This window comes from Vibrio sp. Of14-4 (assembly GCF_022347625.1).
GTDB classification, from domain to species: domain Bacteria; phylum Pseudomonadota; class Gammaproteobacteria; order Enterobacterales; family Vibrionaceae; genus Vibrio; species Vibrio pristinus.
Genome location: NZ_JAKRGI010000012.1, coordinates 1 through 57671 on the forward strand (window position 1 = coordinate 1; position 57671 = coordinate 57671).

58 protein-coding genes and 1 pseudogene (1 of these 59 running past the window's edge) are annotated in these 57671 nt (G+C 42.0%); 39 read left to right on the forward strand and 20 right to left on the reverse strand.

Going from position 1 to position 57671, the window contains the following annotated elements; all coding sequences use genetic code 11:
- Positions 1-289: 289 nt before the first annotated feature.
- The 11 genes from MHN79_RS12790 (at position 290) to MHN79_RS12860 (ending at position 8623) form a co-directional block, all read left to right on the forward strand.
- The gene (locus MHN79_RS12790) at positions 290-1279 is read left to right on the forward strand and encodes a hypothetical protein (protein ID WP_239173205.1); all 990 of its coding nucleotides are present in this window, start codon (positions 290-292) and stop codon (positions 1277-1279) included.
- 373 nt (positions 1280-1652) lie between these two features.
- Entirely contained in the window at positions 1653-2885 is a 1233-nt protein-coding gene (locus MHN79_RS12800; protein WP_239173207.1) for a hypothetical protein, read from the forward strand.
- Positions 2886-3345: 460 nt separating this feature from the next.
- Positions 3346-3726 (forward strand): hypothetical protein, encoded by a 381-nt coding sequence (locus MHN79_RS12810; protein WP_239173209.1) that lies wholly within the window; start codon positions 3346-3348, stop codon positions 3724-3726.
- Between the two features lie 159 nt (positions 3727-3885).
- Positions 3886-4143: a barstar family protein gene (locus MHN79_RS12815; protein WP_239173210.1), complete on the forward strand. Its 258-nt coding sequence runs from the start codon at positions 3886-3888 to the stop codon at positions 4141-4143.
- 132 nt (positions 4144-4275) lie between these two features.
- Entirely contained in the window at positions 4276-4701 is a 426-nt protein-coding gene (locus tag MHN79_RS12820) for a hypothetical protein (RefSeq protein WP_239173211.1), read from the forward strand.
- A gap of 118 nt (positions 4702-4819) precedes the next feature.
- Entirely contained in the window at positions 4820-5311 is a 492-nt protein-coding gene (locus MHN79_RS12825) for a hypothetical protein (protein WP_239173212.1), read from the forward strand.
- A gap of 152 nt (positions 5312-5463) precedes the next feature.
- Positions 5464-6468 carry a hypothetical protein gene (locus MHN79_RS12830; protein WP_239173213.1) on the forward strand — a complete coding sequence of 335 codons (1005 nt, stop codon included), beginning with the start codon at positions 5464-5466 and terminating at the stop codon, positions 6466-6468.
- 102 nt (positions 6469-6570) lie between these two features.
- Positions 6571-6954: a DUF6678 family protein gene (locus MHN79_RS12835; protein WP_239173214.1), complete on the forward strand. Its 384-nt coding sequence runs from the start codon at positions 6571-6573 to the stop codon at positions 6952-6954.
- A gap of 142 nt (positions 6955-7096) precedes the next feature.
- Positions 7097-7663: a hypothetical protein gene (locus MHN79_RS12845; RefSeq protein ID WP_239173216.1), complete on the forward strand. Its 567-nt coding sequence runs from the start codon at positions 7097-7099 to the stop codon at positions 7661-7663.
- A 49-nt stretch (positions 7664-7712) separates the two neighbouring features.
- Positions 7713-8189, forward strand: coding sequence for a hypothetical protein (locus MHN79_RS12850; RefSeq protein WP_239173217.1), 477 nt, complete (start codon positions 7713-7715; stop codon positions 8187-8189).
- Positions 8190-8296: 107 nt separating this feature from the next.
- Complete coding sequence (locus MHN79_RS12860; RefSeq protein ID WP_239173218.1) at positions 8297-8623, forward strand: GNAT family N-acetyltransferase; 327 nt, start codon at positions 8297-8299, stop codon at positions 8621-8623.
- 214 nt (positions 8624-8837) lie between these two features.
- On the opposite strand, the gene MHN79_RS12865 is transcribed toward MHN79_RS12860, so the two are convergent.
- Both MHN79_RS12865 and MHN79_RS12870 read right to left on the reverse strand, forming a co-directional pair.
- Entirely contained in the window at positions 8838-9116 is a 279-nt protein-coding gene (locus tag MHN79_RS12865; protein WP_239173219.1) for a type II toxin-antitoxin system RelE/ParE family toxin, read from the reverse strand.
- Positions 9116-9397 (reverse strand): type II toxin-antitoxin system RelB/DinJ family antitoxin, encoded by a 282-nt coding sequence (locus tag MHN79_RS12870; RefSeq protein WP_239173220.1) that lies wholly within the window; start codon positions 9395-9397, stop codon positions 9116-9118. The genes MHN79_RS12865 and MHN79_RS12870 overlap by 1 nt, the downstream gene beginning before the upstream one ends.
- Before the next feature lie 217 nt (positions 9398-9614).
- On the opposite strand from MHN79_RS12870, the gene MHN79_RS12875 reads away from it, so the two are divergent.
- The 6 genes and pseudogenes from MHN79_RS12875 (at position 9615) to MHN79_RS12895 (ending at position 14248) form a co-directional block, all read left to right on the forward strand.
- Positions 9615-10058: a hypothetical protein gene (locus MHN79_RS12875; RefSeq protein ID WP_239173221.1), complete on the forward strand. Its 444-nt coding sequence runs from the start codon at positions 9615-9617 to the stop codon at positions 10056-10058.
- 39 nt (positions 10059-10097) lie between these two features.
- The gene (locus MHN79_RS12880) at positions 10098-10736 is read left to right on the forward strand and encodes an HAD family hydrolase (protein WP_160928140.1); all 639 of its coding nucleotides are present in this window, start codon (positions 10098-10100) and stop codon (positions 10734-10736) included.
- A 147-nt stretch (positions 10737-10883) separates the two neighbouring features.
- On the forward strand, positions 10884-11708 hold the full coding sequence (locus MHN79_RS12885) for an alpha/beta hydrolase (protein ID WP_239173222.1): 825 nt from the start codon (positions 10884-10886) through the stop codon (positions 11706-11708).
- 520 nt (positions 11709-12228) lie between these two features.
- Positions 12229-12708, forward strand: a complete 480-nt coding sequence (locus MHN79_RS12890; RefSeq protein ID WP_239173223.1) for a hypothetical protein — start codon at positions 12229-12231, stop codon at positions 12706-12708.
- Positions 12709-12808: 100 nt separating this feature from the next.
- A pseudogene (locus tag MHN79_RS20995) lies at positions 12809-12958 on the forward strand (alpha/beta hydrolase); the annotation flags it as partial.
- Positions 12959-13501: 543 nt separating this feature from the next.
- On the forward strand, positions 13502-14248 hold the full coding sequence (locus MHN79_RS12895) for a hypothetical protein (protein ID WP_239173224.1): 747 nt from the start codon (positions 13502-13504) through the stop codon (positions 14246-14248).
- A gap of 426 nt (positions 14249-14674) precedes the next feature.
- Here MHN79_RS12895 and MHN79_RS12900 read toward each other — a convergent pair whose 3' ends face one another.
- A complete protein-coding gene (locus MHN79_RS12900; RefSeq protein WP_239173225.1) occupies positions 14675-15130 on the reverse strand; it encodes a cycle-inhibiting factor in 456 nt (151 codons plus the stop codon).
- Between the two features lie 165 nt (positions 15131-15295).
- Between MHN79_RS12900 and MHN79_RS12905 the strand changes: the two genes are divergently transcribed.
- From MHN79_RS12905 to MHN79_RS12925, 5 genes are all read left to right on the forward strand, one after another.
- Positions 15296-15661: a hypothetical protein gene (locus MHN79_RS12905; protein WP_152431770.1), complete on the forward strand. Its 366-nt coding sequence runs from the start codon at positions 15296-15298 to the stop codon at positions 15659-15661.
- 188 nt (positions 15662-15849) lie between these two features.
- The gene (locus MHN79_RS12910) at positions 15850-16368 is read left to right on the forward strand and encodes a glycoside hydrolase family protein (RefSeq protein WP_239173226.1); all 519 of its coding nucleotides are present in this window, start codon (positions 15850-15852) and stop codon (positions 16366-16368) included.
- A gap of 337 nt (positions 16369-16705) precedes the next feature.
- A complete protein-coding gene (locus tag MHN79_RS12915; RefSeq protein ID WP_239173227.1) occupies positions 16706-17092 on the forward strand; it encodes a VOC family protein in 387 nt (128 codons plus the stop codon).
- 4 nt (positions 17093-17096) lie between these two features.
- On the forward strand, positions 17097-17450 hold the full coding sequence (locus MHN79_RS12920; RefSeq protein ID WP_239173228.1) for a tRNA-binding protein: 354 nt from the start codon (positions 17097-17099) through the stop codon (positions 17448-17450).
- A 44-nt stretch (positions 17451-17494) separates the two neighbouring features.
- Positions 17495-17770 carry an antibiotic biosynthesis monooxygenase gene (locus MHN79_RS12925; RefSeq protein ID WP_239173229.1) on the forward strand — a complete coding sequence of 92 codons (276 nt, stop codon included), beginning with the start codon at positions 17495-17497 and terminating at the stop codon, positions 17768-17770.
- A gap of 85 nt (positions 17771-17855) precedes the next feature.
- On the opposite strand, the gene MHN79_RS12930 is transcribed toward MHN79_RS12925, so the two are convergent.
- The 7 genes from MHN79_RS12930 to MHN79_RS12960 form a co-directional block, all read right to left on the reverse strand.
- Positions 17856-19103 carry an HAAAP family serine/threonine permease gene (locus tag MHN79_RS12930; RefSeq protein ID WP_239173230.1) on the reverse strand — a complete coding sequence of 416 codons (1248 nt, stop codon included), beginning with the start codon at positions 19101-19103 and terminating at the stop codon, positions 17856-17858.
- Between the two features lie 319 nt (positions 19104-19422).
- Positions 19423-19761: a hypothetical protein gene (locus tag MHN79_RS12935; protein WP_239173231.1), complete on the reverse strand. Its 339-nt coding sequence runs from the start codon at positions 19759-19761 to the stop codon at positions 19423-19425.
- Between the two features lie 57 nt (positions 19762-19818).
- Entirely contained in the window at positions 19819-20130 is a 312-nt protein-coding gene (locus MHN79_RS12940) for a hypothetical protein (protein ID WP_239173232.1), read from the reverse strand.
- Positions 20131-20402: 272 nt separating this feature from the next.
- Positions 20403-21851: a decarboxylating NADP(+)-dependent phosphogluconate dehydrogenase gene (gene gnd / locus MHN79_RS12945; RefSeq protein WP_239173233.1), complete on the reverse strand. Its 1449-nt coding sequence runs from the start codon at positions 21849-21851 to the stop codon at positions 20403-20405.
- Between the two features lie 32 nt (positions 21852-21883).
- Positions 21884-22600 (reverse strand): 6-phosphogluconolactonase, encoded by a 717-nt coding sequence (gene pgl, locus MHN79_RS12950; RefSeq protein ID WP_239173234.1) that lies wholly within the window; start codon positions 22598-22600, stop codon positions 21884-21886.
- On the reverse strand, positions 22597-24099 hold the full coding sequence (zwf, locus tag MHN79_RS12955; RefSeq protein ID WP_239173306.1) for a glucose-6-phosphate dehydrogenase: 1503 nt from the start codon (positions 24097-24099) through the stop codon (positions 22597-22599). Before zwf ends, pgl begins: the two co-directional genes overlap by 4 nt.
- A 324-nt stretch (positions 24100-24423) precedes the next feature.
- Entirely contained in the window at positions 24424-27300 is a 2877-nt protein-coding gene (locus MHN79_RS12960) for an HD domain-containing phosphohydrolase (protein WP_239173235.1), read from the reverse strand.
- Positions 27301-27468: 168 nt separating this feature from the next.
- On the opposite strand from MHN79_RS12960, the gene MHN79_RS12965 reads away from it, so the two are divergent.
- From MHN79_RS12965 to MHN79_RS12980, 4 genes are all read left to right on the forward strand, one after another.
- Positions 27469-27918 (forward strand): SRPBCC domain-containing protein, encoded by a 450-nt coding sequence (locus MHN79_RS12965; protein WP_239173236.1) that lies wholly within the window; start codon positions 27469-27471, stop codon positions 27916-27918.
- 50 nt (positions 27919-27968) lie between these two features.
- Positions 27969-28352: a cytochrome b562 gene (locus MHN79_RS12970; protein ID WP_239173237.1), complete on the forward strand. Its 384-nt coding sequence runs from the start codon at positions 27969-27971 to the stop codon at positions 28350-28352.
- Between the two features lie 96 nt (positions 28353-28448).
- On the forward strand, positions 28449-28802 hold the full coding sequence (locus tag MHN79_RS12975; RefSeq protein WP_239173307.1) for a hypothetical protein: 354 nt from the start codon (positions 28449-28451) through the stop codon (positions 28800-28802).
- Positions 28803-28981: 179 nt separating this feature from the next.
- Entirely contained in the window at positions 28982-30343 is a 1362-nt protein-coding gene (locus tag MHN79_RS12980; RefSeq protein WP_239173308.1) for a PepSY domain-containing protein, read from the forward strand.
- 50 nt (positions 30344-30393) lie between these two features.
- Here the strand turns inward: MHN79_RS12980 and pyrC are convergent, their stop codons facing one another.
- Entirely contained in the window at positions 30394-31422 is a 1029-nt protein-coding gene (gene pyrC / locus MHN79_RS12985; RefSeq protein WP_239173238.1) for a dihydroorotase, read from the reverse strand.
- A 257-nt stretch (positions 31423-31679) separates the two neighbouring features.
- Here pyrC and MHN79_RS12990 point away from each other — a divergent pair, with 257 nt between their 5' ends.
- Positions 31680-33497: a hybrid-cluster NAD(P)-dependent oxidoreductase gene (locus MHN79_RS12990; RefSeq protein WP_239173309.1), complete on the forward strand. Its 1818-nt coding sequence runs from the start codon at positions 31680-31682 to the stop codon at positions 33495-33497.
- 52 nt (positions 33498-33549) lie between these two features.
- Here MHN79_RS12990 and MHN79_RS12995 read toward each other — a convergent pair whose 3' ends face one another.
- Positions 33550-34314 (reverse strand): DeoR/GlpR family transcriptional regulator, encoded by a 765-nt coding sequence (locus MHN79_RS12995; RefSeq protein ID WP_239173239.1) that lies wholly within the window; start codon positions 34312-34314, stop codon positions 33550-33552.
- Between the two features lie 294 nt (positions 34315-34608).
- Here MHN79_RS12995 and MHN79_RS13000 point away from each other — a divergent pair, with 294 nt between their 5' ends.
- Complete coding sequence (locus MHN79_RS13000) at positions 34609-35844, forward strand: HDOD domain-containing protein (RefSeq protein WP_239173240.1); 1236 nt, start codon at positions 34609-34611, stop codon at positions 35842-35844.
- 78 nt (positions 35845-35922) lie between these two features.
- On the opposite strand, the gene MHN79_RS13005 is transcribed toward MHN79_RS13000, so the two are convergent.
- Positions 35923-38244 (reverse strand): methyl-accepting chemotaxis protein, encoded by a 2322-nt coding sequence (locus MHN79_RS13005; protein WP_239173241.1) that lies wholly within the window; start codon positions 38242-38244, stop codon positions 35923-35925.
- A gap of 270 nt (positions 38245-38514) precedes the next feature.
- On the opposite strand from MHN79_RS13005, the gene MHN79_RS13010 reads away from it, so the two are divergent.
- Both MHN79_RS13010 and MHN79_RS13015 read left to right on the forward strand, forming a co-directional pair.
- Positions 38515-39333: a PilZ domain-containing protein gene (locus tag MHN79_RS13010; RefSeq protein ID WP_239173242.1), complete on the forward strand. Its 819-nt coding sequence runs from the start codon at positions 38515-38517 to the stop codon at positions 39331-39333.
- A gap of 140 nt (positions 39334-39473) precedes the next feature.
- The gene (locus tag MHN79_RS13015; RefSeq protein ID WP_152431788.1) at positions 39474-40262 is read left to right on the forward strand and encodes a helix-turn-helix transcriptional regulator; all 789 of its coding nucleotides are present in this window, start codon (positions 39474-39476) and stop codon (positions 40260-40262) included.
- 25 nt (positions 40263-40287) lie between these two features.
- Here the strand turns inward: MHN79_RS13015 and MHN79_RS13020 are convergent, their stop codons facing one another.
- The gene (locus MHN79_RS13020; RefSeq protein WP_239173243.1) at positions 40288-41208 is read right to left on the reverse strand and encodes a M14 family metallocarboxypeptidase; all 921 of its coding nucleotides are present in this window, start codon (positions 41206-41208) and stop codon (positions 40288-40290) included.
- A 181-nt stretch (positions 41209-41389) separates the two neighbouring features.
- On the opposite strand from MHN79_RS13020, the gene MHN79_RS13025 reads away from it, so the two are divergent.
- Positions 41390-42286, forward strand: a complete 897-nt coding sequence (locus tag MHN79_RS13025) for a DUF808 domain-containing protein (protein ID WP_239173244.1) — start codon at positions 41390-41392, stop codon at positions 42284-42286.
- 11 nt (positions 42287-42297) lie between these two features.
- On the opposite strand, the gene MHN79_RS13030 is transcribed toward MHN79_RS13025, so the two are convergent.
- The 3 genes from MHN79_RS13030 to MHN79_RS13040 form a co-directional block, all read right to left on the reverse strand.
- Positions 42298-42942, reverse strand: a complete 645-nt coding sequence (locus MHN79_RS13030; protein ID WP_239173245.1) for a DsbA family oxidoreductase — start codon at positions 42940-42942, stop codon at positions 42298-42300.
- Positions 42943-43022: 80 nt separating this feature from the next.
- The gene (locus MHN79_RS13035) at positions 43023-44891 is read right to left on the reverse strand and encodes a methyl-accepting chemotaxis protein (protein ID WP_239173246.1); all 1869 of its coding nucleotides are present in this window, start codon (positions 44889-44891) and stop codon (positions 43023-43025) included.
- A gap of 212 nt (positions 44892-45103) precedes the next feature.
- Positions 45104-45718, reverse strand: coding sequence for an AraC family transcriptional regulator (locus tag MHN79_RS13040; protein WP_239173247.1), 615 nt, complete (start codon positions 45716-45718; stop codon positions 45104-45106).
- Positions 45719-45911: 193 nt separating this feature from the next.
- Here MHN79_RS13040 and MHN79_RS13045 point away from each other — a divergent pair, with 193 nt between their 5' ends.
- Entirely contained in the window at positions 45912-47018 is a 1107-nt protein-coding gene (locus MHN79_RS13045; RefSeq protein ID WP_239173248.1) for a 1-acyl-sn-glycerol-3-phosphate acyltransferase, read from the forward strand.
- A gap of 10 nt (positions 47019-47028) precedes the next feature.
- Here MHN79_RS13045 and MHN79_RS13050 read toward each other — a convergent pair whose 3' ends face one another.
- Together MHN79_RS13050 and MHN79_RS13055 are read right to left on the reverse strand one after the other, a co-directional pair.
- Complete coding sequence (locus tag MHN79_RS13050) at positions 47029-47628, reverse strand: hypothetical protein (RefSeq protein WP_239173249.1); 600 nt, start codon at positions 47626-47628, stop codon at positions 47029-47031.
- 110 nt (positions 47629-47738) lie between these two features.
- Complete coding sequence (locus MHN79_RS13055; RefSeq protein WP_239173250.1) at positions 47739-48038, reverse strand: DUF406 family protein; 300 nt, start codon at positions 48036-48038, stop codon at positions 47739-47741.
- A gap of 478 nt (positions 48039-48516) precedes the next feature.
- Here MHN79_RS13055 and MHN79_RS13060 point away from each other — a divergent pair, with 478 nt between their 5' ends.
- Positions 48517-48978, forward strand: a complete 462-nt coding sequence (locus MHN79_RS13060; protein WP_114783495.1) for a TetR family transcriptional regulator — start codon at positions 48517-48519, stop codon at positions 48976-48978.
- Between the two features lie 46 nt (positions 48979-49024).
- On the opposite strand, the gene MHN79_RS13065 is transcribed toward MHN79_RS13060, so the two are convergent.
- On the reverse strand, positions 49025-50581 hold the full coding sequence (locus tag MHN79_RS13065) for a PAS domain-containing methyl-accepting chemotaxis protein (RefSeq protein WP_239173251.1): 1557 nt from the start codon (positions 50579-50581) through the stop codon (positions 49025-49027).
- Between the two features lie 329 nt (positions 50582-50910).
- On the opposite strand from MHN79_RS13065, the gene MHN79_RS13070 reads away from it, so the two are divergent.
- From MHN79_RS13070 to MHN79_RS13095, 6 genes are all read left to right on the forward strand, one after another.
- Positions 50911-52038, forward strand: coding sequence for a two-component system response regulator (locus MHN79_RS13070; RefSeq protein ID WP_239173252.1), 1128 nt, complete (start codon positions 50911-50913; stop codon positions 52036-52038).
- A gap of 169 nt (positions 52039-52207) precedes the next feature.
- Positions 52208-53212, forward strand: coding sequence for a response regulator (locus MHN79_RS13075; protein ID WP_239173253.1), 1005 nt, complete (start codon positions 52208-52210; stop codon positions 53210-53212).
- Positions 53212-53655 (forward strand): PAS domain-containing protein, encoded by a 444-nt coding sequence (locus tag MHN79_RS13080; RefSeq protein WP_160928057.1) that lies wholly within the window; start codon positions 53212-53214, stop codon positions 53653-53655. Before MHN79_RS13075 ends, MHN79_RS13080 begins: the two co-directional genes overlap by 1 nt.
- A gap of 63 nt (positions 53656-53718) precedes the next feature.
- Entirely contained in the window at positions 53719-55197 is a 1479-nt protein-coding gene (locus tag MHN79_RS13085) for an NAD(P)H-hydrate dehydratase (protein ID WP_239173254.1), read from the forward strand.
- A gap of 252 nt (positions 55198-55449) precedes the next feature.
- A complete protein-coding gene (locus MHN79_RS13090; protein ID WP_160928053.1) occupies positions 55450-56493 on the forward strand; it encodes a GMP reductase in 1044 nt (347 codons plus the stop codon).
- Positions 56494-56894: 401 nt separating this feature from the next.
- Positions 56895-57671, forward strand: partial view of an HNH endonuclease gene (locus tag MHN79_RS13095; protein WP_239173255.1) — the 5' portion only. Its footprint extends 153 nt past the window's final position; the window shows 777 of its 930 coding nt (coding positions 1-777); it begins with the start codon at positions 56895-56897; the stop codon falls past the right edge of the window.

Consider the following 57671-nt stretch of genomic DNA (forward strand, 5'->3'; position numbering starts at 1 on the left):
GCCATGGTGATCCCAACCAATGAAGAATACGTGATCGCCAAGCAATCGGTTGAGCTGCTTTAAACGATAAAACAGACAGTCAAAAGCGAGCGTTAGGCTTGTTTTTCGGCAGAGCAATTAGTAGGTTATTGTTAATGGGTAAGTTGATGCCAAAGCTCCGCTGGATAACGTGCCGGCCTGTTGTTAAGAACGTTAGGGCTATGTGCATACAGTCTCGAATAGTACTTACATAAAATCATTGACTTAGCTACTATTACTATTCGGCTAGAATAGGTATTCAGGTATTGAAATGAACGAACAATTTAAGCTTGTTAAGCGAGCTTTTGACAAGTTTGAAAAAAAATTGAAGAAAACTAGTAAAAAAGACTCTCAGTGTATGGTTTCCAATTGTGACGAGAAGGCTATCTTGTCTCACTCACAACAACGAAATGGACAGCTAAAACATATATGCTGTGGAAGCAAAAAGGTCTATGCCTTACGAGATAGTATGGTAAAAAGCTTTGATATGCATAGTGGTGCGATGAACTTTAAATTTGTTGAAACTCCAATTTCAAAAGCGTCTACCTATCCTGGTCTATGTAACCATCACGATACGAAACTCTTTAAGCAGATCGAAAGACAAAAATTAGGTGAGATATCTAGTGAACAAGCGGCATCTTTTTATTACCGTTCAATGAGCTATGAATCATACAGAAAGAAAAGAGAGCTAGAGAGAACTAAGTTTGTATATAACGAAGTAAGAGATGCCTTAAATTATGAACAGGTGTTTGGTTTATATCAAATGTGCAACTGGCATGAAAAAAATTACAACAATTCAGTATTGGTCCAGCTTAGTGAAATTGATGAAGTAATAAAAAGTAAAAACTTTGAAGAAATCGAGTACTTTCAGATAGTTTTGGAAAAAAATGTCGGCGTATCATGTTGTTCTATGGTTAATATGCACCTTGATCTTTACCTTGATTTTCTGGGGCAGTATCCTGATTATATTCCTTCATTTTCTTTTAACTTAGTGCCATTTGAAAATGAAACACATGTAGTGCTCTGTTGGCTGAAGAAAAATAGCTTATTTATGGAAGAAATTATTAAGTACATTAAGTATGACTTAGAGCATTTTTTGAATAAGGTTGTATTTTGTGAATCCGAAGATATCTGTGTCAACCCAGAATTATGGGAAGGTATCGACCCCATAATCAAGAAAGCGATGTATCATAATATGAGTCATACAATGCAAAGAGGCAGCCTTGCTTGGGAAGATGTACCAATAATCATCAAGATATAGCCCTATCAAATGATTTAATAGTGATTCGCAACGCTTGGCATTTTTGCTATGCGTTGCGTTTCTTGTTTAAGGTGTTATGCGGGAGCTTCGGTATTGCGTTGCTCACATCTTAATAGGGGTTAACGTTCAATAATCCAACTAATTCGTTATATTCTAATTTAGTAATGTAGCTGGCAAGCTTTTGTCCAATTTTTATCTAAACCCCCCTCGCTTTATATTACGTTCGAATAGGGGAGCGAAAGCGTCACTTTGAGCGTTTTGCTAGTCAAAATAACTATTTGGTTGGTAAATGCCGCAAAACGCCTTGTTGGGAATGATAAATAACTGAAAATATTGATATGATTCGGCTTATTTTTTATCAAGGCTAACTACCATGCGGTATGAATCTTTCCCATATGCCCCAGAAGAAAGGCAAGAAACCACAAGAGAAAGAGCAGCGCGACAACGTCAAGAGCGCAGAGCGGAATTAACTTATACCGCTAAGGACGAGAAACGTTGGGCAGAAAATAGAGAGCGCGTTCTTGCAGAGCGTGAAAAAGCAGCACGTGTGTTTGAACTTGGCTGGATGCAATCACCCTGTACCCAGTCTCAAGAGGTATTGTGGGCAAGTCTATTTACTGCCGACACCAAAGAAGACCAGAAACAATACATCAAAAGTTGCAATGCTCACCTAAACGAGCCTGTAAGGCAGGGTGAGATTGTGCTGCTTCCTACAACAGAGCCAAAAACAGCAGAAGATAACAAGCTCCTCGATGAGTGGTTAGAGCAAGCCAAGATTGCGAGTAAGGAGTTAGGCAAACTGCTTGATGAAGAAGTCGATACGCTAAACCGCCATTTTGACTTGTTTTCCCATCAACTCGATGAGCGAATTAGGGCTGATGGTTTACCTTCCGACTACTATGCGCAAGTTGCCACAGGTGTGGGTGCGACATCGGCGCTAGTCGAGCAGAATCTGAAAAACATCCAAGGCGTGCTTTTAGAAATTAACGATTTGTATGCCGCTCAAGTAGCGATGGCAAGCAGAACAGGTGGGGTGAACTATGGAACTTTTGTCTCTGAACGTGCGGGCTTGTTTAAAAAGCTTGATGGCTCCTTTGCTATGTTGTCTAAGCGTAGTGTGCAACTTCCTATTTACACCCAAATTAAACGCAACCTGAAGTTGTCGACTAAGTCAGTAATCCACAATGCAGATGAAATTCTAAAGACAGGCTTTGTTAAAGATCTAGGTAAGCGTATCGGCAACATTTGTATAGGTATTTCCGCCGCGAGAGGTCTGGGATACATTGGCTTAATGATCGGTGCAGCCAGTGGCGTCGATAGCATCTATGAAGCTTGTAAGGTCGATGGTACAGGGGACTGTGGCAAGACAACAACTCGTGAAGTTGCTGGTTTTATTGGCGCTTGGGGTGGTGGCACTATTGGGGCCGAACTTGGAAGTGGTGCGGTTTTACTTATTTTAGGTGTTGTTGGGGTAACTTCAGCACCCGTACTCGCGGTTGCTGGAATAAGCTCGTTTGTTGTCGGTGGAGCCATTGGTGGTGTTGTTGGCTCTACTGGTGGTAAATGGTTCGTGGATGAAATGTATGCTTGGGATCCTAATTTATGATTCACACTGTAGCGTTTATTCTATTTTACTACGCAATAGCATGGTCTATTCCTGGTGTTATCATGAGTGCTATGGTTTCTTTGGGTGATCCTCAAAGGATAGTTTTTATAGATCATCAACTTTCTAAAGATGTGGAAAAGCTTCACTGTCACCCTAGGTGTATGATTTCATCAAATATTGCTTGTCGGTTGTTTTGGTTTTGGGTTAGTTATCCTTTTATAAGAAAGAGGGCAACTACAGAATCAATAAAATTTAAAATATTTATGTGGGTGAATGCTTTGGGGATGTGGAGTTATATCCTCTGCCTTGGATTGATTCTGATAAAAAAGATGTTTAGTTGAGCTTGATTGATTCAGTTTGCCTACTGAACATTTGGTGTGTGTTCTGAATCAGCTCCTAGAGCTGATAAGGCTATGTATGACAACGCAATTGATCCGTATGAACGGGGAGAAGAGCTATTGTGAACGAAGTTCTAAAAGATATTGAGACTATCGTTCTTGGGCTATCTTCGGTCTATGCTATTGTTTGGTCGATTCCTGCCGTAATTATGGTTTCTGTCATTTCCTTAGGGGGTTTTAAACATATTATTTATATGGATCAGCAACTTGCTAAAGATCTAAGCAAGTACTACGACGACAAAGGCTACATGCGCCCTAAATATCAATTGTCTTGGGAAATAGGTAGTCGCTGTTTTGACTACTGGGTTAAGTATCCTTTTATTCGCAAGCGTTCAACGACGGATTCAAAGAAATTCAAATTATTTATGTGGGTGAATGCCTTAGGCATATGGAGCTATATCCTCTGCTTTGGATTGATGCTGATAGGAAAGATGTTTAATTAAGCTAGATTGATTCAGTTTACCTACTGAAAATTTGCTGTGTGTCCTGAATTAGTATTGTATTTTTGTTGTTAATAGGTAAATTGATGCCAAAGCTCCCCAAGATAACGAGCCGGCCTGTTATTAAGAATGTTATAGCGCATGGGAATTATGCAGATAGATTTGAGTACAATTAAAACGGAAGAACAGCTGCATGTCCTTTTGTCTTCAGCATTATCTTTCTCTGATTTCTATGGTCACAATTGGGATGCATTTTGGGATTCAATTACAGGTTTAATTGAATTGCCAGCAAATATAGAATTTACGGGTTCTCAGAAGTTTCGCTTAGCCTTGCCAAGTTCGTATCAACAACTTCAAATGTGCTTTACCGACTTAAAAATTGAGTACCCAAATATAAATTGCAATGTGGTTTGGAGCTAATGCGCGATAACAAGTTGCTCAAGTTCACTCACTGCGTTCGTTTGGACAATAAATAGTTAGCTGGCGCTTCGCGCAAGTATAGCCAACCATTTATTACCCTTTAGCAAGGCGTTATGCTTCAGTAGAGTAGTTATGATAGATAATATAGGTTTTTCAGAATGGTTTAGTTTTCATAAGTTTGAGACTCATGAACAGATCGGGTGTCAAGGGACTTATATAATCGGTCAATTTGATGTTCCACCTACAGGTAAACCAAATGAGTTAGAAAAAAATATAGTTTATGTGGGTGAAACTACTCAGAAGCTAAAAGTTAGACTGAGAGCATTTGTTAAATCTGCGTTTGAAAGAAAAGCTGGTCACAGTGGAGGATGGACATTTTCGGATAAGTTTCTTCAAAATACACCTGTAAATGAAATTCCAAGAAATCTGTATATTTCAATTTATTGCCCATCTGGAAATGAGAGTCAAAAGAGAGCGTTAGCGAAGTTTGCAGAACGAAAAGTAATCCTAGATTACTGTTTAGAGTATGGCGAATACCCAGCTTGTAATAAAAATTAAAGTTATAAACATAGCAAGCATTTAAGAGTGATTCGCAACACATGGCAATTTCGTTTCGCTCAAGTATTGCCAAGCGCCGCTTACACCTTAATGTGGCGTTATGTCCTAGGAGTAAATAGTGAAATTTCAGAGAGATAAGGTATCGACTAAAACCTTTTTCAAATTGCTTTCACATATCTACAAAGCATTTTCTTTTAAAATCCTTGGGCAAAGAGAAAAACTAGAGTGGCAGCAGATACTAATCGCAGATTGTTTGAGGATTATTGGTATCAATAATCCAGCCTATTGGTTGGCTACAAAAGTACAGATGACGACTGTAAACGAAAAACATAAATTCTGGGCTTTACATGCTTCTGGTGTTGCACTTCATTACGCAGGTAACTTAGCTGAGGCAAAAAGGGCTTTTATATCAAGCCAAGCATATAGCTGTGATCTTACATTAAGTTTTAGTTTGCAGCATTTAGGTAAATTGAATGTTGAAATAGGCAACTACGATGAAGCTTTAAAACAGTTAAATGGAGCATTGCTTATCCGAAAAGAATTAAAGCAGGAGGACCTAGTTAAATCTACCGAAAGAGCAATTCAGGGACTACGCGAGATCCGAACTTAACAATAAATTTAAGCAGATTAGCAATGCTTGTAATTTTGGGCTTGAATCAGTTTTAGTGTTTACGGCACAATAGATTAGGTTTAGTGGTGGCGTTGCTCACTACTTAATACAGCGTTAAATAGCCCAGATAGTAAGTGTAAGAATTTTAGGTTATGGAAGATAAAATTATTTCAGCAGTTAAAGACTTTGCTAACTCGATAAATTCGGGAGGCAAAGTGGTGGCTGATATATCTCCTCTAATTGATGCGACTTTTCAACTACCTCTTAGTAGCTTTGACTATTGGGAGCGCCTAATTCGATCAGAATTTTCCTTGGCATTAAGAGAATCAACTCCTCCAAAATGGAAAGTCTGGTCCAAATCTAGTGGACTTCTGACTTGGTTAGACTTAATAAGCTGGGATGGTTACAAGCGAGAGAAAACTCTACGCACACTGTCAGGTGCGGCTCCAAATACTTTCTTCTTTTCACTTGCCATTCGTAGGCTTAATGATTGGGTGCCTCAAGTTCGTGAAGCTGCAAGGGATAAGCTTCCTGAAATAGCAAAATCTACCAACCCAGAATTTGTTGTTGAAGCGCTTTGTATCGCCCTATCTAATTGGAATTCATGGGGAAGAATTGAGGATGTTGATAAAGAAGTTCTCTTACAGATAATTTGTGCAGAAAAAGTAGCAGAATCACTAAGGTTAAAGTTAATTACATCGACTTCTGGTCCAATGCCTTCGCTATTTTCCCAACTTGGCCGCACATCTATTCTTGATGAAAGCATTGAAAATATAGCGAGTGAAGCAGCTCAACCAGCGGTTCGAGCTAAAGCTTTCCGTAGCTTATTTGAAGGCAAGGTTGCCTGGATTGAAGGAAGAAAATGGGAATGGACTGATATAAGATATTGCGAAGGTAAGCTAAAGCCGATCATTTCAGAAAGAGAGATAGGTGTTCAATCATCGTTGCTTACATTGCTAAAGCTTTCTTCTGAAGATAGGTCTTCAATTGTAAGGCGTATATCAGCAGAGATCCTGATTCGTAATTTATCAAATATTGGAGGCATTGCTAGGGTTTATGCTGAAAAGTTTGCATCAGATAAATCCCAAGCAGTATCTGAAAGAGGACGGTTTGCTTTAAAAAAACTAGATGAGATGGATCGTGCAAAGGCCACTTAGCAAATAGTTTAAAAGCGGACAAAATTCAGTTGGCTGGTTTCGCTCCGCTTCACATTATAGTCAACCAAATTTTGTCTTTTAACAGAGGCGTTAGGTATACACATGAGTCTTCTGCCAATGGCCAATACAGTGTCCGATGAAAAGTACGTGAAAGAAGCGAAAAGGACCATTGCCGAAAAGCAATTAGTTGGTGCTGCCAACAACACAAAATGGAATGAGCTAATATCAGAAATTCGTGAACTTTCTAACCCACCTTGCTACCGAACTAAGGTGGTTAATGGCTACATCTCGGGTTGGGATAGAGAATGGTATTATCACTTACCACTTCCATTGCTTTGCGTTGAGTGGATTGATATTGATTTGTCTGAAAAGGTTCTAAGTCTTATTAAACGGATCGGCTTTGAATTTGAAGTGACGGAATCATTTGTTAGAGTTTGGGGTTATTTTCCAAAGTGTTACAAAGAATTTGGTGCAAAGTATACCTAACAAGGCCAGTGATTCGCAACGCTTGGCATTTTTGCTCTGCGTTGCGTTTTGTGTTTAAGGTGGAATGCGGGAGCTTCGGTATTGCGTTGCTCACACCTTAACAGGGCGTTAGCACTTAGAGTAAAAGATCCGGAGTTCTATTTTGGAAGATCTGTTAAAAATTCATTACGAAAAACTGAAGAATAATGAGTCATCTCTATGTCCCGCGCTTTGGCTCCGGACTCATGAAGCAAAAAAGCAAATTGAGGATGTATTGCTTTGGGAGAAAGAGGTACCAGTAGTTCTGAGTGGAGAGGTTATTGACAAAGGCCACAAGTTTAGCCTGCTACAGAAATTAAAGCCTTACTGCGAAGAGTTGGGGCAAATAATGGCTCATAAGTCGATTGCAGATCTTTATAGGGTGTCGCCAATACCAAACGGAAAAATGGAAGAAGGTGTGAGAGCTAGAATACTGTTTAGTAACCCAGACATGAAGTGGGAGATTAAAACTCCAGTAGGGAGAATTGATTGTATGAGCTCTGAAGATATTATTGAAATTAAAGCTGCTAGGAGTTGGAAGGCAGGTGTAGGTCAATTAGTAAGCTACGGCTATTTTTATCCTAAGCATAACCTCATTCTGCATTTATATGGTTATTTACCTGATGACTTGTTAAGGGACATTGTAAAAGTGGCAGAAAGAATTGGAATTAGGGTGCAAACAAAGTGCTAACAAAGCGTTACTCACTACTTAACGAAGCGTTATGAGTTTAGGAATAAAAATGTATATCTGGAACATCAAGAGTTTAAAAGAACAGGTTAGATCTGGGCGACTGACTGAAAAAGATAGATTTATATATATGTTCTTAACTCTTATCTTTACTGTATTAGGTATTGAGATTGCGCTAAGAATCCCTATTGAGTCTGGAAACGTGTGGGACGCAATAAGTTCCGTATCTTCTGTCCTGATTCCTATACTGGGTACATTCTTGGCTTATAAAGCAAATGGGGCTGCCAATGGAACTGATTTCCTCGGACGATATTTTAGTATTAGCTTTGTCGTTGCAGTTAGGTTCTTCACTCTATTGATACCGATGTTTGCTTTGTTGTCCGCTTACTATATGTTGGTTATTCCTGAAAACCCTGAGCTGGTCAGTACAGCTTCGGACACTTTGCCTTTTATCGTTTGGCAAGGTTTACTTTATTATCAGGTAGTTAAGCATATAGGTGCCGTAAAACACTCCATACAAGCTGTTTAAGAGTGATTCGCAACGCGTGGCACTTTTACTATGCGTTGGGTTTAGTAATTTAAGGTGGTTTGCGGTAGCATCTGTGTTGTTCAGCACTAAGTGCTTTCAGGAAATTTATGGATATCAGCATAAAAGAAGTTACAAAGGATAACTGGCTAGAAGTCATTCATTTAGAAATCACCAAAGAGCAGGAAGATTATGTTGCCCTCAACTCTGAATCAATCGCCGAGTCTCATTTCTATCCCCATTATGTTAATCGAGCGATTTATCGAGGCGATGAAGTCGTGGGATTTTTACAATATTATCAAGAGCTAGAGGAGGGCTTGCCAGACGAGTTTTATATTGCGCAGTTTATGGTAGACGTAAAATATCAAGGTCAAGGCATTGGAACGATTGCAACCAAATTAGCAATTGAAGAAGTTGAGTGCTATCCCAGAATGTAAAGTCATCACTATCCTATATATGCCAGGCCATCACGTCATGAGAAGATTCTATTCTCGCTTTGGGTTTGTTGTCACCGAAGAAGATGAGCAAGATGGGGTAGTAATGGAACTTAAGGTGAAGTGATTTTGCATCTGCAAGGATACAAAATTAACGTAGCCGCGCTGTGCTATTATGCCGCTATGTCACCGTCCGTTAGTTTCCCAGAGGACGCGACTAATCTGTAGGAAATTTTTGTTTCTGATGGAGTACACGTATAACTCGGATAATGTCGCCTTCTATACAATAGGAAACGATCATCGAAATCTCAGGTATGATAAGTAATCGCCCACGAATACCGTCTCGCTGTACACCCATAAGAGGTTGCTTTAGCAAGTTTTCTACTTTTACTCCAATGAGGTTGTCAGTTTTTTCTGCCGCATCAGAGTTAAAGTCATAGAGAAATTCAAAGATTTTTTCACGATCATTAAGTGACTCTTCTTCCCATAAAATCATTACTTATCTCGATTACGGATTCTGGCTTTGCGTTCTTCCATTTGAGATTTAGCTGTTTGGTGCTCAACGAAAACAGATTCGCCTGCGTCGAACTTCTCAAATGCTAGGTTTACTTGTTCTGTTAGCCATGCATCATGAGATAGTGTTTTTCTTTGTTGTTCAGCGAGTTGTTCAGTAAGTTCACGACAAGCATCACTTAGTGTGCGGCCTTGGCTCTCAGCCATTTGTTGAGCTAGGCGTTTCGTTTCCTCATCAACACGAAATTGAATTCTAGCGTCCATGACGTATTCCTTTGTTGCTGTGTGTACAAATGTTAGCACTAGCCTTTGATATCGGCAACTAACAAGTAGCTTGAGCCTAGACGTATATATGTTTACGCCTCTTAGCTTGACGTAGCACCTTTGGTATTTATCCTGAATTATTGGCATACTTTGGTGATGATTATTTTGCCTTTTAGTTTTCGGTAAAGATATAAATAATATTGTGACTTAGGAAAATATGAGCAATCTAAATAGTAACGTGTTTGATTTTGTAGCCCACGAAATCAAAGTAGATAAACTAATCGCGCAATCGGTTGTTACACCGTATATGTCTAATGCCAAGTGGCGTAAATGTTTTCGTCTGCTCAATGAAGTAGCCCCTGACATACAAGTGATTTGGAAGTTTGTTGGTAGCCAAAATGATGGTGTTAGGGGTTCATTACCAACTAATGAAGCCATAGGAGAAACATATCTTTCCAATCGTTTTTGGTTTGGTCCTACTTATTACAAGGAAATCGAGTGGTTGGACTTTCCAGAACTTGGTAAACCTTACGGTAAAGAGAAGATACCCGTAGCTTGGTTCGAGCAAGATGTAAGCTCTGTCGTAGAGTCATTAAATAAGATTGGGCGTTGGCATATAGTGAAAACAGATTTAGGGTTCAGATTGTATGGATATCAATGAATACAAAGAATTCGTTATAAGTATAAAAAGGAAAATTTAATGAATCATCACGTAATGTTAGATATTGATGGAACGCTACTTCAGTCATATGAAATGGATGAGCAGTGTTTTTTTGATGCTGTGCTAGAGGCTACAGGGCTTGAAATATCAACTGACTGGGGATCTTATCCCTTTGTCACTGATAGAGGTATATTGAAAACATTTATCGAACAACAGAACCTCAAATACTCACTCGCTGAGTTAGAGAGTATTGTTAAGCCTATCTTTATCCATAATATCCGAAAAGCCATTGAAGCTTCACCTGCTAAGGAAGTTCCAGGAGCCAAAAATTTTGTGGCTCACCTATTAAATAGTGATAAGTATGTCGTTTCTATTGCTACAGGAGGCTGGGGAGAAACCGCAAGGATTAAATTGGAATCAGCAGGTTTTGAGGTAGAGAAGTTGTCAATTATGTCTTGTAATGATCACTACTCCCGTATAGAAATTATGGAGTTGGCAAAGTCCCAAATGAATAAAGTTATAGATTATCCAGTGACTTACTTTGGTGATGCCGAATGGGATCTAAAAGCCTGTGAGCAGTTAGCAGTCAACTTGGTCATCGTTGGAGACAGGGTAAAGCATCATCAGCGTATTCAAGACTTTAAATGTTTAGAAAGTGCTCTAAGTTTTGTGATATGAGCTAGCCTGAACGCCTGCCAGTAGGTGTGATAGTAATATGCGATTACCAAGCAGCTGGTTGAGCCTCCTTCATCAATTCCATCTTTCGTTTCGGGCTAAATTGGTTATGATAAACCCTTATTCAGTGGTTAGAAGTGCGAGGGTGATGTGTTAGTAGAAAAATGGCTAGATATCGAGGGCGACCAGCTTTATTGTTTGGCTACTGAGCGCAAAGAATCTCAAGAAACGTTAGTGTTGATTCATGGTTTGGGTGAATCGCATCTCTGTTTTGCGGATGCAGTCGACTGGCTGCCGAATTACAACCTAGTCATGTTTGATCTATGTGGTTACGGCTATTCTCCTGCTTCAGCCATTTCTCATTCAACGGAAACTCAAGCAAAGCGAATATTAAAAGCGCTTGAGCAATTAAAGATTGATGATTGCTTTCTCCTTGGTCACTCTTGGGGAGGCGATACGTCTACCTTGGTTTGCCAACACGATACAAAAGGTATTGTGCGTGGTTTTATTAATGCCGAAGGTGGCGTCCACGCAGAAAATATAATCTTGTCTAAGATAATTGCTGAACAATATTCTCAGTTAAGTCCTGATGAATTTTCTAAGTGGGTGAAAGGTGTCGGTTTTTCACAACGTTTTTCTCTGTCTTGGGGCCACGGGGCGGGTATTAAGTATTTATCGTCTGTTCGGCGCTGTGACCCCGTTGTTTTAGGTAATACCGCGAGTGAAATTTATGTTCAGCACGCCACTCAAGATGCGCGGGGTGTTGTTCGTTGGGGACAAATCTATGAAAGCTTGCCGATACCTAAAGTTTACTTTTGGGGTACACAAAGTTTAAGTGGTTGTGAACACGCTGAAAGATTCATTTCGACATTAAATAATGTTTCGTTCGAAGGAGCCAATCATTGGGTTCAAAATGAACCGTCTAAGTTTTACCAAGAGGTGGATAAATTCATCACTGAGGTTGCCAAAATATAATCTGCATTTAAGAAGCTTTTTCTAGTCAGGCAGAAGCATCACTTATTTTTTCAAAGTACAAAGCGAGCGAACTAGCTCGCTTTATTAGCAACTATCCCCATTTAAACGAATGCCTAAAGCTGCTGTTTCACAGCAGGGCTTTCACTCCCACTTTTCAAAACCTGCCCTTTACCGACTAATTGGTTATTTACGCCAAGTCAGTATGCAAAAACAGACCTAAAGTAAACTCATAGCAAGATAAAACAGGTACTCAAGGGAGGTAAAGTTGATTAAGACGCAGCATAACTAAACATGAGTCGATTTACCTAAATTTGTAATCTTGCGCCAAATTGAATCGGCAGTAAACACTGTAATTAGTACGGCTTTGTTAGGCGTTAATGAATATGCTAGCTAGTTAAACAGCCATCAATGTTAATGAGATAGTTGAGGCAAAACCCATGGGGGGCTTTTCTGGGATGTCATAGGTGATAAGAGGAAGCTTGTAACGAGCGATAGAATCCAGTTTAAAAAGGTTTGAGATATGTATGAACAAGTAAAGAAGATTAGAAGAAACAGTTATCAGTTAAATTCATCAGGTAATAATTTTGGAGTAAAAACAGTTGGTAACAAGATAAAAAAAATGGATAGTCAAACAATAGGACAAAGGAAAATAATAGATACTTTGGATATAGAAATGTATAGACAAGGTCACAATGGCCAGGCTCCAACTTACACTATCACCCAGAATGAGGTGCAAGGAGGAGATGACGTAGTCATTGTAGGAGGGGGGTATTATACACCCGATGAAATAATTCATATTGCTAATGTGAATCCTAATATGAAATTAAGAGGAGTATATCTAAATGGAAATGGAATTAGGGACATAATTAGAAATCAAATGAACCAAACACAGGTCCAAGAATTCAATAACGCTTTGCTAGGGCCGCATCCTGAGGATGACGTGGCTGCTTTTTTCGCCGCACTCGATGCTAGAGGGCCATTGATTATAGAAGATAATTAACAATAAAAATCGTTTTATACAGGTGTTATTCCTATGCTAGAAAATGAAATCTTATTTAGAAAATAATTAAAGTAATTAAAGGGACAGGCACCCTAAGGAACGGAGTTTAAGTGGTTGTGAACGCGCTGAAAAATTCATTTCGACATGGAATAATGTTTCGTTCGAAGGAGCCAATCATTGGGTTCAAAATGAACCGTCTAAGTTTTACCAAGAAGTGGATAAATTCATCACTGAGGTTGCCCAAAAATAACCCGTTTTCAAGGTACTTTTTCTAGTCAGGCAGAAGCATCAACTTATTCTTTCAAAGTGCAAAGCGAGCGAACTAGCTCGCTTTATTAGTAATTATCCCCATATAACCGAATGCCTAAAGCTGCTGATTTACAGCAGGGCTTTCACTCCCACTTTTCAAAACCTGCCCTTTACCGACTACTTGGTTATTTACGCCAAGTCAGTATGCAAAAACAGACCTAAAGTAAACTCATAGCAAGATAAAACAGGTACTCAACACGAGTCGATTTACCTAAGTTTGTAATCTAGCGTCAAATTGAATCGGCAGTAAACGCTGCAATTAGTACGGCTTTGCTATGCGTTAATAACTATTTCAGCCAGTCTACCGCAAGGTTTTAACAGTGCGCTTGGGCGTGAGGTTAGATGGCTGTTGGGGTGGTATGGAGGGGATGAGTTTACTGTTGGGTAAGGTGGGGTAGACACCCTAATAGGCCTTAAAAGCCAAATAGGCAGTTAAAGAGGTATCTATGTTAATGAAAAAATCTAATTTAAAGAGGTTTGAGATATGTATGCACATGTAGAGAAACCAAAAGAGAATAAAAGAAGATCGGTTGCTAATTCAGTTGCTCATAAAGGGTACAATATTGTAGGCGGTAATAACATCACGTGCGAATATCCTCAAAATTCAACACACGAGAGATTCGCACTGCCCGCTTATATTAAAACGCATCTAGAGAACAGACGGGAGATGAGGTGGGAAGCGGTAAACGGGGGCGGAGGGGTATCAGGGCTTGAGGGTAAAGGGGTATTAGAAACAAATACGGAAACACCGATACAGAGGGCCGTGATAGCATCGGTTGGGAAAACTACGTATGAAAGTGGGGGAGATAAACATGCCGAAGAGCGGTTATTCAAGGGGGGTAAATACGCGACCGGCGACCTTACGATATCAATGAATGCTTGGCCGTGCATCGGTGAGGGATTCCATAACTGCCACAAACTATTTAAAGAGAAATCTAAAGGACGGACAATAACGGTGAAAGTAACGGGTGACAAAGCGGGGTATGCCGCCTGCTATGGGCTCGTGCCCGGGAGCACTGGCACGATCGTATATGAAGACGGCGGCTGGACCATTCAGGGCAAAAACGCTATACCCATGGAAGCCGATGAACCAGAAGACGTACCCTACAGTGCGTACACGACTGGGGAGTTATCCAATGACTCAAAAGAAAAAGTAGAGAGGGGGCTAAAAGCAGGAAGGTATCCACCCGAAGACGACAAAAACGGACCTAAGAAACGGAATCAACGCTAGGTCAACCTACAAAAAGATTGGACAAATATACGAGGGGCATCAATGCAAAGAGGAATGCACATGCAGGAATAGAGAGACCTTTCGATAAGTAACAAACCAATCGATTACACCTAAAAAGTAGGGGACTCTTGAAACAGAAAAGTGGGCTTTTCTAGGCTAGTGGTGTGAACTAAAGTCAGCGTATGACAAGAAGGATCACGCATAACAACCGCACCTAGCCAACCAATTAGCCTAGAAGCCACTGCCTATTTGCGTATCGTTTATCCTGTTATCCTAATTGCATGAGGCGCTGATTTCTTTATGGCCATGATGCCATTACCCCAAAATGACTATCAACACTAAATAAGGGGTAGAAAAGATCTAGCCTAGGGTTAATCTGACAGGCATCGAGTTGAAAAAGTGGGTGCCTGTCAGATCAGGTCTGAATTAGTACAGATTACTCTCTATCATATCCATATTCAGCTTTACATTACTAGGATCATACGCATCCATGGAAAATTTTATTTCCTCTCCGAATTTTGTTTGTTTCTCTGAATGAATAGCATTTGGGTCGGAGTTTATATCAAAGACATCGGCGATGAGTTGTTGATTACATACCCCAGCTCTAAATTCATCAATAGCATCAATTAAACGGTCAAGGGCTATCGCTTGCTTGCCTTTCACGCTCATCCAGTCCGACAAACTTAACTCGCTTGTTACACCAAGACCTGCATCTGATTGATAAAGGTAAATCCTTGTATTCTCTTTTGATTGAGCGGGAATATCGACGGTATAAGCATGCCCCATATTAGGATCGTTTATCATTAAAATATAATTTTTTGAGGAGTCTCTATTTTCAACTTGCTTTAAAAGTTCCTCCTTTCCGGTAAAAGGAAGTTCCACTTTGGCTCTGCCTGTAGTCACTGTATCTAAAAAAAGTCTGATTATATTTTTGCCTTATAGACCTTACTGTAACGTTGTGAGTCATGTTCAAAATGGTAGCCATTGTAATAAAAGCCCGTTAAAGTCCCATCAGGTATTCCCCTGATTAGTAATGTGGTATTTAAAGTGTATATTCGTTTTGTCGTTGGCTCTGATGGGCAAAGCCCAAGGGAGATGCACGGGCCTTTTACCGAAGTTGAGTATCTTCGAGAGCAAGGGCTATTGGCACCTTATGAGGAAGATATCGTTTCAGACATATTCGCCAAATTCAATCAAGAGTTACCCTGCCCACCTTGGTCATCGAGTCATTGGCCAGACGATGCCATTTCTTGGTTCAAGGTGACTGCACAGTACTTTGTGTCTGAGATGTATAATTTAGTGGCGCTTTTAAACGAACATGGAATTCAAGTTCGAGTTTTAAAGTGTGACAAGTTATTCAAAATATTTTACGAAGATGAATTTCAAGTCGTTGCCTTGGACAAAAGGTTTTAGTGTGAATGGCACATCAAGATGTTTGAAGGACTTTTGCATCTCTATAAACCTATTTGATTAATCGACAAGAGAACTCCATAGAACCCACCAAGTATTCATCTGCTCGCGCTCTACACTGAGCAATTCAAGCATTCGATAATGTTTGTGGTTAGGAACTCAATTTAATCAATTCTCAGAGAGGTGGCTTTATGTCAACGACTAATCCTAATTTTGATGTTTTACGTGCATATATTGCGGGCAACGAAGGTTACAGAACCAATGTCTATACAGACACCCAAGGAAATAAAACCGTGGGTATAGGGTTTAACCTCCAGCAATCTGGAGCCCAGAAGCAAATTGAAAACCTAGGAGTGAACTATCAGCAATTATGTTCTGGGCAAGTCGTGTTAACGAATGGGCAAGTCGATAGCTTGTTCGAGGATAGTGTGAATAACGCTATTCAAGGAGCGCAAGCCACGGTCAGTAATTTCTCTAGGTTAGTCCCTGCACGGCAAATTGTAGTGGTGGATATGGTATTCAATTTGGGCGAATCGAAGTTTTCCGGTTTTCACCAGATGATAGCGGCGTTAGAGGCGAACAATTGGGATGAAGCGGCGACACAAATGTTAAACTCTTTATGGTATGACCAAGTAGGAGAGCGTGGGCAACGTGATGTTGGCAGCATGAAGCTCGGGGCATTATTACCTATGGCGAATAACTTATCGTAGGAGTAAGGCGGAGCACAACATGGGGAGTATCAGATCAAGAAAGCTTGGTCTGTTTTACTCATTGAGTGCTCTAATCTACCAAATTCAGCTCTCTTAATTGGCCAATAACGGAGTTTAATTGACCGTTTCAAGAGAGTTTTACATGACCAATGACAGTGCTGTTCTCTACAAGCAGACCTTCTCCCTGCCCCAATATTAACCATGTATGAATATAGATAGGCTGTATTAAGAGCAGTAGAAGGATAAAAACCTTGGCTTCTTATCACTTTTATCGCTAGACATTATGTACCTAATATTGCACAGTATTTTTAACTTCATAGCTAAAAAAGGAATAGCAATGTTCAGTCACGTTATGGTCGGCGCAAATGATATTAATCAATCCAAGACTTTTTATGATGCTGTGATGGCCGTTCTTGGATATTCAGAAGGTGTGATGGATGACAAAGGCCGCTGCCTTTATGTAACAAAAGATGGTGTGTTGGGTATTACTAACCCAATTGATGGTGAGCCAGCAACTCATGGCAATGGAATGACAATCGGGCTTAAAGTCAGCAGCCCTGACTTGGTGGAGGCATGGCATGCCGCTGGTCTAGAAAATGGCGGCACAGCGTGTGAAGCACCTCCTGGTATACGTGAAAGCCGAGGGAGGACATTGTATTTGGCTTACTTGCGAGACCCTGCTGGCAATAAGCTTTGCGCCACTCATATTGTTTCGTCGAGTTAAATGTATGGAACATGCTCCAATAAAACCGCTGATTAGTTTTGATGATTTTGCGAAAGTAGATATTAGGGTTGGCCTTATTCGTGAAGTCACTGAGGTGGCTAAGTCTGATAAATTGATGAAGCTTACAGTGGACTTTGGCGATCATACCCGCTCTATTCTCGCTGGTATTAAACAAGAACGTGATAACCCAAAGGATATTGAGGGTAAGCAAGCATTGTTTGTGGTGAATTTGCCGGAGAGGAAAATGGCTGGTGAAGTCTCGCAAGGTATGTTGTTCGACATTGGTTATGAAGACAAACTCTTGCCGTGTTTAGCTTGTCCAGAAATGCCTATGCCCAATGGCGCCAGAGCTGGATAAACTGCCAAGTTTGTTTCAACGTACTGACATGTTTTGGATAATTTATGTCAAAAGTTGTTTTAAAGGGCTTTATTTTGGTCCCTGAATCAGAATTAGGCTTGGTTAAGAGTGAGCTCACCAACCATAAACGTCTAACGTTAGAAGAGGAAGGGTGCATCACTTTTCAGGTGACTGAAAACCCGCAAAATCCGCTGCGTTTTGATGTTTATGAAGAGTTTATTAATAGGGCCGCTTTTGACTATCACCAAGAACGAGTCAAAGCTTCCCGCTGGGGAATGATAACCACTAATGTTCAGCGCCACTATCAAGTATTTGAATGACTCTTACGAAGTTCGCCGATTAAAAAAAAAGGACTGAAAACTAACAGTCCTTTTTTCGTTGTGTTCTTCAGATTGAAAGTCAGAACTATTGCACTAGCTTAAACACTAATGCACTTACCGCGACGGCTCCGGTCGCAAGTACAAAGAAAGTCGAGAGCTTGCCTTTATACATGTGCAAACTTTTTACTTTGTAGACGGCGATCATTGGCATGATAAATAAAATCATCGCAATAATTGGACCTGATAGCGCCTCCATCATACCCAAGATGCTCGGGTTGATAATCGATACCGCCCAGATACTTAAGAAGAGTGCAAGGATACAAATAGCATGCGCCTGACGATGAGAAAGCGGCGTGCTTTTGGTCAGCATACCAATCAGGCTTTCACGTGCTCCCAAGAAGTGGCCGATGAAAGAAGAGGTGATAGCAATGAACGCAACAATAGGGCCAAGTGTTGCGATAAATGGGTTATCTGTGGCATTGGCTAGGTAAGAAAGTACGGATACGTTCTGAGTCTTAGCTTCCACCAATTGCTCTGGGGAAAGAGTCAGTACACAAGAGCCTACAAATAGCATCACAAACACAATCAGCATTAGGTTCGTGCGGCGAACGATCACTTCTGATTTCGGTGTGGCTTCTTCATCGCCATAATGTCTGCGCTGAGCATTAGCAAACGAAGACAGAGCGGCAACATGGCTAAATGAGAAGATCACGACGGGAGTGGCTAGCCATAGAGTGCTGCTTAAATCGGATATTGCCGGCATAACAAGTTCTGGCACATGCCAGCTAGGGATCAGGTAGACAGATAAAAACAGCAAAATAGCGACCAGTGGATAGACCATGATTGAGAATGTCCGCAGCATGGCTTTTTCACCTGCGAGCATGATGGCGATCAATCCAGCTACTAAAACACCAGATAGCCAAGCTCTCGGCATAGAGGCCATATCTGCTTGGTTAACCATAAAACTATCGACTGTATTGGTAAGACCAACACCATAAATCAGCAGAACAGGGAAAATTGAGAGGAAGTAAAGAAGAGAAATACCTTGTCCGGCAGCTGGACCAAAATGTTCAACAACGACGTCAGTAAAGTCGGCATCGGTTCGGCGAGAAGAGAGAATAAAGCGAGTAAATCCTCTGTGTGCCAAGTAAGTCATCGGATAAGCAAGTATGGCCATTATAATGAGTGGGACTATGCCACCTATGCCTAAGTTGATGGGCAAAAATAGGATGCCTGCACCGACGGCGGTGCCAAATAGGCTTAAGACCCATTGAGTATCGTAGGATGTCCACGGGCTTGCTTTCGCTGTTAACGTATTTTGAGTATCACTCACTTGTGCGTTACCTCTGTCTGTCATGGAAACGCAAGGCTATATATTTTGTAAATAATTATCACGATATTTATACGTTATGGTGATCCAACTCACGAAGTAAAGTGTTAAAAAGAGGTGTCTGAATGTTTGTTAACCAGTTGTTTATTTTAATATTAAACAAATTCAATTAAATGATTAGAGTAATATTCGGCCTAACTGGCAAAAAGAAATGTTTAAGACTCAGGCAATACAAAGCCGTTGTGCCGCTTGATTTGGCATGTTTGCATCAAGTAGTAACCAGCTACAGAAACGAGCAGCCGATTTAGGCCGTAATCTTTTATCAGCTTTTTTGCATAAGTTTTTTAAACATGGATGATTGGCGAATAAACTGAGCGTATATTTGCTGCCTATACTCCAATTGTTGCTCGTCATTGAGTTGGCTGTAGTGTTCAAGTGCTCGCTCTGCAGATGGAGCATCGGGAATGGTTGTAAAGGCGCTCAATGCTGTCACTACCGATTGTGCTTCGACCGACTCTAGAGAGAACGAAATTTGTTTCGCTTTTTGAATTAACGCTTGGAGAATAACCTCCCTTTCTGCCTGCTCTATTTTTGATATGAGCTCGTTTTTGGTGCTCTTGAGTCCGGCTTGTTCGAGCCTGGTCATTAGTTCATTATTCATTTTTTTATCGAGTAATTAGTGGGTTTAGGCTAATGGCTTGGTTTATATAGTGTCTTGTTAAACCAATAATAAAGGTTGAGGAAGAGCAAAGTCTGGTGTAGAAATTATCGTTTCCAACACCTCTTTAGTGATAACAGGTTTATTTTCTACTATTGGAAAGGTAAGGGTTTGGTCGCCCTTCAGTGTGACTTGGTAATGCGTTTCTACCGTACGAATATGACCGGATTGTTTTATGTTGGCAACAAGAACCTTTACATCATTTATTGAAAGGAAGTGACCCTTATAGTAGAGCTCTACATCGCTGATCATGCATATCTCGCCCAGCATTGGTAGGAGTCCATCTAAGTCCTCAAGTTCGATTGTTACCATTTTTACACCCGTCTCTTACAGTATTTTTCGTTGCACAAGTCCTTGTATTTGTTTTCGTTAGGGCGCGGAGGTTATATTAGGTTGAGAATGATCGATAATAAACTAACGTGAACTTTTATGATCTGTAATCAAATCATAATATTAATGGCGTGTTTTCGATAGATGAGCAGGAGGTGCCTTTTAAAGCAAAGGGTCGATTGATAAGCTTTTATCTGGGTAAAGTTCAATAGAAAAACAGCCAGTTATATGACTGGCTGTTTTGAGATGCTTAATTAGACGTCGTAAGTGGTTGACGCTGTATCACCGCCAGTTCCCGTCCAGTTAGTGTGGAAGAACTCACCGCGCTGGCGATCAATGCGCTCATAGGTATGAGCGCCAAAGTAGTCACGCTGCGCCTGAAGTAAGTTCGCAGGCAGACGAGCAGTGGTATAACCATCGAGGAAAGTCAGGGCAGACGTTGTACATGGCATAGGGATACCAGCTTCAAGAGACTTGGCAGCAACTTTACGCCAAGCGGTGAGGCTGTTTTGTAGAATGCCTTTGAAGTAATCGTCAGAGCCCAGGAATGCAAGCTCAGGATTTTTCTCGAATGCATCGCGAATATTACCCAGGAATGCAGAACGAATGATACAGCCACCACGCCACATTAGGGCTACGTTACCGTAGTTCAAATCCCAGCCGTTTTCATTGGATGCTTCGCGCATTAACATGAAGCCTTGCGCGTAAGAGATGATCTTAGAAGCAAGCAGTGCTTGGCGAAGTGCATCAACCCATTCTTGCTTATCACCTTGAACCGGTTCAATAGTTTTACCAAACAGCTCCTCTGCTTTTACGCGTTGGTCTTTCAGTGCCGACAGGCAGCGAGAGAATACTGACTCAGAGATAAGAGTGAGTGGGATACCAAGATCAAGCGCGTTGATACCCGTCCATTTGCCCGTGCCTTTTTGACCTGCAGTGTCGAGGATCTTCTCAACTAGAGCTTCACCATCTTCATCTTTGTAGCCGAGAATATCTGCGGTAATTTCAACTAAGTAGCTGTCGAGCTCAGTCTTATTCCAGTCGGCAAATACTGCTTGCATTTCATCAGCAGACATACCTAAACCATCTTTCATAAACTGATAAGCTTCGGTGATCAGCTGCATGTCGCCGTATTCAATGCCGTTGTGAACCATTTTAACGAAGTGACCAGCACCATCGTTACCGACCCAATCACAGCATGGCTCGCCTGCATCTGTTTTTGCAGAGATTCCTTGGAAGATAGGTTTTACTGCTTCCCAAGCTTCTGGTGTGCCGCCTGGCATGATAGAAGGTCCAAAACGAGCGCCTTCTTCACCGCCTGATACACCCGTTCCGATAAAATGAATACCTTTCTCACGAAGTGCTGCAACACGACGGTTGGTATCTGGGTAGTTGGTGTTACCACCATCGATGATGATGTCACCTTTATCTAGTAGTGGAACCAGTGCTTCAATAAACTTATCTACGACGTCACCGGCTCGTACCATAAGCATAACTTTACGTGGTGCTTCTAATTTTTCGACCAACTCCTCAAGGGAATATGCGCCGACGATGTTGGTGCCTTTTGCTGGACCTTGAAGGAACTCATCTACTTTTGCAGCAGTACGGTTATGCGCCACCACTTTAAAGCCATGGTCATTCATATTTAGGATAAGGTTTTGGCCCATTACCGCTAGACCAATAACACCGATATCACCTTTCATTATTTCTCTCCAATTTTTAATGGACGCTCGCGTTACGCGATCTTTTCTGCTGCGTCTGAATCTAGGTACCACTCCGTCTTTCCAGTTTGCGACTGGATTTTGGCTGCGGGATAGGGCAGTTCGTTTGCGGGAGTGGTATGAATCTCATGAACGATCTCTACTTTTCCAGCACCAAGTACAAGGTAGCTGATACGCTTGGCCGCTTGTAAAACTTTAGCGGTTTTAGAGACGCGGATCTGGCCTGACTCTGGGTGAGAAGCTAAAACAGATAGCTTTTCCTCTTGGTAGTCAGTCTGTCCTGGAAATAGGGAAGCAGTGTGACCATCAGCGCCGACACCAAGTAGGATCCAGTCAAAAACAGGCGTGCCGTTCTCGGTTGGTATGACTTCAACCATTTCCTTTGCAAATCGCTCGACTTCGAGCTCTGGTTTTTCCTCACCACGAATGCGATGAATATTGCCAGCCGGTATATCTACTTGGCTAAAGAGTAGGGCATTCGCTTCGCCAAAATTACTCTCTTTGTCTTCAGGTGCCACACAACGTTCATCGCCCCACCAGAAATGAAGATTTTTCCACTCGATCGATGTTGCATAGGCTTGAGTTGCCAGCAATTTAAATAACATTTTGGGTGTGCTACCGCCTGACAGCGAAATGTGCACAGGTCGATTGAGCTCGCTAAGCGCCTTTAGGTCGTCAGCTAAGCTCTCTACTACTTGTTGCGCGGTTTGGAAGATCTTATGGTTGATCATAGTTCACAATAATCCGTATCTGTTAAATTCTTACATGGGAAACGCCAAGCTCTGTTGTCTCGTTTTAGCAGCTCGTCTGATTCTTTCGGACCCCATGTGCCACATGCATAGCCAAATAGGGCCTGTGGATCTTGTTTGAAGTCTAGAATCGGCTGGACATATTGCCAACATGCTTCGACGGCATCGCTGCGAGCAAATAGAGTTGCATCGCCATTAAGCGCATCAAGGAGAAGGCGTTCATAGGCGGTGAGCATTTGTGTTTCTGGTAAATCTGCGTAATGGAAGTTCATCGCCACTTCTTTGGCTTTGAATCCTGCGCCTGGCTCTTTAAGACCAAAGCTTATCTGAATGCCTTCATCTGGCTGGATACGAATAACTAACTTATTCTCTGGTGCATTTTGGCCAAAAACAGGATGAGGCGTTTGTTTGAAGTGGATAACCACTTCTGTGACTCTGGTCGGCAGTCGTTTTCCAGTACGAACGTAAAAAGGAACGCCATTCCAACGCCAATTATTGATGTAGGCTTTGAGGCCAATATAAGTCTCAGTTCGAGAGTCATCGGCGACACCATTTTCTTCGCGGTACCCGACTAGGTGTTGACCGCGTACATCTGATGCTGTGTATTGACCAAGGACTAAATCATTTCTTAGCGCTTGTTCATCAAGTGGTTTGAGACACTGAAGCACTTTTATGACTTCGTCTCGCATTGAATCGGCATTGATTTGTGCAGGAGGCTCCATTCCTACCATAGCAAGAACTTGGAGTAGGTGATTTTGGAACATATCACGAACTGCGCCTGAGCCGTCGTAATATCCGCCACGTTCTTCAACACCTAAAAATTCAGCCCCAGTGATTTCGACATAGTCAATGAAGTTGCGGTTCCATAGAGGCTCGAACATGGCGTTTGAAAAACGAAAGACCAGCAGGTTTTGAACCGTTTCTTTGCCCAAATAGTGGTCGATACGATAGATTTGATGCTCTTCAAAATGCCCATGGATCTCTTTATCGAGTTTTTGTGCTGATTCAAGGTCATAGCCAAAGGGCTTTTCGATGATTAACCGCTTCCAGCCGTCTTCTTCTTTGTTTAGCCCATGCGCTGCAAGGCTTGCTGGAATGACATTGTATAAGCTTGGCGGCGTCGCAAGATAAAAGAGCGTATTGCGCTGTTCGAAATGATACTGTTGAGAGAGTTGGTCGAGGCGGGTTACCAGTTTACTGTAGTCTGCGGTATCTGAGGTATTGATAGCTTGGTAATGCAGATGGTTTATAAACGCATCGAGCGTTGCAGGTTCAGTTTTTTCCATTTCCTGAAGAGAGTGCTTCAGTTTTTCGCGGTAAGACTCATCGCTGTATTCAGTGCGGCTGACACCAAGTATGGCGAAGTTTGTTGGAAGCTGCTTACTCGCATAAAGGTGATACAAAGCAGGGATCAACTTACGATACGTCAAGTCTCCCGAAGCACCAAAAATAACGATGCTGCTGTTTTCTGGTATTACCATCATCTTTCCCTTAGAAACGAGGTAGTTATCATATGTCGTTCATACAGTGAACTCAGAGAGCCAACCCTACCAACGGCAATTCAAAATTGATAATTGGTCATGCCTATTAGTCTGATAGCTAGAAATGAATTATTTCGAGCCACGAGATAAATCATAATAAGGCAGCACATTGTCCATGACTATTGATTAGACATCAACCTTTGTGAAAGCAATCGATTAAATATTGACTGATTATTGGCACATTTGGTGTTTTCTGCCACTTAAGAATCCCCATTAACAGTAAACAAAGGGGTTAAATCAGTGCTGGTTATCGAGCGTGGCCGTCTAAAATTGTGTTTTTAGATGTGCTTTAACGGTTTGAATATAACTGTCTCGGTCGATAGGAACGATTTGTTCTGCGTCTAAGAACATTTTGGCATAGTCTTGGTCGACTTCATGCTCTAAAAATAACAGATAAAGCTTGGGATCAATATGCCCAGTTGTTGCCATATGGGTCATTATGTTGAGGGATTCGGCAAGATTTTTCGCCTTTTTATACGGCCTATCGCTAGACGTTAATGCTTCGAATACATCTGCGATCGCCATAACACGAGCTGGAATGGAGAGTTCATCCTCGTTGAGCCCCCTCGGATAGCCTTTACCATCGATTCTCTCGTGATGTCCTCCTGCGATTTCAGGAATGTTTTTAAGATGCTCAGGATAGGGAAGGCAGCCGAGCATCGTCAGTGTTTGGATGATGTGGTCGTTGATCATAAAACGCTCTTCATCATTGAGGGTTCCATAACGAATCGATAGGTTGTAGAGCTCTCCACGGTGGTATTTCAATTTGCCCGGTTCGAGTACAAATTTCTCTGTCCAGATATCTTGTGGACTTTCACCCTTAGTCCAAGGGATCTCATGGACTTTCTTATCACTCAGTATTGGTTCCATGACGGGCAATGGTTGTCGCTCACCCGCGCGTTGCTTTTCTATCCAAGATACGCCAGCTTGATCGTCGAGTGTCCTTTTCCATTGTTTTTGCGCAATTTGATTGAGCCGAACAATGGCACTTTCGTCCATTTGCTCGCTACCTATATTGCATTCAGCAACAAACTCGAACTCACTGTCCAACATAGATTGAGTATCTTCTAGGGTTTTCTTTAATGCAGTGGCATCGCCGCCATTATACATACCTTGCCAATAGTCGGCTTCTGCTTGAACTTTAAGTAACTCAAATCGCATTCTTACTTCATGGATACGATCGTAAATGGTTTCAAGTTTGGTCGCTTTATCGATAACGTATTCCGGTGTGGTTACCTTTCCGCAGTCGTGAAGCCAAGCTGCGAGCTTGAGCTCTTCCCATTGATCGTCTGTCATTGAAAACTGAGGAAAGTAACCTTGGTCGTTATGGGCGACTTTGGTTAACATTTGGGTCAGTTCTGGTACGCGTTGACAATGACTGCCCGTATACGGTGATTTCGTATCGATTGCTGAGGCGATAAGCTGGATAAATGCATTCATCATATCTTTTTGCTGTTCCATTTGATGAATGTTTTCTTTGGCGATTTCAGCAAAGCTCAGCAGCTCTTTTAGGAAAGCATGTTTATCGCTTTGCTCTTTTGTAATGGCTCTTTCATACCCAAGAAGCAATACCCCTACCAATTGAGATTCTCTGTTAAGCAAAGGGAAAAAGTAGACATCTGAGTTATAAAAATCATCAATATATTTCTTAAGCGCGTTATCACTGCGATTCAAATGGACTATTTCGCCTTGTCGTAAGTCTTTTTCGAGCCAAGCGGTGTCTTTAAGAAATTCATTAACATCAATTTTAAACGGTATGATGGCGTGATTGGCGATGATCTCAAAACTGTGTTCTTTTTCGTTAACAGAGAAAAGGACGATAGTTTCAGCACGTGTAACAAGATAGCTTTGATGAGTGATGGTTTTAGCCAAAATAGAGAAATCTTTGTTACTGGCTGTCTCACGCAATAATCTCAGGAGATCGTGCAGCGTGTGCTCCATTAATTCTATCGACTCGGTTAAGTTAGATACCTCGCGAATTAAACTTTTTGGGTAGCGTGTCTTTTTGAAATCAAAACGAGCAATATTGTCGGTCAGTTGGACTAGGTTGTGCAGCGGTGTGGATAATTTAGTGGCAACAAACCAAACGGTTAGAAAACTTACCACTAGCATGGTTACGGCCACACTAATTTGCCTGTTTCGCATTGACAGTAAATCACCGAGCAACTCGTCTTGTGGGATAGCTTCTGCAAGTAGAAGTCGGACATGTTCGTTTAACCACACTGGGGTTAAAGTGACTGACCAAGTGTTGCCATCTCTTTCAATAACTTCATACAAAGTTTCTGTGCTGTGTCGATTTAAAATTGGTTCAAACAAGCTGTTTTTGACCGCTTGTTGCACGGACTCTATCTCTTGGTCCAAATTTATATTGGATTGGTGCTGTGCCAAGAGTCTGAACTGGGTGTCAAACAAAGCCACCTGAGTGGTTTTGGACAAACTAAGTTCAGCGATTTGATCCGAGAGTGACGAAAGTGTGAAGTCTGCTGCCACCACTTCTTGACCGTCAGCTGACCTGCGTGACAATGTCACGCCGTTTGTCTTCAAAAAATAGAAAAAATAGGGCTCGGTAAGACGTATTTCTCCGTCGGCATCTGCGTTGATGTACCAAGGTCGTACACGAGGATCGAAATTGTTGTCATTGGTTTTTTTGTATCCAACACGATTGTAATCATGATCTAAATAGTGAAATTCATTTAACCCTTCTGCCTTGGTGAAATTGATCATGAGCCTTGCGTTAGGGGGCGCTTCAAAGCGTTCTCGTGACGATTCGTCATGCAGTGGGCGAAGCATAAAAAATTCGCCGTGTTCGTTGCCATAGAATAGAGCAACAAGGCCTTGATTTCTTTCAAATATTAAATTGGCTGAAGCTAAGAAACGTTTTGCCTTAACTGGCGGTGTACGCTCTTTAATGACGGCGCTTAACGCCATAAAATCGAGGGTCGTTAAAATGGGACCGGCACGTACTTTGAAGGTCGATTCGAGCTTGCGACTATTTTCATTACTTAATTCTTTGGCACTCACAGCTAAAAGTTCTTGTGAGTGATGATAACTAATACCAATAAGAATAATGCCAACCAAAGTCGTTAGCACCAGAAATAAGCTCGTGATGTGAATACTCAGAGAATAATGTCGTTTCTTCATTTATATGTCGCTTAATGGCTTCTCCATAAGTATCGACCAATATATAAATCATGCAAAAGGAAAGATGAGTTACGGCATCATTTGGCATCTAGTTTGATGATTTTCAAACTAAATTGTGCCTACATCGACTATAACTATTATTGACACAGTTTAATTGGAAGCAAAGAGATGTTAACTCGGACGTATCAAGTTGAAGTATTGGCGACCCCAGAGGTTGTTTGGCAAGTATTAACGGAAAAGGCGCTGTATGAGCAATGGGCTAAGGCTTTCTCACCGCATTCTCAATTCGAAGGAGAGTGGAAAGAGGGCAGCAATATTTGCTTTTTCGACCCAGATCTTGGGGGGACTCGCGCCATCATTGACAAAATAGATACAAACAGAGAAATTCAATATACTCATGTTGCAATTTCTAATCCGGAAAATGTCAAAGATATTGATAGCGATACGGCGCAGAAATGGATAGGAACAAAGGAACATTACCAGATTATCCCTAACCAAGAATCTGTCACCTTAAAAGTAATGATTGATACGCATCCAGACTTTGTTGATATGCTTGATGATGGATGGAAAAGAGCGTTCCCATTGATCAAGGTAATAAGCGAGCAACAAGGTCGTTAGTTTGGTAAAGTGCACTATTACTCTGCACTTTAACCGACTAAGAATTTAAAATGAAAAAAATCATTTTTGCCTTAACACTCATGTTTTCGATTCAGGTTTTTGCATCAGACGTTGACTTGAAAGCAACCATGAAGCAAATGAAACTTGAGTTCAAGCAAGCTGCACAGGCAACAAGTGTCGATGGTATGAAAGCACCTATTGATAATATGTTGCAGCTTGTTGAGCAAGCCAAAAAAGGCAAATACCCACCAGAAAAAGTTGATACTTATGTTGAAGGTTTTAGTAAGCTATCGACAACCCTAAAACAGATTGATTCGCAGCTTGATGAAGGAGATCTCACTTCGGCTCAAGAGTCACTACGTCAGGTCGATGAACTTCGTGTTGAATATCATGATAAACGCAATCCTAGTATTTGGAGCAAAATATTTGGCTGATGTGATTGCCATATTTTTATCTGAGTAAAAGTCACTATCTGTATGATTGTGTGAAATTTTCACGCATTAAGGCCTTTGAATAATTGAAGAGTAATGATGCCTCGGTGGAAGAAGTTTAACCGATTGATGCTAACGATCAGTGCCCTAAGCTGGGCACTGATTGCATTGATGCCTGTCATCAATGCGCATGGTCCCAATGCTGGAGTATGGGCGAGCTTATGTACCCTTAATGGCTTTAAGTTAGTTCAGGTTGAAGAAGGAAAGCCGACAACTCAGCATGGTAAGGCTTGCCCCTTCGGTCACTTCTCTTGTTTTCACCAAGACACGCTTCCAACCCCATCTTACGTAACACGTATTACTTATGTAATCAGTGAGTATTATGCTTTTTTAGCCCCTAGCATAAGCTACCAATTAGCTTTTGCCAGAGCACCACCACCTTCCTTTTTTTAATACAGAAAATCATAAATTTAAAGTAAACGCAGCGTAGGCAAAGTACTTGGCTTTGACTGATGCTCTTGTCTGCGCGTCAAAAAAAGGAAAGTACCATGTTGGGTAGTCAAATTCAGACTTCACCTAAGGAAGCACCATGTCCTACTACGGACAGAACTCAAGTTAAATCAAGATATTTTATGGTCTGGCGCTGGCATTTTTATGCAGGTTTATATGTTATTCCTTTCATGATCATGCTCAGTCTAACTGGATTAGTCATGTTATTTGATGATGAAATCGAATCGATTAGGTATCACGATGAACTGACTGTTGTGCCTGAATCTGCTGCACTTCCTGTCTCTCTCCAATTAGACAAAGTACAAAAGGCTTACCCTCTCGGGAAAGTCACCCAATACATCCCCTCCAAAGACCCCAGTTTGGCAAATAAATTCGATGTTCGTTTAGCTGATGGTCGCTCGGTTCTGGTGACGACAAACCAGTACACAGGTGAGGTAATCGGTGAAATTGATCGTAGTGATAGCTGGTATCAGCTAGCTAATGATATTCATGGTACCTTGCTCATGGGACAATGGGGGGATTATTTGATTGAGATAGCGGCGAGCCTGAGCATATTACTGATTATGACAGGTGTATATTTGTGGTGGCCGAGAGACAATGCCAGTAAAGCGGGCTTGTTTAAAATTAGGCTCTCAAATATGCGCCTGTTGATGAGAGATTTACATGCAAACTTTGCCGCTTTGTTTTCGTTTGTCCTATTGTTCTTTTTACTATCCGGTCTAGCTTGGACGAGTGTATGGGGCGCAAAATTAGTGCAGGCTTGGAATACTTTTCCTGTCTATTACACTTGGGGCGATAAACCTGAGTCTAATCTTACTCACGCTGATCTTAACCATGGCAGTGAAAAAGAATTACCATGGAACCTTGAACAAGCGGCACTGCCCGAATCAAGCGGACATATTCATGGTGCAACAACCCACGCTGGAAAAACGAACTTCACGATTAGCGAGCACACAATCAATATTGATTCCGTAATCGAGCAGGCGAAAAAGCTTGGGTTTACGCAATACAAGGTGTTTCTCCCTCAATCTGAAAAAGGTGTTTTTACACTCGCGGCAAATTCAATGGGTGGGGACATTACTGACCCACGCTTGGATAAAACCACGCATATCGATCAATACACAGGTGATGTCTTAGTCGATGTTACTTGGGATGACTACAGTGTGTTGGCTAAATTGATGGCTGCTGGTGTGTCTCTCCATCAAGGGGACATGAGCATTATTAATAAAGTATTAAACGTACTGTTTTGTTTGGTCTTTCTCTTGATATCACTATCAGGGGTAGTGATGTGGTGGATCCGAAGACCGTCAGGAAAAACTCGCATGGGGATACCAAAGCACTTTGAGAGCGATGGCCTGTGGAAAGTAGGCATTGCAGGCCTTGTATTGGTTGCTGTGTGCTTTCCTTTAGCTTGTTTAGCTCTTGTTCTATTTGGTCTGATTGATTGGTTTGTTTTTAAGCCGAAGAAATCTGCGCTCAGCTAAACGATAAAATAAGGCCACTCATGAGTGGCCTTATTCAATAAAGCTCGAGTCTATGAGACTTTCCAGCGTATCTTTTCACCGGCTCTAATTGGTACAACGATATCATTCCCAAACGGCATGGATTCTGGGACATGCCACTCTTCTTTCGTTAGTGTTACCGTATCTGAGTTTCTAGCAAGGCCATAGAAATCTGGCCCATTGTGGCTTGCAAAAGCTTCCAAGTTTTCTAACTTACCTTCTTGTTCAAACACTTCTGCGTATAGCTCTAGTGCCGCATGGGCAGTGTAAGAGCCTGCACAGCCGCACGCTGCTTCTTTCATTCCCTTAGCATGAGGAGCTGAGTCCGTTCCCAAGAAAAACTTCTTACTGCCACTCGTCGCTGCACCAATGAGAGCAGCTTGGTGGGTATTGCGCTTTAAAATGGGCAGGCAGTAGAAATGGGGTTTAATCCCTCCCACAAGCATGTGGTTACGATTGTAGAGAAGGTGATGAGCCGTAATAGTTGCGGCAAGGTTGTCGTTAGCGTTATTGACGAAGTTTACTGCATCAGCAGTGGTAATATGCTCAAGCACTATTTTAAGGTTTGGGAAGTCGTTTACGATCGGAGCAAGAACGGTATCAAGAAATTCTTTCTCACGGTCAAAAATATCCACATCGTGATGGGTGACTTCGCCATGTACAAGTAGCAGCATTCCGACTTCTTGCATTGCTTCCAGTACGGGGTAGATATTTTTTGCCGAAGTAACGCCCGAGTCTGAATTGGTTGTCGCACCGGCCGGGTATAATTTTGCGGCTGCAACTTTACCGCTGGCTTTTGCCTTTTTAATTTCATCTACCGACGTATTATCCGTCAAATACAAAGCCATTACTGGCTCAAAATGAGCACTGGGCTGGTTAGCCATGATGCGATCTCGATAAGCCATCGCCATTTCAGTATCAGTGACGGGTGGGATAGTATTTGGCATGATAAGAGCTCGGCCATTATATCGGCTTATATCTCTTACTGTATCAGGTAAAACATCACCATCGCGTAAGTGAACATGCCAGTCATCGGGTCGAGTGATCGTAAGTGTTGTCATTGTTGCTCCCACCATAATTTTTGTTGTCGGATTGGAGCCTAAACAAGCGTGAAAAATGAGAAGGCAAACGCTTACGTTTAGGCGACAGGATGATAGAGCAAAGTGCTGCTAAATGCATCTAATTTTTGTCGTTATGAGTCAAAGGGAATAAGAGCTTTGCGCCTTAACCACATTTTTAATCAATATTTACTCGGATATGAAAATTTCAACAAGAGTTAGGTATAATAGCAAAAATAATGAAAACTATTAGGGATAGCATGTCAGCACCAAGCCTTTGTCAAATCAATGTGTATCCAGTTAAGTCATTAGGTGGCATTACTCAGTCTAACTGCTGGGTGGAAAAGCAGGGCCTTATGTTTGATCGCCGTTTTATGTTGGCCTTAGCTGATGGCTCCATGATCACAGCACGTAAATACCCTCAGATGGTCACCATTCAATCGAGCTTAACCGCCGATGGCTTAATTTTTGTTGCCGAGGGCAAGTCTCCGCTTAAACTTCGATATGCTGACTTTAAAATGCAAGAGACGCCAGCTCAAGTCTGGAAAGATAACTTTGCGGCTTATACAACCACAGATGAAGCTGACGATTGGTTTAGCGATGTACTGAATTTAAGAGTCGAACTGCTTTTTAGTGGTGAACAATCAAACCGAATACGTGAAAAAGTAGGGCATAATGTGAGTTTTGCCGACGGGTACCCCATGCTTGTGATAGGGCAAGGATCGCTTGACGAACTTAATCGCCGTAGTCCTCAGCAACATTCAATGGATCAGTTTCGTTCCAATCTCATTGTGTCAACAACCGAGCCATTTGAAGAGGACAGCTGGAAGCGTATTCGCATTGGTGAAGTGGAATTTGAGTCTGTAAAGCCTTGTGAACGTTGCATTATGACCACCGTCGATGTGAGTACAGGTAAACTTCGCGAGACCAAAGAGCCGCTTAAAACCTTGTCTCAATTTAGAGCGAATGAGCGAGGTGGTGTGTTTTTTGGGCAAAACCTTGTTGCAAAAAATGAGGGTATGATTCGCCAAGGTGATCGAGTTGAAGTCCTCGAGTATAAGGAAAAAGAATTCTATCCAGACAACTTGCCAACTCAGTTAAAGATGACTTGTGTTGAAAAAGAACCTTTGGCAAGAGACTTCATTACCTTTTGGTTGGAGCCTCAATCTGGCATAGTGCCTAAGTATTTGCCAGGGCAACACCTACCGATTTCGATTCAAATCGGTGACGAGAAGGTTGCAAGGCGTTATACGCTATCTTCCAGTCCATCAAGGCCTGGTCGACTAGCAATCTCGGTAAAACGTATTGACGAAGGTCGAGTATCAAACTGGCTCCATGAGCATTTGAATGTTGGCGATGCTTTGGTGTGTGAATATCCACAGGGCAGCTTTTATCTGGATGAGCAGTGCAATAAGCCAATTCTTCTCTTGTCTGCGGGAAGTGGTGTGACACCGATGCTTTCGATGCTCAGATATTTGTCTGATAACGATCAAGCGGACGATGTATTCTTTTATCATCAGTGCCGAAGCGTCGAGGATATTCCATACAAAGAGGAACTCGATGAATTAAAACAGAAGCATCCGGGCCTGAGATTGTTAATTTCTTTATCGCAACCTCCTGTTGATTGGTTTGGTTTAAAGGGGCGTTTGACCCTATCACACCTCAAACAGATCAAAGATGTGGAGAAAAAACAGGTCTTTGTCTGTGGCCCAGATGAATTTATGCAAAAGGCGAAAAGCTTGTTGCTGAAAAAGGGGTTACCCGAAGACTGCTATCACCAAGAGGCGTTTGGTGTCTCGAACATAAGCGCGAAGCCATTAAAATCGCTTCAACTCAGTGTTAACGGGCATGTTTTTACTGGCGACAACCAAAAGCCGCTGTTAGATCAAGCAGAAGAGGCTGGAGTAAGTATTGCAAACAGTTGCCGAGCTGGCTTGTGTGGTGCGTGTAAAGTGACGATTCAGTCAGGTAAGGTTCATCAGCCTGATGTTCCGGGCTTGCAAGATTCTGAGCGAAATATGGGTATTGCACTCGCATGCTGCTGTGTGCCTGAGACGGATATCGACGTTTCTAGCTAGTTTTGGACATAAGCTGGGTAGAGCGCTCTGAAGCGTTCTACCTTTTTAGTGTTTATGTGACGACTTGTAATATTGTGTCATTATCTTTGGCGAAGCTTTCAATTTCTTTGGGCGCTTTTCTGTCTGTGATGATGAGATCAACATCGGCGATAGTACCTAGCTTCACCATTGCGTTACGGCCAAACTTACTGTGATCGACACCGAGTAATACTGAGCGGCTGTTTTCAATAATGGCTCTTTTCACTCGTACTTCGTGATAATCGAAGTCGAGTAGGGAGCCATCATAATCAATTCCTGAGATCCCTAAAATACCAAAGTCGAGTCTAAATTGTGAGATAAAATCAAGGGTTGCTTCACCTGTTACACCGCCATCTTTTCCGCGCACTTCTCCACCAGCAAGTATGACTTTAAAATCAGGCTTGGACATCAGGATTGTCGCGACATTGATATTATTTGTAACCACACGTAGATGGTGGTGATTACTGAGTAAAGCCCGCGCTATGGCTTCGGGGGTGGTTCCAATATCAATAAACAAGGTAGCGCCGTCAGGAATATGTTTTGCAAGTTCTAAAGCAATTTGTGACTTCTCTTTTTGATAAGCGATTTGGCGAGTTTGATAAGAGGAGTTCTCGGCACTTGATGTGATGGTGGCACCACCGTGATTGCGACGAATCTTATTATCATCAGCTAATTCGTTAAGATCTCGGCGTATGGTTTGTGGGCTGACGCTGAAACGCTCAACCAATTCATCTGTACTTACAAAACCTTGTGTTTGCACCAGCTCTATGATTTCTTGATGACGCTTAATGGCTTTCACTTACAGTATCCTTGTGTGATGGGATGGCGCAATTTTACGTCTTGTGACTATGAAAGCAACTCAATCGCCGAATAATATGAGATTGAATAAACATGTCTATGCATCACTAGACAGTTTTCTTTATCTTGGTTGACTTTTTACATTCGGCTGTTTGTGGGTTGCTCGATGTTTTCGACTGCCACTAATTGAAAGCGCTAAACCTCGTCTACACTTTCGGTATAACAATTATGGTTCAACAGAACCCAGTGAAAGAGATGTTTGTATGACATCTGTTAACCAGCGTCAGGTAATATTATGAATCAGATAACTAAGAATACTCGACCTACCAAGGTGTCGGTTGTGGCGAGGCAGCCTATCATCGACAAAAACAAAGAATTGTTTGCCTTTGAACTTTTGTACCGAGAAGGCGATACTAACGCGTTTAATACCCCCTATGAGCAAAGAGCCACGATGCGTTTGCTATCGGAGCAGTTCATGACTCTACAAAAACGAAATCTCAGTGAGAAAAGAGGCTTTGTCAACTTTGAATACATTGATCTGATTGAAGGCGTTCCTTGTGACTTTTCGCCCGAAGATATTGTGGTTGAAATATTGGAGACATGCTCGGCAACTCAAGACTTATATGATGCTATTGTCGATCTAAAGCAAAAAGATTATTTAGTGGCACTTGATGATTTTGTTCCCGCTCCCGAGTGGGATCGTTTCTACCCTTTAATTGACTTTATCAAGCTCGATGTCAGAGAATTATCTTTTAATCAATGTGCGAGTATTATTCGAGATTTCAAAAATACGGATATCCAGTTTATTGCCGAAAAAGTTGAAGACCATAAAGAGTTTGTTCAAGCGCAAAAATGTGGTTTTGATTTGTTTCAGGGCTATTTTTATCAAAAGCCTGAGGTAATTAAAACCCAAAAGCTCACCGCCTCTGCAATGGACATATTTAAACTCTCGGCTTTAGTTGCTAAAAAAGATATCGATATTGTAAAGGTTAATCAAATCGTTGAGCGCAATCCTGCACTTTCCGTTCAGCTACTTAATTTTGTAAACAGTGATTCACGAGTAAGTACACGGATAGAAAGCACTCAGCAAGCGCTTTCTTATCTCGGCGGCGATAGGGTACGCAAGTACGTGACCTATTCCATGGCCTCTGCGCTTTCGCCAAGCAAACCCTCGATATTACTAAGAAATCTATTGATGCGAGCCAAGTTTATGGAAGGACTGGCACAAAATGTTAATGATGCGTCTGCCTCTGAGTCAGCGTACTTATGTGGCATGCTATCTTTGATCGAAGGTTTACTCGATATGGCGTTAAAAGATGTACTGGCTTCATTAACACTTTCCGATTCTCTTGTTGCTGCGCTGGTTCATAGACAAGGGACCTTAGGAGATCTATTGGGTATTGCTGAGGCTATCGAAATGTCGGATTGGAAAGCGTTAGAAATCTTGCAGTCCAAAACCATGCTTGATGATAAGACCATAATGACGTGTTTAGATAAAGCTAATAATTGGATTAATGACTTTAGCTCATAAATAGCAATTCAATAGAATACTTGGGAATTGAAAAGGCTCACTTAAAAAGTGAGCCTTCCTATTGTATCTCGTAAGAAATTAAGCGACTTTAAAGCGGTTGACTAAGTCTTGTAAACTACCTGAGACCTCTGCAAGGCCAAGCGCAGCGCAATCAATTTCTTCCGATGCATTTCTAAGATCGCCAGAAGAATACTTAACGTTTGATATGTTTCTATTGATCTCGTCACAACTGACTTTTTGTTCTTCAGTCGCTGCAGCAACGGTAGCATTAATCGTCGCTAGTTCGTCAATTTTTGAGCTTAAATCACGTAGATTGCTGCTTACATCGCTCACCAGCTTAATGCCTTCTTGGGCAGAGAGATTACTGCGTTCCATAGAGTGGACAGTTGATAGTGTCACTTCTGATAAACGAGATATATTACTTTGGATATCGATGGTGCTGTTCTGGGTTTTTGTGGCAAGTTGACGTACTTCATCAGCCACAACGGCAAAGCCACGTCCGCTTTCTCCTGCTCGAGCTGCTTCAATAGCTGCGTTTAAAGCAAGCAAATTGGTTTGCTCTGCAATACCTGTAATAATCTTCAAAACACTGTTTATTTTTTGCACTTCATCTTGCAACTCTGAAAGTGCTTCTGCAGAAGATTGCACTTCTTGCCCAGTACGTTCAACAAGCTGCGCTGCCTGCTGGGCTTGTTCTGCGTTGAGTAATGCGTTTTCTCTGCATTGGTGGGTGTAGTCGGATGCTGCTGCACTGCTTTGTGAAACTTCAAGTAACGCTTCATTAAATTGCATCATGGATTCGGTAACACTACTTGCTTGTTTGGTTTGATCTTCCGCTGCTTTATATGAATTATCAGTGATCTTGCTGAGCTGCTTACTTGAGTGAGTGATCACATTGGTACTGGCTTTCACCGAGTCTATGATAACTTTTATCTGTTCAATAAAGGTATTCACACTCCGTGTCACTGAATCAAATTCGGGAATGTTGGACATCTTTAATCGAGTATTTAAATTCGCGTCTTCAGAGTTTAATTCATTGAATTGGCGCTTCAACACGTAAAGTGGTTGGAGTAAGTAGTTAACCAAAAGAACAGACAGCCCACCAAAAATGATAACCATAATAAGAGTTGTTGCAGCGCCGGCTGAAGCAATGTAATTACCTAAGGCTTCTTTAGGTGCAAAAGCTTCTTCTTCGTCAATTTCCGACATGATTGCCCACACTTGATTGGGCACTTTGACTGGTCCATAAGCAGAGAGTACAGGAACCCCTCGATAGTCCTCGAAAATATCAAAGCTATTGATGCCTCTTAATGCTTCAGTGACTCCCGGAGTATTGACCGGCTGTAAAGAGATACTGGTGTTTTTAAGTTCGATATCTCTGGCGGCGCTAATCCCTTTTCTTCTAATGGTTTCAAGGTATGCGCTTTTGTCTTCCACCAAGAACCGACTCTCATTTCTTAACGTACCATCAGAGCCCACAAGATAAATTTCTCCTGAGTTTCCGAACCCTCTACTTTGCCACTGGCCATCTTGAGTCATAATATTGTTAATCTTATCAACGGGCATTTGAAAGATGAGTATGCCAACGAGATTACCCTTATCGACGATCGGAGTGGACATAAAGCTTGCTGGTGCATTGTAGGAGGGTAGATAAGGGGCAAAGTCAGTAAGGTATACTTCTCCTTTATCTAGAGATAATGCTTTTTGGAATGCTTGCCCAATGCCGGAATTAGAATACGGACCCGTTTTTAAACTGGTCGCAAAATCGAGTTCTTTATAGACGCTGTAGACTATATGACCACTTTCTGGCTCGACAATGAAAATATCATAGTAGCCAAATGTTTGGAGAAATTGGCGGAAAGAGTCATGAAAACGCTCATGCTCTCTTGCGTATATTGACGTGTTATTTAATTCGGTGAGCTTATCTTTGTTACCGAGTGGATGCGGGTTATTAGCAATAAAGTCGAATTGCATGTTATAAGTCAAACTAGATAAACCAGAAAACATATCTGGAACATTGACCTTATCTTGGTTGAGTTGATCATATTGAACAGCAAACTCTTTCAGGTAGTAGTTTTTAACTTTCGATTGTACTTCTGAGGAACTGACTCGCCTGATAGGTTCATACGCTAGGAAAGCTTGCGTAAAGTCAACCGCGGCTTCTCTGGTTGCGATGTTGTTGGCCATGGAGGTGATTTGCCCTTCGATATCGGAGAAATAGTTCTCCACTTCGGCTCGAACCAGCTCTTTTTTGGCGGTCAATTTGTCTCGACTTTGTTTGAGCAAGACAGAGCGCATTTCTTCCGTCGATAGATAAGTACTAATGGATGTGCTTGCAACAAGGGAGAGGGTGATTGCTCCCAATATGGCGAGTATGAACCTGAGACGTAGTGACATCATTAATCTCCATTTTCCAGATCATAGTATTTTCACAGAACTACACAAAACTATAGGCGCTAGGTTGCTTATGTTTGCTTAGCGTTGGAGTTTTTCGCTTAAAAATGAGACTTTGGGTGTGTTTTGCAGAATTGTTTTACAAAGTTGGAGTGTGGTCTTCATGCTGGTTTACATCGATAGTTGATGAAATTGTGAGCTGAGTCGTGTCTTATATTCTCATATAAGTATGAGTTCATACTAAGGTTTAGAGAATAAACCAATATAAGAGAGGGCTTGGCTTTGGGCGTTGCAGCGAAAAATCAAACGGATACCAAACAGCAATTAAGTTCTGAAGATAACCTTCAAAGCAGTTCTTCAAATGTCGAGCATGAAGAAAGTAGCAAGAGTGGCCCTACAGAAACGGCAAGTACGATTCGACATGGCGAAGATGCTTTTGATACGGTTATGCCACTTTGTGATGTTGCCTGCGTTATTTCTACTCCCACTGGCAAGTTTCTTAAATGTCGCACGAAATACATAGGTCTGCATTCAAAAAGCATTCTATTGCTTGAGATGCCAACAGTGTCACCTCAAGAGAAATTAGTTTACATGCGTCAAGGTTATCCTCTTCAGGCTTGTGTTATTTCACCCAAAGGAGAAGGGGCTCGGGTGTACTTTAAGACCAAAATTGAATATGTGTTAAGTGGAGGGGATACCGATATACTTTTAGTTACACTACCTGCTTCCACTCAGGTTGTGGTTGGATTGCGCGAGAGTGTCCGTTTAGAAATCAATCTCAACGGTGTTTTAGATCCAGAAGATAAAAAATATCCATGTCAAATTAGGGATATTTCTCAACAAGGCTGTTTGATTGTGGTTGATAGAGATAAAGCCAATTATCGGATCGGGTCTTTGGTTCACCTTAGTATGTGCAGTTCAAACAAAGATGTTCCAGTCATAGAGGAAACATTGAAAGCCGTGGTGAAAAATGTCTCAAAAATAGGGCGCTATTATAAGTATGGTGTTAAGTTTGAGGATGAAAGCTTAGAAGGTGTTAGCTCCTTGATTGAAGGCCTAAACTTTTGTGCTTTACAACAAAAGTTTATGTTATAGCTATCCAAGTAACACACCTTAGTGAAGGCTAGTCCTTGTTTCGACACGGCATTAATAATATTTTACACTGTATGGCAATTAACATTAGTCTTAGGGAGATTGAAAGTCCCATCTAAGACCTATTTGCTGGGGTAACAAGTGTGAGAAAGTCGGTTAAACACCTTCATCCATCCTTATCTATTGATAGAGCACCCTCTGACGTTTTTATGAATTTCGAAGCTTTTCTGTCGAATACGGAAACACGTATACATAGCCACCCGTGGGGACAAGTGCAGCTTATTAGTGGGGGCATTTTAGAAATGGAAGCTGAAGGCACTCGATTTTTGGCTCCACCTCACTTGGCGATTTGGGTTCCTGCGGGTGTGATGCATACCAGTTATAACCGAAAACCTTTGTCGTACTGCTCTTTAAACATTGCTCAGCGACTAACAAAATATTTTCCTAGTAGCACGAGTTTGATAAAAATTTCTCCAATCGCTTTGACCATCATTGATGATTTTCGCAACAGAAATATTAGTATACCTCAGACGGAACAGGATAAGAGGTTGATTCAGGTCTTACTTGATCAACTGGCCACTCAGGATACACAACATCATTTCTTACCCTCTTCAGATAACAAATATTTAGTAAAAATATTAGCGGAAGTGGAAGAAAACCCTCTGGATAATAGAAGCCTTGCACAATGGGCAGAAACAGTGCATTCCACAGAACGTACTTTAGCGAGATATTGTCAGTCTGAGTTAGGAATGAGTTTCACCGAGTGGAGGCTAAGAGTTCGCTACCTCTACTCGATGGAATTGTTAAGAAAGGGGCACTCGGTTAAAGAGGTGGCGTTAACCCTTGGATATCGTCAAGCCAGCCCATTTATCGCAATGTTTAAAAAGTACGCTGGACAGACGCCAGAACAATACAAAAATAAACTGTTATAAACGAGCACAGAGTCGCCTCCAGCGACTAAAGTTTCGAGAGCACGAAATCCAGACCACCAGTAATTGCGGCAACTTGCGCGAGATTGCACTGCTGTGGGGTCGCTTTAGGGCTATCAGGGTAGACTTCAGTGGTTGTGCCATAGGTACAGTTTGTCACTCCACCACACAGTCCTAGCTTAACCATCGGATAGTTAATCACCCCTGTTTGAATAACGGGTGAGCCGATAATTTCTCCGTTTTTGTCCGCGGGTGCTATGTGAGTTACTTGGCTTACAGATTTAATGATCGCTGCTTGAAAATCAGCCTGTGGGTTCTCACTGTCACCGACAGTGTAGAATCCATCTGGAATCTCACCAGGTATATACTCTATGCCATCGCGAGCCGCTAACGCTGGTCTAAATTCTGTTTCATCGGTGTCGGTAGTTTCATGCAAATCGAAATGAACCATTATAGTGCCGTCAACTGAGCCCACCAGTTTGATAAGGTTTACCGACTCTTCTGCTGGACTGTTCGAATAAAAGGAGCGGTTAGGATCAGTAGCAAGAGGGTTCCAGCGGTTTATGGTCTCATATCCCCATGGGCTAACGCAGGGAGCAACGATAATATTAAAGTACTCACAGTAGTCTTCCATCTTGTTCTCGACAAACAGAAGTGCCCCCTGAACACCGCTTGTTTCATACCCATGCACACCACCAGTTACCAATACAACAGGTTTGTTGGTATCCCAGTTATTGCTTTTGATACAGAATAAAGGGTAGCGTTCAGGATCATAAGATAGCGCTCCATATTGCTCGACTTGGAATCTGTGCTTGAGTGCTAATATTTTGCTGACAACCTCCTCATGGTAGCTACGCTTTATTGAGGTATTATCACGCCACTGCTGACGCTCAGCATCCTGCCACTTTTGACCTGCGACTCCTATGGGATAAAATTCCTTTGTTTGCATGACTGTTTCCAAATTCCTTGTAGATCGGAAGCACAGCATAAATTGCCTTTTTTGTTGAAGCAATTCATATATCTCAAGCAGATAACATTTATTTAATACCATTTATGTCAGCAATTAAGTTTGAGTAATAGTATCTAGGTGGTACATTTAACAGCATATCAGTATGTCTAAAGGGGCCTTCATGGCTGGTGCGAGTTTATTAACATTGTTGGATGACATTGCCACAGTGCTAGATGATGTTGCTTTAATGTCAAAGGTGGCTGCAAAGAAAACGGCAGGAGTACTTGGTGACGATTTAGCACTGAATGCGCAGCAAGTATCAGGCGTTGCAGCTGAACGAGAGATTCCCATTGTGCTCAGTGTTGCAAAAGGCTCTTTTCGTAACAAGCTTATTTTGGTGCCAGCTGCGCTTATTACTAGCTCAATTGCACCTTGGCTGATAATGCCTTTACTCTTAATCGGTGGATTATTTCTTTGCTTTGAAGGGGCAGAGAAAATAGCAGAAAGCCTATTTCATGCAAAAGAGGCAGAAGAGGATGAAGTGCCATCAGGGTCAATTGAAGAATATGAGAAACGCAAGATAGCAGGCGCTGTAAGAACTGATTTCATATTGTCGGCTGAAATCATAGTGATTGCTCTAGGCACTGTGCAGGGTCACGCTATGATGACACAAATTATGGTGGTTAGCTTTATTGCTGTACTAATGACGATTGGTGTTTATGGGCTAGTGGCAGGGATTGTGAAACTTGATGATCTTGGTTTTTATTTTAATCGAGTTTCTCAAGGGAAGGGAATAAGAGCTTGGCTGGGTAAAAGCCTTATTACGTTTGCTCCTAAACTAATGAAATTTTTAGCTATAGTTGGAACAGCTGCTATGTTTTTAGTCGGCGGCGGTATTGTAGTGCACAATGTTCCACTTATTCACCATTGGGTGGAGCCAATCATTATGAAGGTTTCAGACTTACCATTAGCTAGCGTTTTTCTTCCATCGGTTTTGAATGGATTGATAGGTGTTGTTGCTGGAGCTATGGTGCTGCTGCTTTGGACTGGCATAGAGAAGCTGCGTTCTAGAGATTAGAAAGTGAGTAGTCAAAGTCTTGCTATCTCTATTAGGGCTTCGACTAGTATCTCACTTGGCTGGGCACCAGAAATCAGGTGCTTTTTATCAATTATCATGGCGGGAACGGCATTGATTCCTGCTTCAAGCCACTGGTATTCTGTCGATGAAACCGCCTCTGCCCAGCTTTCGTCTTGTAGAACAAGCTCGCAAACATTGCGCTCAAGGCCAAGTGACTCAGCAATATCAAGCAGCACTGTGGTATTACTGATGTCTTGTCTGTATGTGAAATACGCTTGAAATAAAGCCATTTCTAAATCTAACTGTAGATTTTCTGACTGGGCCCATAGCAATAACTGATGCGCCTTACGTGTATTATAAATCCTCATATCGTCAGAAAATTTGAATTCAAAACCCAAATCCCGACCAAGTTCAGAGATAGTCTGCCTCGCGGCTATACTTGCTTCAAGTGAAGTACCATACTTTTCTGCGATGTGTTCTCTGAGGTTTTCGCCTTCGGATTTCATCATAGGATTGAGTTCAAAAGGGTGCCAATAGATATCGGCTTTGAGACTGTCCGAAAGCTTTGACAGGGCGTGCTCAAGATTTTTGTAACCAATGATGCACCAAGGGCAGACGATATCAGATATTAGATCGATACGAATAGTTTTTATCATAGGTGCCTGCGCTTCCTAGATGCTCTGACTGCTGTAAGTTTAATTTTCCTAAGCTCTCACAAAGAGAGCTTAGGGCAGGGTTAAAGCTTGAATTTATTGAGTATAGCGTCTTGTTCTCTGATATTTTCAGTTTGAGCTTGCATCGCAATGTTAGCATTGCCCGCAGCTTCGGAAACTTGTTCCGATAAATCTTTAATTTTTACAGTGTTAGTGTTGATTTCTTCTGCGACTAGACTTTGTTCTTCGGCAGCAGATGCAATCTGAATATTCATATCACTGATGCTTTGTATCGCATCTCGAATAGTGTTGAGTGCGTTGTTTGCTTCTTCTGCACGTTTTACCGCGTTACTTGCGGTCTCTTTACTCATATTCATCGCATTGGCAACGGATGTTGCACCAGATTGCAACTGCTCAATCATGTTACGAATTTCTGTTGTTGATTCTTGAGTCCTTTGCGCAAGAGTTCGGACTTCATCAGCAACCACAGCAAACCCTCGACCTGACTCACCAGCCCTTGCCGCTTCGATCGCAGCATTAAGTGCAAGCAAGTTGGTTTGGTCGGCGATATCATTGATTACTTTCAATATGGTTTCGATATTGTCAGTAGCAGATTCTAGAGTTTTCACTTCCTCAACGGCTTCATCAATTCGCTGAGATAGTTCACTGATTGAAGCGGATGTAACACCGACGACTCGGGTCCCCATTTGAGTCGCATCGTCGGCATCTTTGGCGGCTGATGCAGCGCTTTGTGCATTGTCAGCGACATTGCCTGATGTGACCGCCATCTCATGCATAGCGGTTGCCAACTGTTCAAGTTCGTGTAGTTGATCCTGCATTGCACTGGCTGACTCCTGAAGACCCACAGAGGTCATCTCTGAGCCACGAAGAATTTCTTCACCAATTGACTTGGATTGTGATAGTAGCTGCTGAAGTTTACCCGTAAATGAGTTAAAACCCTCGGCCAACTGAGAAAACTCCTGATCCGTTGCTGTATCTAGGCGCTGGGTTAAATCACCCTCGCCAGAGGCAACGTCTTGGATTGCATTGTTAAGTGCGCCTAGCGGACGCATTAACGCTGTCATTAATACCAGCAGAATAGCCATACTTATCACCAAAGCGATGACAGTGTAGATAATGGAACTATTACGCAGATCGGCGAGGGATTGATAGGCAATTTCTTCGTCTAATATCACGCCAATATACCAGTTTTCACCAGGTACTTTAGAAAAGTCGAGTGTATAGTCTTTTCCTTCAATAGAGATTTGACGGGGATCTTCTTGAATAGACACATCTCCGAGAAAATCTTTCATCGGTTTACCGTTCATTTCAGTGTTGGGATGAGCAATGGTTGTTCCATCTCCAGACACAATGAATACGTAACCTGCATTGAAGAGCTGCACCTTGTTTACGAGTTCGGCAAGACCCGCCAAGCTAACATCATAAAAGATTGCACCGATAAATTCGCTTCCATCCATCACTGGGGTGGCAATTGACACCAAAATTTCACCCGTTGCCGAATCTGCATAAGGGGCGGTGATGATAAGCTCGCCTGATTTCTTAGCATCGATATACCAAGGTCTGGCGCGAGGATCCCATGTTGGGCCAGGGTTCCACCCAGGATCGTTGTTGATATTGGAGCCATCTTTCTCAAATCCCAATCCAGCCAGCAAAAAGGTTTCTTTTACTATTGGCCTGGTGATGACCATTTCCATTGCGCTCGGTGTGAGATTAGCTTCTAGCATGCTGGTGGCATAGTTAGCGATGATCTTACGGCTATTGATCTCTGCTTCGGTTGTGTCTCGGACACCATCTACGATTTCTGCAACACTTGAGGTAACGAGAGACTTGACTTCTTTTTGAACTGTGTAGTATTGCTGAAGTGTCAGCAAAGACACTGTGGCCAAGAATAAAAGAGATGATGCGGCCACAATTTTATGGCTGAATTTCATTGTCGACTTCCCATGTCATTAACGCTTATGTCTTCTAGTATAGTGTCATAGTGAGTAAATGCTTATTATCATTGATTAAGTAGTACCAAATTTATTAGTTACGATTAAGGGGATAGCACTCAAAAGCTCAGATTAGTTGTCTATTAGCAACATGCAAATTTGCGGTAACTCATTAAAATAAAATCTATTTTGGTCTTTTTTATCTATAAAACTTACTCTTTACTGTGTCCCAGAATGGTTTGTTCTAATTGCTTGTATACTTGCTCGTTTCCTTTGAATAAATCGTTAATCACTTGTGATTTTTTTACTCCCGACTGAATTCGTTTAGTCGCTTCTCGCAAGGTTAAAGTGATATGCTGCTCTGCCGAAAGTGTGTTGTCATTTTTTGATGGTGACCACTTTTGAATATTCACCGTCAGAGTGCTTTGTGATAACTCGGGTTCCATATTGACGAGTTCATCGAGCAGCACAGATAAAAGCTTTTTCTCTGCCTGTTGGGATTGTTGTTCTTCGCCGAGTCTATCGACGATTGCAGAACCTAACGGAGTCAGTTCTACGTAGCCACCCTGTTTAGGTAGTGGTTCTGTTACTCTGCAAGAAACTTCAACCTTTTGTGCGCAAGTATTAGGGAAAAAAGTAAGGCCAACCAATGCATCAAAAGGCAACCAAACAGTTTGCCCATCCTCAATGGCGTATTCGATTTTCCCCAGTTTTAGTAAAGCTAAGCCTTTATTGACTCTAAGTAATACATGTTTAAGGCTTCTTTTTCTCGGTTGAACAGCCAAGTAAAGGAACTCATTATTGTGGTGGGAAATAGCGTAATGCATGAGGTGGTATTAGTTTCTGTGTTGCACGAGTGACTAGAGTAACGTTTCTTGTGATAAAAACCAATAAAGCTGCGAGTTTTTATCTATTCAACAAGTAAATGCTGGTCTGACCTGAGCGTTATCTATGATGTATAGCTGCTAATCCAATGATCTCAGAGTAGAATAGAGCTGTTCTCTAATAAATAAGTACAATATGACTGTTAATAACGACCCTTATCACGAAATTCGTCCTTACAATGATGATGAAATTCCAGCAGCGATTAATCGCCTCATCGCCGATGAAGAATTTATTAGTGCAATTCTTCAGCACAAGTTTGCTAATCATGCTGCTTGGTTTAAGGCCTTAATGTCTCCATTGGTGAAAGTCTATCTCAAAATGAAGTGGTCTAAGCTTAAGTCGGTAGACAGTATTCAACTCGAAGTAAAAAAGTATCTTGAACAAATATTGAATACCACTACCAATGGCGTGTCATACTCGGGTTTGGATAGACTAGACAAGCAGAAGTCGTACCTTTTTATCTCAAACCATAGAGATATCGCGATGGATCCTGCCCTGGTCAACTATGGTCTCAATAAAACCGAGCACAAAACGGTTAGAATTGCGATTGGTGACAATCTGCTTAAAAAGCCGTGTGCGACCGAGCTGATGAGGCTCAATAAAAGTTTTATCGTTAAACGTTCTGCCAAAGGACCTAGGGAAATGATGAAAGCACTAGGCACTCTTTCAAGCTACATCAAGCATTCTTTAGACTCAGGAAACTCAATTTGGATTGCACAGAAAGAAGGGCGAGCAAAAGATGGAAATGACTTCACTGATCCAGCGATTTTAAAAATGTTTCACGTTGAAGGTCGCAAGCAAAAAATTGAATTTTCACAATATATACAATCTCTTCGAATTGTCCCTGTGTCCATTTCCTATGAAAATGATCCATGTGATGTGTCGAAAGCGCTAGAGTTACACCAACTTGAGACTCAGGGTAGCTATGAAAAAAGCGAATTTGAGGATATTGAAAGCATTGTTCAAGGTATTGTTGGTGAAAAAGGGCGAGTGCATGTCGCTTTTGGTGACGTGCTAGAAGGAGAATTTGATTCACCAGAAGCTTTGGCTGAAGAAATTGATCGACAAATTCATGATAACTACAAGTTTTACCCAATCAATGAATTAGCAGCGGGTAACGATGATGTTGCTCAAAATGTTAAGGATAAGCTTTTAGCGAAACTGAGTCAGTTACCAGAGGGAGCAAAAGCGCATCTGCTAGCTAGCTACGCTAACCCAATCAAAAACAAAAGCGCTTCATGAGCGCTTTTGTTTAAGGTGCAACAGCTCCACCCAGATCTAAGTTTTTAGGCCATTTGGATATACGGTTTCCACCAAGGAAAATATTGCCTTTTACGGTCATTTTATCGGGAAATTCTGTGATTTTCGAACCACCAATGTATAAGTTTCCTTCAACAACTATGCCTTCTGGTAATGCATTTAAGGGGGTTCTGATGACACTCAGGTCTCCCTTTACTTTTAAGCGGGGTGGAAGCCTTGTCAGTGGAGTATCTGTTAGGTTTATGTAGCCGCCGACTTTGACACCTCCTGGCCAAGATGCGATTTGTGATGCAAGTAGGTTTGCATAGCCTTTGATATTTACCCCTTTAGCGATCTTTTTGAGTGCACTATTTGAAGCATCTAAACTGCCTTGAATATCAACATCCGCTGGGATTTCTTTGATGCTTGTTTTGGCAATATTAAGGTTACCCTTAACCACCAAACCTGCTGGTAACTCCAAGTAAGGCTTATTACGAAGATCTAAATTTCCGTAGTTATCAATATGGTTCAAGATATGGTAATGGTTAATTGGCTCGCTCAATACTGTACTAGCGAACAAGCCTGTTATAACAAAGATGAGCCATGGCCGCATGTTTTGACTCCAAGAGTGCTTTGTAACAAGTATTAACGAAAGGCTGTTACTGGGTCAACATTCATGCTGCTTCAACGACGAAAAGCAGGAATTTAGTCCTCTGTCCGATATTATTGGGCGAGAGAGCGTGTTTTGAGCTCAAAAATTAGTTTTTCAGCACTTACACCAAATTGGAATTTGACCGTTAGCTGAGTGGAATCTTCGGTGACAGGTGATACTTGGTATTGGACTTCCTTAGATACTTCGAAAGCAAGCGCAACATATTTTTCTAATTCAGTTTCTAGTGCCTTTTTGTGTTCAGCGTGTATAACGACTTCTGCGATGTCATCGCCTTCTTTAATAATGAAACCGATTTCTCCAGCACAGCCGCACGCTTCGCAGACTTCAGCCTTTTCTGTTGTTTTGTTCATTATCTCAATCCTCTTACAAAAAGTATGGTTATTCTATCGTTCTGTTTAGCAGTTATCCATAAAAACATTTGTATTTATAAATATTTCTGTTTCGAAGTTACGTTTAATTCAGGCCTTAGAATTGATAGACATGTCAAATAATGTGATGTTAATCATATTGTAGAGAAATATCATGTGCTTATGAGCTAATGATAGTATTCATCGAGTTGTAAGAAATCGTAATTTATACGATTATCGCAAGTTAATTATACGAATCAGCAATGTTTCCCGTTATTTGCATATTTATTTTTGATTTCAAAGGGGTGTGTACTATTACTCATCGCAGTGGATGTGAGATCACCTAGTTGTGCTTTGGGACGCTCTTTAGCCTTTTTGTTGTTGACATCATAAGTTTGACTGAGAGTTATGCAGGCTTGTTAGCGGGCACCATAGTTGATTTGTGTAAGTTAGATGGATTTACAAAGAGAAGAGCATAACCATGCCAAAACGTAGTAAAGAAGATACTGAAATCACGATTCAGAAAATAATGGATGCTGTCGTGGACCAACTGTTGCGTTTGGGATATGACAAAATGTCATATACCACCCTAAGCCAGCAAACGGGCGTGTCTAGGACAGGAATAAGTCATCATTTCCCCAAGAAAACTGACTTCACAGAAGCGCTAGATGGACGAATCTTTAAGTTATTCATTGAGCATTTAAACTTAGATGGAAGCCTAACAGACTTTTCAGACAGCTGGAGCAACGCGTTGGAGCGTTCGGAGTTTTTGGCAATATTACGTTTGCTATTTCACCACATTGTTACGTCAAAAAATGCTCATAGCTTTGCAAAAAGTGGTATCGAGCGCATATACCAGACCGCGGAATCTCAGTTTGGAGAAACTAGTGCCAAAGAGGTGGAGTGGTTGATTGGCAAGTCTTTAATTCGGATGTCGCAATAGCCGATTCAAATATACGCTGCCTTCCAAACATGGAAGGCATTTATTTTTACAGCTTTCTAAACTGGTTAACTAGCTGACCTTGAGAATTTAAGTTGTCAACTAACGTCTCACACTCTTCCTTAGTGTCACTGGCCAAGATATTGGTCGCAGAACATACCTCGCTTATGGATTGAACGCTAGAGTTCATATCCTCAGTAACACGAGCCATTTCTTCAATTGCGGTTGCAATTTGATTGTTTCGGTCTGAGATGTCTGTCACTTGACCGAATAAAGCGTCTAGCTTTTCACCTGATGTGCTTGCGCAATCGACACAGACATCTGAAAGTTTGTTGCCCTCATCCATTGCCTGTACGGCTTTATCTGTGCTGGTTTGTATTAAATTAATGATGTTTTGTATTTCTTCAGTCGATTCATGACTTCGCTGCGCGAGTTTACGTACCTCGTCTGCAACGACAGCAAAACCTCGCCCTTGATCGCCTGCCCGCGCAGCCTCTATCGCTGCATTGAGAGCGAGTAGGTTGGTTTGTTCAGCGACACCTTGAATGACGATAAGTACCTCGCCTATGGTCCGTCCATGCTCTGAAAGTTGCTGAACCACTTCTGAGGCCACACCCAACTGACGGGAAAGCTCATTCATAGAAGAAACAGTCTGTTCGACAGAGTCTTTGCCTTCGACGACCGCTTCGTTGGCTTTTTCCGTGGCATCTGAAGCGTTTTGAGCATTTTGAGCAATTTCATGAGCGGTAGAATGCATTTGATTTATTGCAGCGGCCACTTGTTCAGTCTCAGATGTTTGCCCCGACAGGTTGTCTGCAGTTGTTTCACAGTTTTGAGCGGATGACTGAGCAGCACCAGCGATTTGGTGATTGGAGTCCTGAATACGTCCCACAACGGCATTGAGCTCGGATTGTCTCATCTTAAGCGCTAACGCGATTTCTGAAATATCATCAATATGACCGTTATATACCAATTCCATTAGTGGATTGTTGAATACTTCTCTGGCTTGCGTGGAAAGTGCTTCCAAACGACGAGTCAGCATATAGCCTGACAAAGTCGCTAATATGAAAAATAACCACACAGCTCCGATAGCTGAAAAGCTCGCGACTGTTGTCGCAATGATGCCTGAGCCAAGTAAAGCGCCTGCTAGACGTTGCCATAACCGAGTTCTGGGTAGTTTTAGCTTACTGGGCGTTTTACCTGCTTTTAACTGGGCATAGATTTTCTCGGCGTTAGCAACATGCTTACGACTAGGACATAAACGAACGGATTGGTACTCAGCGATTTGGCCGTTGACTTTTATAGGGGATGCAAAAGCATCGACCCAATAATGATCCCCATTCTTGCAGCGATTTTTCACTATCCCCATCCAAGGCTTTCCAGCCTTTAGAAAGTTCCACATATCATTGAATGCTTCAGGCGGCATATCTGGGTGGCGAACGATGTTGTGTGGCTGATCCACGAGTTCGTCTAACGTGTACCCAGCAACATCACAAAACTCTTTACTGGCATAGGTAATATGACTACTGGTTTTAGTAATCGAAAGTAAATTATATTCGGGTGGGTAAGTGACTTCTTTCTGTGTCACGGGTTCGTTAACACGCATTGTGTATACCTGCTTATTTTTAACTAACCAATATTGATATATTCGTCATTAGTATATGCACAAAAATGGATATTTGAAAAATCCATGGTGTATTTGACTTTAGTCGTCTTGTGCTAATCGTTAATAAATGTCTATTTCGTATATATAACTCTTTAAAAGTGAGAGCGTACAATGATTATGCATCTCCTTGACGAGGGGGAGTTGTACTTCGATACTTAGAAGATTCGAAAGCTTACTAGTCACATCCGAGTTTTGTATGATTTTTTCGAAGCAGACTTTAAGTGACAGACTTGTATGGCTTTTGTTGAATTTTTATGTCAGGAGTAGGCGTGGAAGAGCATCTGGCTAGCGTTTTGATTGTTGATGACAATGCTGAAAATAGAGTGTTGCTTAGCGGGTTATTGAAGCCACATTATCGTGTGTTTGTCTCTACTGGGGGCAAACAGGCGCTAAATATTTGTACGAAAAAACAGCCTGATATCGTGTTGTTAGATGTAATGATGCCAGAGATGGATGGTTATGAGGTGTGCGAACAGCTAAAAAAAGACCCGGTAACCTGTGATATCCCTATAATATTTTTGACTGCCAAGTCTGAAATCGAAAACGAGCAACGAGGCTTTGAAGTCGGGGGAGTCGATTATATCCACAAGCCGGTGAGCCCACCGATATTGCTTTCCCGTATCAATACGCACCTGAAATTAAAACATGCGGTTAGTGCTCTCGAAGAGCAAAATGAGCGTCTAGAAGAGCGAGTGCAAGAGCGTACTTACGAGCTAGAAATGTTGCAGAACGCAACGATTGGCGCCATGGCCTCGTTGGCAGAGACTCGTGATAACGAAACAGGAAACCATATTCGCCGCACTCAAAATTACGTCAAGGTACTTGCGGAAGAGCTCGTGAATATGGGGCATTATGTTGATGAGCTAACCCCAGAGTCAATTAATTTGCTCTATCGGTCGGCTCCTTTGCATGACATCGGAAAAGTGGGGATTCCAGACGAAGTCTTGCTCAAGCCGGGCCGTCTGACATCAGAAGAGTTTGAAGTAATGAAACGCCATACGATTCTCGGCCGAGCGGTGTTGATGTCGGTAGAAGACTCGATTGATTTTAAGTGTGAGTTTTTAACCTTGGCAAAAGAAATTGCTTATAGCCATCAGGAGAAATGGGACGGTAGTGGATATCCAGAAGGGTTAAAGGGCACGGATATTCCTTTGAGTGCTCGTTTAATGGCGCTGGCTGATGTTTATGACGCTCTGATTTGCGAGCGAGTTTATAAACCCGCTTTTCCCCACGACAAGGCACTTGAAATTATTGCAGAGGGAGAGGGCACACATTTCGAACCTTTGGTGGTCCAAGCTTTTCTTAACATAGAACACGTATTTAGAGATATAGCGACCAAATATCGAGATGAAAACTTTAACGAAGACGTATTCAACTCTGGAGCCGACGATGAATAGTAGTAAGCGGCTGGTGTGGTTTTTACCATCGGCTAGTCAATGTGTTGTGGTTTGGCAACATTAATTTTTCTGCTCGGTTCTTGTGTATTTTTTGCTTTAACCACTTCGAGATCCTGAGCATCTGTTACACTGAAACTATTGATAAAAATATTATTGATTAGGTGCATTCATGTCTTTACCTGTTCTCATCTGTGATGACTCTGCGCTCGCCCGCAAGCAAATGGCGCGATCACTGCCCCCCGCTTTAAATGCAGACATCACTTTTGCTGTTCATGGCCTTGACGCTTTGGAGCAGTTGGAACAGAACGACTTTAAAATCATGTTTCTTGATTTAACCATGCCTGAACTTGATGGCTTTGGTACTTTAGATGAGATTCAGGCTCGCGGCATTGACATCAAAGTTGTGGTGGTTTCGGGGGATATTCAGCCCAAGGCGAAAGAACGTGTGATGGCTTCTGGCGCCAAAGCTTTTATCCAGAAGCCGATAGACAAAGACATACTTAATGGTGTGCTGAAAGAGCTGGTTGAACCTCCATCTCAGCCGCAAATGGTCGCTCCTGCGCCACTTGATCTGCCTGTCCTTAAACGTCGTGATATATACCGAGAGGTAGCAAACGTTGCGATTGGTGTCGCGGCGGATGCGCTTGCACGGCATTTTGACGTATTTGTGCACCTTCCACTACCGAACGTGAATATATTGGAAGTCAGTGAACTGCAAATGGCGCTAAGAGATCTGGCCGATAACGACCAAGTGTCTGGAGTCTGTCAAGGCTTTAGCGGTGAAGGGTTAGCAGGGGAAGCTCTCGTGCTCTTGAGTGACTCGAGTGTGTGCGACCTTAAAAAATTGATGAAGGTGCCTGCTGAAAGTGAAGAGCTTGAAGAGCTAGAACTGCTGATGGATGTGTCGAATATCTTGGTAGGCTCGTTTCTTAATGGCTTGGGTAAGCAAGCGGAAGTGCGTTTTTTTCAAAGTTCACCAGAGCTGTTAGGTCAACATATTTCAATAGACTCGATTATTCAAAATACAGAAGGCGCGTTTCAAAAGACCATGACTTTTGAAGTGAGCTACAACATTGATGGTACGGCAATTCGCTGTGATTTATTGTTTATGTTCGTTGATGAATCGCTTCCATTACTCGACGACAAGTTATCCTACTTAATGGAGGACTTCTGATGGTCAACCTTCCTGCCGAATTTGAGCAGTTTCACTGGATGGTCGATATGGTACAAAACGTCGACATGGGTTTGATAGTCATTAACAGAGAATACAAAGTTCAAGTTTGGAATGGCTTTATGACTCACCACAGTGGTATGCATGGTCATGATGCGATTGATAAATCCATTTTTGAAATTTTTCCTGAAATCCCAGAAGAGTGGTTTAAAATGAAAACCAAGCCTGTCTATGATCTTGGTTGTCGTAGCTTTATTACTTGGCATCAGCGCCAATACTTATTCAAGTGCCGAAATGTTCGACCTGTTACCCAACAAGCGAAATACATGTATCAAAATATCACGTTGAACCCAATGAGAACCCCGACGGGCGAAATAAAGTCTTTGTTTTTATCCATACAAGATGCGACTTCAGAGGCGTTAAGTGTACTTAATCAAAGTAAATGATATCGCAGATATGATTAAATAAGGGTCAGATTAGTCTGGCCCTTATTACTTTTAGGAGAACACATGTCATCAAGTATTCCGCTTTATCGCGCTGAACAGGTTAAGTCAGGAGAAGTAAAGGCGGCAAAAGCTAAGTCCATTGCTATGTATGAGCTAATGCTTAGGGCGGGAAAGGCGGTATTTGATCTAATGTGTCACCAATACCCAGATTGCAGCCGAGTGCTGGTGGTATGTGGTGGTGGTAACAACGGTGGTGATGGTTATGTGATTGCTAAGTTAGCCCTTGAGGCCGGAATGCAGGTTTGTGTCTGGCAAAGTGTTGATAAAGACAAGCTCTCTGGTGATGCGCTAACCGCATATCATGATTTTCTCGCCGCAGGTGGTGAGACGCAAGCGCCGGATCTTGACCAAGAATTAGCCTTTGACTGTATTATTGATGCTCTGCTCGGAACTGGTCTCAAAGGTGAAGTAAGACCCAGCGCTGCTCAACTGATAGAAAAATTGAACAATAGTGGCGCAGACATTGTGTCTGTCGATGTGCCATCAGGGCTATCCAGTGATACTGGCCGAAGTTTGGGAGTGAGTATTAATGCCAAGCATACGGTGTCCTTTATTGGCCTTAAATGTGGCCTGTTTACGGGTCAATCACGTGATTATGTAGGCGAAGTTCATTTTTGCGGTTTGGGCGTTGAAGATGTGTTTGATAAGCAAAACAACCCAATAGCGCACCTTCTTAATTCTGTTTGTGATTTTGCGCCTTTAGAAAAACGACGCAAGTCTGCTCATAAAGGTCACCATGGGAAAGCACTCATTATTGGTGGAAACCAAGGTATGGGCGGCGCTGCATTGCTAAGCAGTCAAGCCTGTATGCGAGTTGGGGCAGGGTTAACCGCACTTCTCACTCACCCAGATAATACGCTTGCCTCAATCATTGCTTGCCCTGAAGTAATGGCGGCGTCGTGGGAAGATAAAAACCAGCTAGAACATAGGCTTAATCATTGGTGTGATTGTATCGCGATAGGGCCTGGGCTTGGCACTGACAGCGCTGCAAAAAAGATGCTTGATAGCGTCTGCTCATTAAAGCTTAATAAAGTATTTGATGCCGATGCATTAAACCTATTGGCTTCTCATCCCAGCAAAGATAACCAAAGAATTCTCACGCCTCATCCTGGCGAAGCCGCTAGATTGCTTGGTTGTTCGATTAATGACATTGAAAGCGATCGATACCGAGCGATAGAAAAACTGCATGCTCAATACGGCGGCGTAATTGTTCTAAAAGGGGCGGGCACCTTAATATTCGATGGTAAATCTATGTATGTTTGCAATGCGGGCAACCCTGGAATGGCGAGCGCAGGAATGGGAGATGTGCTTACTGGGGTGATCATAGGTTTGTTGGCTCAAGGCGACAATACTTTGAGTGCGGCAGTAAAAGGGGTGATGATTCATAGCCTTGCAGCAGACAAAGATGCTGAGAAAAACGGACAACGAGGGTTATGCGCTAGTGATTTGTTGCCACATATACGGTTTTTGGCTAATGATTAAAAGAGGTAGACAGGGGTGATGACAAAGCAGTCTTGCGGTGAAATTTGGTTTGCAGACATTCGAAATGGTACCACAAAAAAATTGCAAATATCAGTCTTGCGGGAAATAAATCACAGCCTATAATGCTGAAAACCGGAGCGTCTGCCAACGCTCCGGTTTTTTTGTGTCCGAAAAACAGTAATCGCGTCTGCCAACGCTTTTACACCGCAGTTTGTCAGTGACACTTACACTATCGAATCAAGGAAATGCACAATGCGTATCGAACAAGAACTTAAGTTAGGTTTTAAAGACGTACTCTTTCGCCCAAAGCGATCAACGCTCAAAAGCCGTTCTCAAGTTGAATTAACCCGCGAGTTTACCTTCAAGCACAGCGGCCGTCAATGGTCAGGCACCCCTGTAATTGCAGCCAATATGGACTCTGTCGGTAGCTTTGCAATGGCCAAAGCGCTTGCCGAGCATGGTGTGATGACCGCGGTTCACAAGCATTACACGGTTGATGATTGGGCTGAGTTTGTTAAAAGTGCCGATAGCCAAACGCTGAAAAACGTCATGGTTTCAACTGGTACCTCGGAAGCTGATTTTCAAAAGACCAAAGACATTATGGCGCTAAGCGATGAGCTTATCTTTATCTGTATCGATATTGCTAATGGCTACTCGGAGCATCTGGTTGAATACATTGAAAAAGTCAGAGTCGCCTTTCCAGATAAAGTGATTTCAGCTGGTAATGTGGTTACGGGCGACATGTGTGAAGAGCTGATTTTAGCTGGTGCAGATATCGTAAAAGTCGGCATCGGTCCTGGCTCTGTCTGTACCACGCGAGTGAAAACAGGTGTTGGTTATCCTCAGCTTTCAGCCATTATTGAATGTGGTGATGCGGCTCATGGCCTTGGTGGTATGATCATTGGTGACGGTGGCTGTTCATGCGCGGGCGATGTAGCAAAAGCCTTCGGCGGCGGCGCCGATTTTGTGATGCTTGGCGGCATGTTAGCCGGTCACGAGGAATCAGGCGGCGAACTGATCGAAAAAGACGGCCAAACCATGATGAAATTTTACGGCATGTCTTCAGAGTCGGCGATGAAGAAACATTCCGGCGGGGTAGCCCAGTACCGTGCAGCCGAAGGGAAAACCGTATTATTGCCATTTCGTGGCAGTGTTCACGGCACTATTTCAGACATCCTTGGTGGCGTGCGCTCAACCTGCACCTACGTAGGCGCAGCAAAGCTTAAAGAGCTTACCAAACGCACAACTTTTATCCGTGTACAAGAGCAAGAGAATAACGTGTTCGGGAAAGAGTAATCTATAAAACGATTGTTTTAATTTATAGAAATTGAGCCACTTTTTAGTGGCTCTTTTTTTACCTGAAATTTGGTAAAGGCGACAAAGTGGCGACAGTCGAACAACACACTGTTTGGGGGCTACTGCAAGTTTGCGAGTTATTTGTGAGTAATAGCCTCTGGTAAATGGTCTGTTGTTGGGTAGAAATAATGGATACATGGTATTCATACAAAGGAGATCACTATCGGTCGACTGTGATGCTATTTGTAAAAGTCTAATATTAAGTACGTATAGTCCAACCATAACAGTGGATGAACCTCTTATTTTTAAATAATTTCAATAATTTAAGAGGTAATATATAGGATTTATAAGAAGGATGTGCAACACTCGGCATTAAGTTTTATATGCAACTAGAGTGGAATATGTACTGGTGGGTTAATCATAAGCAGACTTACAAAGAAGAAATTGCAGGTGGTTACATTTGGTCGCCAAAGACAAATGCTAATGGTGCCAGAAACCAAAGTTACGAAAATATGCGCCAGACTCGAGTCGGGGATATTGTGTTTTCTTTTGCATTTGCTGAAATAAGAGCGGCCGGCGAAGTTATAGAGTCATGCATTTCTGCGGCTAAACCAGATGATTTTGGTGATAAAGGAAGCTATTGGGATAATGAGGGTTGGTTAGTCAAAGTAGATTGGATGGTTTTTGATAAGCCCTTTCGGCCGAAAGATCATATTGAACAAATTGGACCATACCTCCCAGAAAAATACTCTCCCATTCAGAAATCAGGAAATGGAAATCAGGGCTGTTATTTAGCAAGTATTAGTGAAGATCTAGCACATACTCTTTTCGAACTCGCGAGTTTCGAATATGGCAACGCATCATATTACTTAGATGATGACCCTGTATATGAAGTTCGCGAAGCGAATGTTGTAGATGCCATTCGGTTGGATCGTAGTATTACCGGAACTGAAAAGGAACAACTAATCACTGCAAGAAAGGGCCAAGGTAGATATAGGAAAAACCTTGAGCGTATTGAAACTCGTTGCCGAGTGACCGGTTTAAAACAAAAGTCGTTTCTAATTGCAAGCCATTGTAAACCTTGGAGAGATTGTAATAATCAAGAACGTTTAGATGGTAATAATGGTCTTTTGCTATCTCCCCACATAGATAAGCTATTTGATAAAGGATGGATTTCG

Excerpts from the sequence above, each read along its gene's own strand:
- MHN79_RS12790 (WP_239173205.1), top strand. The coding sequence starts at position 290 with ATGAACGAACAATTTAAGCTTGTTAAGCGAGCTTTTGACAAGTTTGAA.
- MHN79_RS12800 (WP_239173207.1), top strand. The coding sequence starts at position 1,653 with ATGCGGTATGAATCTTTCCCATATGCCCCAGAAGAAAGGCAAGAAACC.
- MHN79_RS12820 (WP_239173211.1), top strand. The coding sequence starts at position 4,276 with ATGATAGATAATATAGGTTTTTCAGAATGGTTTAGTTTTCATAAGTTT.
- MHN79_RS12830 (WP_239173213.1), top strand. The coding sequence starts at position 5,464 with ATGGAAGATAAAATTATTTCAGCAGTTAAAGACTTTGCTAACTCGATA.
- MHN79_RS12835 (WP_239173214.1), top strand. The coding sequence starts at position 6,571 with ATGAGTCTTCTGCCAATGGCCAATACAGTGTCCGATGAAAAGTACGTG.
- MHN79_RS12850 (WP_239173217.1), top strand. The coding sequence starts at position 7,713 with ATGTATATCTGGAACATCAAGAGTTTAAAAGAACAGGTTAGATCTGGG.
- MHN79_RS12860 (WP_239173218.1), top strand. The coding sequence starts at position 8,297 with ATGGATATCAGCATAAAAGAAGTTACAAAGGATAACTGGCTAGAAGTC.
- MHN79_RS12865 (WP_239173219.1), bottom strand. The coding sequence starts at position 9,116 with ATGATTTTATGGGAAGAAGAGTCACTTAATGATCGTGAAAAAATCTTT.
- MHN79_RS12870 (WP_239173220.1), bottom strand. The coding sequence starts at position 9,397 with ATGGACGCTAGAATTCAATTTCGTGTTGATGAGGAAACGAAACGCCTA.
- MHN79_RS12875 (WP_239173221.1), top strand. The coding sequence starts at position 9,615 with ATGAGCAATCTAAATAGTAACGTGTTTGATTTTGTAGCCCACGAAATC.
- MHN79_RS12880 (WP_160928140.1), top strand. The coding sequence starts at position 10,098 with ATGAATCATCACGTAATGTTAGATATTGATGGAACGCTACTTCAGTCA.
- MHN79_RS12890 (WP_239173223.1), top strand. The coding sequence starts at position 12,229 with ATGTATGAACAAGTAAAGAAGATTAGAAGAAACAGTTATCAGTTAAAT.
- MHN79_RS12895 (WP_239173224.1), top strand. The coding sequence starts at position 13,502 with ATGTATGCACATGTAGAGAAACCAAAAGAGAATAAAAGAAGATCGGTT.
- MHN79_RS12910 (WP_239173226.1), top strand. The coding sequence starts at position 15,850 with ATGTCAACGACTAATCCTAATTTTGATGTTTTACGTGCATATATTGCG.
- MHN79_RS12915 (WP_239173227.1), top strand. The coding sequence starts at position 16,706 with ATGTTCAGTCACGTTATGGTCGGCGCAAATGATATTAATCAATCCAAG.
- MHN79_RS12920 (WP_239173228.1), top strand. The coding sequence starts at position 17,097 with ATGGAACATGCTCCAATAAAACCGCTGATTAGTTTTGATGATTTTGCG.
- MHN79_RS12925 (WP_239173229.1), top strand. The coding sequence starts at position 17,495 with ATGTCAAAAGTTGTTTTAAAGGGCTTTATTTTGGTCCCTGAATCAGAA.
- MHN79_RS12935 (WP_239173231.1), bottom strand. The coding sequence starts at position 19,761 with ATGAATAATGAACTAATGACCAGGCTCGAACAAGCCGGACTCAAGAGC.
- MHN79_RS12940 (WP_239173232.1), bottom strand. The coding sequence starts at position 20,130 with ATGGTAACAATCGAACTTGAGGACTTAGATGGACTCCTACCAATGCTG.
- gnd (WP_239173233.1), bottom strand. The coding sequence starts at position 21,851 with ATGAAAGGTGATATCGGTGTTATTGGTCTAGCGGTAATGGGCCAAAAC.
- pgl (WP_239173234.1), bottom strand. The coding sequence starts at position 22,600 with ATGATCAACCATAAGATCTTCCAAACCGCGCAACAAGTAGTAGAGAGC.
- zwf (WP_239173306.1), bottom strand. The coding sequence starts at position 24,099 with ATGGTAATACCAGAAAACAGCAGCATCGTTATTTTTGGTGCTTCGGGA.
- MHN79_RS12960 (WP_239173235.1), bottom strand. The coding sequence starts at position 27,300 with ATGAAGAAACGACATTATTCTCTGAGTATTCACATCACGAGCTTATTT.
- MHN79_RS12965 (WP_239173236.1), top strand. The coding sequence starts at position 27,469 with ATGTTAACTCGGACGTATCAAGTTGAAGTATTGGCGACCCCAGAGGTT.
- MHN79_RS12970 (WP_239173237.1), top strand. The coding sequence starts at position 27,969 with ATGAAAAAAATCATTTTTGCCTTAACACTCATGTTTTCGATTCAGGTT.
- MHN79_RS12975 (WP_239173307.1), top strand. The coding sequence starts at position 28,449 with ATGCCTCGGTGGAAGAAGTTTAACCGATTGATGCTAACGATCAGTGCC.
- MHN79_RS12980 (WP_239173308.1), top strand. The coding sequence starts at position 28,982 with ATGGTCTGGCGCTGGCATTTTTATGCAGGTTTATATGTTATTCCTTTC.
- pyrC (WP_239173238.1), bottom strand. The coding sequence starts at position 31,422 with ATGACAACACTTACGATCACTCGACCCGATGACTGGCATGTTCACTTA.
- MHN79_RS12990 (WP_239173309.1), top strand. The coding sequence starts at position 31,680 with ATGTCAGCACCAAGCCTTTGTCAAATCAATGTGTATCCAGTTAAGTCA.
- MHN79_RS13000 (WP_239173240.1), top strand. The coding sequence starts at position 34,609 with ATGAATCAGATAACTAAGAATACTCGACCTACCAAGGTGTCGGTTGTG.
- MHN79_RS13005 (WP_239173241.1), bottom strand. The coding sequence starts at position 38,244 with ATGATGTCACTACGTCTCAGGTTCATACTCGCCATATTGGGAGCAATC.
- MHN79_RS13020 (WP_239173243.1), bottom strand. The coding sequence starts at position 41,208 with ATGCAAACAAAGGAATTTTATCCCATAGGAGTCGCAGGTCAAAAGTGG.
- MHN79_RS13025 (WP_239173244.1), top strand. The coding sequence starts at position 41,390 with ATGGCTGGTGCGAGTTTATTAACATTGTTGGATGACATTGCCACAGTG.
- MHN79_RS13030 (WP_239173245.1), bottom strand. The coding sequence starts at position 42,942 with ATGATAAAAACTATTCGTATCGATCTAATATCTGATATCGTCTGCCCT.
- MHN79_RS13035 (WP_239173246.1), bottom strand. The coding sequence starts at position 44,891 with ATGAAATTCAGCCATAAAATTGTGGCCGCATCATCTCTTTTATTCTTG.
- MHN79_RS13040 (WP_239173247.1), bottom strand. The coding sequence starts at position 45,718 with ATGCATTACGCTATTTCCCACCACAATAATGAGTTCCTTTACTTGGCT.
- MHN79_RS13045 (WP_239173248.1), top strand. The coding sequence starts at position 45,912 with ATGACTGTTAATAACGACCCTTATCACGAAATTCGTCCTTACAATGAT.
- MHN79_RS13050 (WP_239173249.1), bottom strand. The coding sequence starts at position 47,628 with ATGCGGCCATGGCTCATCTTTGTTATAACAGGCTTGTTCGCTAGTACA.
- MHN79_RS13055 (WP_239173250.1), bottom strand. The coding sequence starts at position 48,038 with ATGAACAAAACAACAGAAAAGGCTGAAGTCTGCGAAGCGTGCGGCTGT.
- MHN79_RS13060 (WP_114783495.1), top strand. The coding sequence starts at position 48,517 with ATGCCAAAACGTAGTAAAGAAGATACTGAAATCACGATTCAGAAAATA.
- MHN79_RS13065 (WP_239173251.1), bottom strand. The coding sequence starts at position 50,581 with ATGCGTGTTAACGAACCCGTGACACAGAAAGAAGTCACTTACCCACCC.
- MHN79_RS13075 (WP_239173253.1), top strand. The coding sequence starts at position 52,208 with ATGTCTTTACCTGTTCTCATCTGTGATGACTCTGCGCTCGCCCGCAAG.
- MHN79_RS13080 (WP_160928057.1), top strand. The coding sequence starts at position 53,212 with ATGGTCAACCTTCCTGCCGAATTTGAGCAGTTTCACTGGATGGTCGAT.
- MHN79_RS13085 (WP_239173254.1), top strand. The coding sequence starts at position 53,719 with ATGTCATCAAGTATTCCGCTTTATCGCGCTGAACAGGTTAAGTCAGGA.
- MHN79_RS13090 (WP_160928053.1), top strand. The coding sequence starts at position 55,450 with ATGCGTATCGAACAAGAACTTAAGTTAGGTTTTAAAGACGTACTCTTT.